Below are 54,290 nucleotides of genomic sequence, written 5' to 3'. Positions count from 1 at the left end.
TGCGGATAATGCTGTCGGGGCTTTGGAAACCCTGGATGCAAACGCAAAAGCAATTACAGATGCGATTATGCGGCTGCGACAGTAGTAGGGAATCACGCTGTTAGACAGCAGTGGTCCACTGATGGACACGCAACCCATTTTTTGGGGAAAAACGGACGATCAAAGTCTTGGCTCTCCGTGGGGAAGGGGTAGTTTCCTACCCCTCTACCACCTAGAACTCAAATATCAACTGGGTCCAAGGGGGGCTACGATAATGCTCACACACGCTCTCCCGGTGCCCAAAGCGATTGCGGCTATAGGCGCTGACGTGGACTGTCCTTAGGTGCTGCGGTGTGCGACGCCGAACACGGCGTTTTTTTGACTCGCTCATGGCTGATTCCTTAAAAGAACGCCAAGGCAAGAGCGACGAGAGCGAGTGCCAGCTATCCGGCAACAGCTATTACGGTATTGTAATACTATACCCGATAGCCCACACTTCGCTCACGACCACTGCCTATGGCATCGGTTTAGTCGTTGTAGGGCTAGTACCGGCAAGTCTTCCCCCTACAACAACGCCAGACCCTGTCCCTCGCGGGACGGGGTTTTTTGTGCTTGGCGATAAAGCCAAGCAACAAAATCTGCTCAGTTATGTTTTGTCTGAGACAGATCGCATGGTATCAGCAAAGGCCAGCCAGATGGCAGCCAGACCGGCACATCCAAGGAACACAACCGACCAACCGCCATGCTGAGTTGCTCAGCTAAAGTTGATAAGGGCAAATTGCCCTTCTTTCTAAGTGAGACTTTTTGGATGGTTGTGGTCGATCACGGGCGTGATGACCGATACATTGAATTCCAGCCTATGTTCAATCGGCCCCCACACCTGGCCCCGGTGTGGGGGCCTTTTTGTGTCGGCGCGGAAACCAGTCCCCCCGGGGCTGGTCTACCATTGCCTGACTGCCTGGTTAATGCCGGCATCGCCATTTACTCGAACAGGGAACACCTTGCATGCCTGATGTCTATGAAGGCTTGGCCACCGTTGTGGTGATCGCCCATTATCTGGGGCTGGCACCGGTCGAGCTGACGACGTACGAATGTCCCGTGCGTTTAAGCGATGCCGGTACTGGACGCGCCCGCATTGAACTGCGGCAATATCTGCAAGGACCCAAGGCGGCTAACCTGCTGCGGGTAATCCTGCCTGACGGGCACCAGTTGCAAGGGCAACTGATCGATGGCTGTAATGAGCCGGGCGGCGGTTGGCTGCTGATCAATATCGGGCCATTCGAGCTGACGCCTGCGCCGTCGGCCAATGCCAATGTTTGGAAATGGGAGTGACCATGGCCGACACATTGGCGGCACTGCACCTGCCGAACGCGGTGGAGGTGCAAACCCTGAAACTGCTGCACCAAATTGAGCTGGCGCACACGGCGGACGATCTGTTTCGCGCCAGTGACCGCGCCGAAGGTTTTGTGCTGGGGCTGGAGACGGTCAAGGTGCTGAACGCGGCGAGTATCGAAGGTTTGTACAAGATTTTTGAGGCCGCCGCCACGGCGCGGCGTCAGGAGCACGAACAGTGATCGGCGAAGGCATTCACGAAGAGGTGTTGCGCGCCCTGGTCGAACAACACGCCGTGCGCGAATGCCTGGTGGCCAGGATCAACGGTGGTCCCGATTGGGGCCTATCGATTCGTTTGGGCGGCAGCGGCGCGCGCTGGGTGCCGGTGCGCTCGCGGCGTGAGTCGCTGCGCACCTGGGCCAGCCTGACCGCCGTGGGGCGTTTCGCCGACAGTGTGGGCTTGAGTGGATTCAGTGTAGAGCTGTAACCGGTGACAGCTTCAGGGCCAGTTGCAGCATGCCCACCACGTCCGGTCCGTCTTCATTGATCCATGTCCCGTAGTGCTGGCGGATCATGTTGCCGTTGGTGTGGCCCATCTGTTCGGCGATCCAGTCGATCGACGCCACGCCGGTGGTCAGTAACTGGCTGGCGTAGGTGTGCCGGCATTGACCCGGCCCCCGATAACGCACACCCGCGGCGAGCAAATGCGCCTTGAAGAAACGATCGCGCACTACAAAATCGTTGGCGTGCGGTAGACCGGTTTTGCTGTTGAGGAACACGAAGTGCAGCTTGTGCGGCCGCACTGTCTTGTTGTCCCGCTCGACGATCTCTACGGTCTCCGCCTTGCGTTTGCGCGTTAGCGCATCGATCCTGCGCAGGGCGTCCCACGCCGGGGCCAGCAAACGCACCCGGCGCGTTGATCGGCGGGTTTTGGTCACCCGGTAGGCGCCGCGCACCTTGGAGCGGCGAAAGGTCACCGTGCCTTGCGCGAGATCCACATCTTCCCAGGCCAGGGCGATCGTCTCCGACACACGCGGGCCGGCCCATAACATGAACTGCACCATCAGCAGTTCATGGGTGCGGTGGGTGGGGGTGTCGAGGATCTGTTTGATTTCCGCGCGGGTGAACGGGTCCGGGGCTTCCGGATCGGGCAGGCGCACCATCAGCCCTTCGGTCGGATCGTGCGCGACCTTCATCCTGGTGCGGTACAAGCGAAACACCTGGCGCACGTTGCTGATGATGTCGCGGATGGTCTTGTTCTTCAGGGTCTTCGACAGCGTGTCCTGAATCCACACCTGCAGGTCGAGGTGATCGATCTGGTTGATCTGGACCTTGCCCCAGCGTGGCCGCACATGCACTTCGGCCTTGTTGGCGTAACCTCGGTAGCTTGAAGCCGCGACGCTGTTGGCCTTGATCTTCAACCACAGGTCCAGATAGTGGCCAAAGGTGTTTTCGACCAGCCTCGAGGAGTTGGGAAAGTGCCGGGCGTAATCAAAGGTGCCGGTCTGGATTTCGTAATCGATGATGCCGAGCAGGCGTTTGGCCTGGGCCACGGTGGCCGGCGTGTTGCCTCCGGGAATCGATTCCCGGCATTTCTCCCCGTTGTATTGAAAGTAGATTCTCACGGAATTGCCGCGAGCTTCGACGCCACTCATGTAAACCCCTAACGCTGTACTCGTATTTCGACAGTCTGACGATCGGAAACAAAAAGGCCCGTTTCCGGGCCAAGTATCTGCAGGCGCATCTTCTAGTGGACGCGGTTATCGCTTGGGCGGGTGATGGCGCCGGTGGGCATTGAGCAACTGGCGCTGCCGGCTGCACTTGGCGTGGTTGCCTTGCACCCGCCACTTGCCGCACAGGTCGCACACGCTGGTGTGGTCCAGGTTCCAGGGAAAGCGCCGCGCGGAGATTGCTGGGTCGTTAGACATGGCGTGAGTCACCCTGTGTTGCGGGAATGGCGAGCAGCCGAGTGACCACCGCTGCATCCGTTGCGCTCAACTCGCCTAGGGTACGGGCCATCTGGCTGAGGCTTTCCAGGCGCGTGCGTGATTCCGGGGTTTTGTGCACCAGGTAGCCGATGACGGCCGCGCCGATCAGCGCGGTGGCCACCAGGTGGCGCGCTGGTGTGGTAGCCTGCGTGCCGCTGCTGCTTAGGTTCTGTACTTGCATGTTTGAGTCCTCTGTAGTGGTCGGGTGTCGAGGAGCTGCAACTCCTCGACACTGTTTTTCAAAGGTCAGTCCTTGCGGGCCAGGTGAACCACCAGGCCGTCAAAGTCCGGCAGGTGTTCGGCACAGGACTGCCATTCCAGAACCTTCAAAATCTGTTGCCGGCTGCAGTCGTCGACCAGGATTTCGCGCTGGCCACCGGCGGCGCGGACTTCCAGGATCTGCAGCAAACCTTCTTCGCCATAGGCACCGGCCTGGATGATCGGCGCGCTTTCGCCGACAAACTCCAGTCGATCCTGAACGGCCTGCAGTTTGTTGGTTTTGCCGTCGCCGGCATTGCCCATAAACACTTGAACTTGCATCGGTGTAGCCTCCTTTTACGCTTTGAAGATCCAGCACTTGACCGTCGTCGGACGGCCCGGCGCCAGTGGGGTTTTGGCGTTCAGCGCCGCACGTACCGCGCTGTGCACGGCCTTGTTGGCGTCCAGAAATTTGTGCGAGCGGGATTCTTTGAGCAGGTCGCGCAGGGTCGCCACGTCGGCCAGCTTCTGTTTGTGTTCGGCGGCGCGTTCGCTGAATTCGTTGAGGTTGATCGCGATGACGTTCGGGTCGCTGCTGTGGTCGACCACCGGGTCTTCGCTGAGCGATTGCAGGTAGTCGTACACCTCCCAAAACTCGGCCACCGCCGGATGGTCGGAGCTGATCGAAGCCTGGCGCTCGATGGCCATGCGCACGATCTGGCGCTGAGTGGCGGCAACCTGGGGTTCGTCCAGTTTCAGGACCAGGCGCAGGGCATCGAGCAGCGACAGCAGCTGCGCATGGTTCTTGCTGATCCGCTCGACGCGGATGTACCCACGCAAGTCGTATCCACAGCTGCTGCAGTTGCCTTGTTCGTTGGGATACTCCGTACCGCAGGCAAAGCAGTGGGTGTGCAGGCGGCGCAGCCTGGCTTCGTGTTCGGGCATGCGTTGGGCGAACAGCTCGAGCACAGCTGATTCCTTACCGACGGCCCGAATCAGGAAGTGGCTCAGCGTGCTGCCGTCCAAGGCGTTCAGCTTGTCCGCTGCAGCGCGGCTTTGCGGCGTCACTGTCGGCCGGATGAAATGCAGCTTGACGATCCGGGTCATGATCGCCTCATGAGCGACCACGGCCGCGTTCTGGCTGATGGCGATCGTGCCGCGAAATGGTGGCTCGTAGGTTTCGTTGCCGGCGGTCTTCACGCCTTTGGTGGCCAGCGTGCCGCCGCCGTAGAAGTCTTTCAGCTCGTCCCATTCGAAGGTCTTGGCGTGCGATCGATCATCGCCGTGCCGATCGGCTTCAAGGAACACCACCGGCATGCCCGACACCTGGCCCATCAACCGCGAGCGACCAGCTTTCGTCGACTTCATTGGGTCGAAGCCTTCGTAGCCTTCACGGCCGAGCAGTTTCCACAGCAGATTGAGGAGGGTGGTCTTGCCGGCGCCAGCCTCGCCCGTGGCCTCCAGAAAGGGAAACGACTGGTAGCGGCTGCGGATCTGCTCACAGAAGAGCGAGCCGAAAAAGAACACCAGTGCCACCAGGCCCTGGGCACCGAAGCAGGTCCACAGCAGCGGCAGCCAGGCTTCATTGAAGTCCTTGCCATCTCGCTGTAGTTTGATTGGGACGCCTTTTTGCAGCGTCTTCAGACGCAGCTTGCCGAACTCGAAATAGTCCTCGCTGTTGACCTTGTAGGTCGTGCCGTCCTTGATCGCCAGGTCGCCGTAGACGTAGCAGCCGTATTCCTTGCTGTAGCCCACGTAGTCGATCGTCGACACGGTTTTGATGCCGAACAGTTGGTCCTTCATCAGCTTGTCCAGCTGCTGACCGCTGCCGGTATACATGGCGCCGGCTGCCATCCCGAGCAGGCGTTTTTTGAATTCACTGGCCGCTGACAACTGCCCGCTGGTGAAGGTGTTCTTCACGCTTTCGGAGTCGTGCGGGAAATCGACGCGCAGGTAATACCAGGACTCGTCCGTCACTTCATTGCGCTGGAAATACAGGGCTTGCGGGTAGCAGTTGGCAATCTCGACCACGCTGCCCGATTGCTGCAGCGCTTTCTCGCGTTGTTGTGCTTGGTTGAGCAACTGGTCGTCGTGGTTCTCGCTGTCCTCGATGTCCTGCATCGCCCGGTTGAATTTCTCCATGTCCAACTTGAACCAGTACAGGCGACTGCCGAAGCCCAAGTGGAATTCACCACGCTTGTTCCAGTCGTACATCAGCAACGCTTTTTCGGCCGCGCTTTCGGCAAGCAGCAGGGCGCCCAGGTGACGCGCCTGTTTCAGATCAGCCGCGATCTGGTCGGCGCGTTGGCTCTCGTCTTCGATGAAACTCCAGCGCTGATGCAGATCGTTCCAGTCGGTCTTGCGGCCGTCACGCAGAGGGATCTGCGCCGCCTCACAGACGAACCCCAGCGCTCGCGCCTGCTTCGCCCAGCGTTTGGTGTAGGCGTGGGCGCCCGACTCGTTGTCGAGCGCCCAGACCAGCTTGGGCAACTTGCCGTCGCGGTCACGGGCGAGGGCTCGCAGTGATTCTTCAGGGAAGGCATTCGAGGACATGGCCGACACCGCGACAATGTCGTTGTGTACCAGGGCGATCGCGTCAAAGATGCCCTCGACAATCCAGACTTCTTTCGCTCCCAACAGGTCCACGCACGGCGGGCACCACCAGACGCCGCGATAGCTGTCCTTGGATTTGAACCGAGCTTTCATCTTGCCGAAGCGGTGCGGCCGATCGATCAGGCGTTCCCACCAGCCGCCTTTCGCCAGTGCAAAGCGCACGGTGGCGCTGCCGGCGTTGTGGTCCGGGGAGTAAAAGCTTTCCTGGGTGAACCAGCCCTGGATCAGCTCGATGCGAAAGCCTCGGGCGAATTCCAGGTAGGCACGAGCTGTTGCGTTGGGGTGTTGGTCAGTGGCCGGTGCGCGCTTGCTCCAGTCTTCGAACAGGTCTTCGTACAGCTCTTTCACGTGCAGGGTGTGCGCGCATTTTTCCGGTCTACCGCAGATCACCAACCACGGAGCATCGAAACGGGTGTATAGCGTTTTCTGACGGCACTTGGGGCAGGTGCCGCCGCGCATGTAGTCAGCATTTGCCCGTTGCTTGAGCCCGTAATCGGTTTTCAGGCGTTCGATCACGTCGCTGCGCAGTTGCTCTTTCATGGTTACTTCGCTTTCTTGAGGCAGAGGGAGAGGGCGCCGATCAGGTGTTTCTGAGCAGCCATCACGGGGCAGTTGGCGAGAATTGACCCGTGGCGCAGACCATCGGGAATCAGGCGGAACTGGTCTGCGTACCAGAGTTCGTTGAAGCTGAGACGGTACTGCTCGCGCAGGTTGGCCAAGAGCGCTTGAGCCTCTACAGGCGTCAGTTTTGCGTTGATGTTCAGGGCGTTTTCCATCGTCAAACCTCAATTTCGGGCGCAGCTCACCCAAACCCACGGCAATGGGGATCGGGGATTTGTTGGTTAGGTGTTAGGAAGCGGTGATGCGAAAGCGCCCGTTATCGGGAGCAATGAGGATGCGTTCGTAGATCAGGCTGACCGGGATTGCCCAGGCGTTGCCGGTGGCGGTATCGAAAATCACGGTGTGCGTTGATGTGCTGTTGATGACATCCAGTCGCTGCCGATCGCCGACCGCTGCCATTTCACTGTTGGCCAGATGCACCAGCCGTTCGGCGTGCTGCATTGTGGCGTTGTAATCCGTCACAAGGTGCTGAACAGCGCGTTTGAACAGTTGCTGGTCGTCGCCCAGATGTTCGCACTGATGACGCTCAAGAAAAGCAAAGGCCGCGGTTTTGAGCATGTCCTGATATTCCTGTACGGCCGGCAGATTGTTCATTGGCTTTTCCCCGGTTTGGCACGGTATAGGTCGATAGCGGCCAGCACTTCGGCGTGCCGTGCGGCCATGTGGAGGTTGTGTGCGGCAAGGATGTGTTCGGCTTCTTCCACGCTGATGGAGCCGTCTTCCAGTGCTTGGGCTATCGCCTGGTCAACGCAACCGCGCTTTGCCGATACCTGCACCGATCGAGCGTACAGTTCGACGTTGTCCAGTTTCTCCGGGTCGGCGACGGCTACAAACAAGCCGCCATACATCTGCGCCACGTAGTTCGGAAAGTGGTAGGTGCCGCTGGCTTGCTCCAGCATGTAAATCTGCAAATCCGTCAATGGACTGCAGCCGGCATTCTCGTAGGCGTGGTTGTCGAATTTTTTGACTTTCATTCCCAAGCGAGCTGCTGCGCCTTCGCGTCCCTCGGGAAAGCTGCGAATGATCTCGCGCATCGCTTCCTTGCGTGTCTCTAGAACAAGGCTTTTCATCTTCTACTGTTCCCTGTTGGTCCGTGCCGTTACTGTTCGATTACGCCGTCTTTGATCCCGAGTAGTACGGCGGCGCGATGTGCCTCTCCCCGGCGACAATGGCTCTGGCCACTCAGCACCGCATAAACGGTGCTGGGGTTTAGTCCGTGCAATTTCGCGAAGTCTTTCGCTGATTGACCTCGCTTCTCCAAGCCCTGTCTTGCTTGCTGGCGGGCTTGATCGTTGATGTTTGTGTTCGGCATAGTGCAATTCCGTGCATTTTCATGTGTCGGGAATGCAGAATGATGCACATAAGTGCATTTGTAAACATCGGGAATGAAAAATTTTGCACGATTCTGAAAGCATCGGCTCGCGATTGCGGGAAGAGAGAAAGAAAAGCGGGCTGACTCAGGATCAGGTTGCCGAGGTTCTTGGTATTTCGAAACGCACCCAAGCTAACTACGAAGCAGGCAGCAGCGATGCCCCGGCGTGGTATCTGAGTAAGGTTATGCGCGAGCCAGGTTTTGACGTGCATTACATCCTGAGCGGTCAGCACACGACAGCTACGGAAGCTTCGCTTTCCGAAGTTGAGAATCTGCTTGTGACGCAATACAGAACCATCACGCCAGGTGATCAAGAAGCAATCCGCCGATTTCTGAAAGCGATGGCGGACGACGCTGCCCGTCAGAAGAATTAACTCGCAACATAACCTTGTATGACATTGGTCGCCCCCGCGTTCTAAAGCCGATGCTCATCCCGTCAATGCTGATTCAGCCATGCACTTTATGGAGTAGTCAGCATGTTGGATCGCATCAAAAAAGAACCTCTTTGCTTGGGATTTGCCGAGTTCGAATGGCACAACTTGAGCAAAGCGGAACGCCGCCTCATTGGCCTATACCGGTCATTGAGTGAAAAGGAGCAAGGTCAGCTTCGTCGGCTATCTGAAATTCTTGCCATCAATCCTGAAGAGTCAGCCAACAGCTGATGTCTTGATCGCCGACGTTTCGGTGTCGGCGATTGACCTGTCACGCAACTGCCTGCGCCCCGAGCTGCTCGAACAACTCCCGCTGTTTCGCCCTGGGCATTTCCCGAAGACGATCAAATAGCAATCGGTCGAAGGTTTGCGCTGATGGACTCAGCGTGTGGGAAAACGTCAAATGGGCCACCCATGTATGCCCGCACTGGACGTCCAGGCACTGGCAATAGAGCGTCACGAAATCTGGCGATTGCGGCTTGCTATCCCGGATTAATCCCTTGTTTCCACACTTGCATGTCACTCGCATATGTCCCTCCCCAGGGGCAGCTGATCGCCACCATATTGCCACATTTTGTAGTGGCATCCGCTATGGTTACTATTTCATGCAGTGACATCCACTGCTTCTGGAGCAGGTTTCCAGCCAAACCGCCTGTCATCGCGTAGCCGGTCGTTCAACTGATTGAACAACTGACAGATCGGTCGAATCTCGTTGCTGGTGTACACGCGGTCGATCTTTTCGATGTCGCCGAAACCACCGGTATTTTCCGGGATGATGCCGGCCAGTGCGGGGTTCATCCGCCAGGCCGCTATGACATCGTTTCGTGTGATGTTCTTCACTTTCTCCAGCTCGTCTTTCGCCTGGAAGTCACCCACCGGAATGATCTGAATTGCGTTCTCTTTGCCGTTGGGGATGTTGACGAACATCGATCGGAAGTTGCCCACGCCCTTGCTCGCGCTGATCTGGGCGCGCAGCTCGTCTTCGTCCTCTTCGGTCAGGTCGGGATCGTTTGTGTAGAAGATGTAGCCAGCGTGTGCGCCGTTGCTGTAATAGCGCCGGCGGAAGAGGGTGGCGGCCTCATTCAGCAGCAACGCCTGCAGGCCGCCCAGGTAGTCCGGAATCCCGTAAATGTTCTGTTCCACGTCATAGTCCAGGACGTGGGAGATTTCGTGCGCCTCGAACTCCATTTCCTTGTTGTCGGGCAGCAGCATCACGAAGCCTCCGTCGACCTTCACGCGCATGTTGATCGCCGGCAGGTGCTGCAGCTCCAGCACCTGGCCGAACGCGTTGGTGTCGTTGTAGAAGTACGCTTCGCCGAACACCATGTAGTCCAGCCCGGCACGGCCCATCGTCTCCGTACTGCAGCCGGCCGAGGCGATGAACTCACGCAGCAACAGGTTGCGCTTGAACTTCGGAATGGCGCCGTGGTGCGCGTTGGCGCGCAACAGCTTGGCCAGGCCTGCCCGTGACACCGGCGGTTTGTAGATCTTGCCGTCGTCGCTGGGAAACACACCCACGTACTCGCCGATGTTGCCGGACAGCACCTGCTCCGGCTCCCCGAACGTAAACGTGCGCATTGGCTGTTGCTGTGGTTGGGCTACGTGGTGCTTTCTGCGTTTGCGGTTGGCCATGGCTGCTATGGGTACTCGTGACGTAGCGGCTACGGCGCCGCTTGTTGGTGTTCAAAGGTTCGTTGGACAGGGCGTGCATCACCGCCCAGGCAATGTCGGCATGACCGGTGGCTTCGGTACGGGATGCGCTGTAGGTGATCTGGCCGCTGTTGGTGGCGCCGCGCTTGATGGTCAGGAATGCCTGGGCGATATCCGTCCAGCCGGCGTCCCACTCGATGCGACTGCCTTGGATCGTGTCCTGGGCTTTCAGTACTAAGGCGTTTTTTGCTTCCAGGCTGTAGTGAATCGGGGTCGCCTTGGCGTAAAAGTCGCGCACCAGGTCGAACACGCCGTAGCCCACGCCGGTGACATCGATGCCGATGTGCTGCACGTTGAAGCGCTCGGTCAGCTTCTTGACCTGCGCGGCTTGGTAGGTGAACGAATGGCCTCGCCAGCTGTGCTTTTCCAGAATCCGGAACTTCGCCCCAGGTTCGAGCGGCGGCGCGATGACCACACAGGTGGCGTCGTCGCGGGTGCGGCTCGGGTCGTATCCCAGCCAGACCGGACTGTTGCCGAACGGACGATCCAGCTCCTGGTTGTAATCCTCCCACAACGACAGATCCGAATAGCAGCGCTCCAGATCCTTGAGACTGAACGCGCTTTGAGTGCTGTCGATGAACTTGCAGTAGAACAGCTGCTGGAATTTGTCCTCGTCGTACTCCAGTTGCAGCTGTTCCAGGTCGAACAGATCGCAGCCGCCGGCGATCGCATCGTCCAGGGTGATCGTCTTGCGCCACTGGCCGTCCGGGCACAGCGCGCCCTGTGTGTAGGCCGCTTCGCTCGGCCATACGCCGCCGGCCTTCTTGCCGCGCTTGCTGTTGCGGAACTCTTCACCCGACCAGAACGGGTACGCCTGGTGCGACACCGCGCTGGGCGTTGAGAAATAGGTTTTGCGCCATTTTTTGTGGGTGCCCATGGCGCTCGCCACGGTGCTGAGTTTTTCGAAGTCGCGGATCCAGAAGTATTCGTCGACGTAGACGTGGCCGTGGTAGCCCTGGGCGGTGCTGCTGTTGGTGCTGAGAAAGCGCAGTTCGGCGCCGTTGCTCAGGGTGATCGGGTTGCCGGTCAGCTCAATGCCGAACCACTGCTGGGCGAACTGGATGATGTAGCTGCGGAAGATCTCCGACTGCGATCGGCTGGCTGACAAAAACACCTGGTTGTCACCGCTCAACACGGCGTCCATGAACGCTTCGCCGGCAAAGTAGTAGGTCAGGCCGACCTGACGGCTCTTGAGGATGTTCCGGACGCGGCGAGTCAGCGGGTTCTGTTTAGCCTCGAACAGCTCTTTCTGGTAGCCGTACATTTTCGAGATGAACTTATCCAGGAAGTCCACTTCGGTCAGGCCGCTGATGTCGTTCTTAACTTTCTTTTCGCGCTTCTTGCTGCCGCCCTCGCCACGCTCACGACGTTGACCTGGCTGGCGTTCGCGAGGCTCTTCCGGATTATCTGACGGCGCTGCCGGCGCAGGTTTGGCCGCGAGCTTTTTCAGTCGCTCAAGCAGACTCGTCAGCCGCTCCAGTTCGTCCAGTTCGGCTTTCGTCAGGGGATCGATCTTCTCCAGAATCAGGGTGATTCGTCGGTTGACGGCGCTCAACGGTTCTTCGTCCGTCAGCATCTCGTCCCAGCTGCCTTGGCGGATCCAGTAGTAGACGATGCGGATGTTAGGCAGCTTCAAATGCGCCTGGATTTCCTTCACCGAACAGCGGCGGAGGTAGAGGCGTTTTGCGGCTTCTTTGACTTCGGTCGGGTAGTTCATGGGCCGCAGTCTATGCGGCGAAAACGCCGGAAACGCGGGCTGAAATGCGGCGTTGTACGTAGAGTTTTCTTCTACGAATCGTGCCGAAGCAAAGCGTTTGTTTGGGGAATTTCGGCTCCCTATCGTGGCGGCTCATTCAACGATTGAGCGCAGTCACCGACCATGCCCCGTTCCCTTGTCTCCTACTGGAAACGTGTTGCCACCAGCGGCCCGACCGTCGATGGCCGCGAGATCCTTCCCCAGGAACTGCGCGACATCGCCGAGACCTACACGCCAACGCTGTACACCGCCGTTATCTGGTGTGAACACGAACGTTGGTTCGGTTCATTCGGCACCGTGTTCGCTGTGCGCCTCGTCGAGGACGCGGAAGACCTGGAGCCTGGCCAAGTTGCCCTTGAGGCCCAGTTGAAGCCCAACGACAAGTTGCTGCGCCTCAACGACGCCGGCGAAAAACTCTTCACCAGCATCGAGATCAGGCCGAATTTCCGGGGCCGTGGCAAGGCCTATATGACCGGCATCGCGGTCACTGACGAACCCGCCAGCGTGGGTACTCAGGAACTCTACTTTTCCAGCCGTACCAGCCGCGATTCGTATTACGCCGCCTCCCACGAACTTGGCTCTTTGAGCGAAACCGAGCCGCAGGGCGAGATCGGGCGCCTTGCCGCCATGTTCACCCGCTTGTTAAAGCGCTTTGGCATCGAAGACACGCCCGCCGAAACCACTCCGCAAACCCCAACCGAGAGCAAAACCCCAATGGATGAAGCTACCGCAACGGCCTTGAAAGCCCTGCTGGCCCAGCTGCTGGTCGTCGCTGCCGGCATTCAGGCCGTGATCGAGCCTGCCGCCGAAGATGCGCCGGAACCCGATCAGGCCCCGATCGATGACGTCAGCGCTGCTGTCGACGAGATCGTCACCACCGCCGAGGAAGAGCGCGAATTCAAGCGCAACGGCGGCGGTAACAAGGCAGTGCTGGCGGCGCTTGGCAACCTGCAAAAGCAGTTCTCCGCACTGCAGAACACCAGCACTGGACGTCAGTTGCCGCGCACCACTGGCGCCACTGACAAAACCAAAGCGCGGGTACTCTGACCATGGCCCGTTCCCTGAGCGCCTACGGCGCCAAGATGTACGCCGAAATGCAGCTGGCGATCGCCGAGACCTACGGTGTCGAGCTGGCCAGCAAGATGTTTTCAGTTGAACCGTCGATCGCCCAGGAGCTGAACGACGCCATCACCGCTAAATCGGACTTCCTTCAGCGCATCAACGTCATTCCGGTGACCGAGATCAAGGGCGAGAAGGTGTTTATTGGCGTGTCCGGCCCGGTGACTGGCCGCACCAATACCAAGACCACCGATCGCGTGGCGAAAGACGCTTCGGCGCTAGATAACAGCACCTACGAGCTGTCGTCGACCGAGTCGGACGTGGGCCTGCCTTACGCGAAGATCGATGCTTGGGCTAAGTTCCCGGACTTCCATCAACGCTACTCGGCTGCCGTGCAGAAACAGATCGCCCTGGACCGCATCATGGTCGGTTTCCACGGTGAAAAAGCGGCGGCGCAGACCGACATCGAAGCCTATCCGATGCTGCAGGACGTGAACAAAGGCTGGCTGCAGCAATTGCGCGAGCAGGCACCGCAGCAGGTACTCAAGGAAGGCAAGACACCTGGCAAGGTCACCATGGGGCCGGGAGGCGATTACGAGAACCTCGACGCCCTGGTGCATGACACCAAGCAAATGGTGGACGAGCGTCTGCGCGATGGCGGCGACCTGGTGGCGATCATCGGCACCGACCTGCTGGCGGCTGACAAGGCGAAGCTGTACGCCAAACAGGGCGACACCCCGACCGAAAAAGAGCGCATCGAGGACGCCCAGGTGATCGCCACCTACGGTGGTCTGCCGAGCTTTAGCGTGCCGTTCTTCCCGGTCAACGGCGTGCTGGTCACCAGTTGGGACAACCTGTCGATTTACTTCCAGGACTCCAGCTGGCGCAAGCAAACCGTGGACAACCCGAAACGTTCCCGCGTCGAGGATTACAACAGCCGCAACGAGGGCTACGTGATCGAGCAGTTGGAAAAAATCGCGCTGACCGAAAACGTGGAGCTGGTGAAGTGAGCCTGGCCCTTGCCCACAAGCGCCGCATTTTGGCGCAGGGAACCGCTGCAGTGATCGCTGCTGCAGCGGCACCGCTGGCGTATTCGCCTGCGGAAGCCCTGAGCAGTCCGGCCAACGCGAAAAAGCACCTGCTTCTGATGGAAGCCTCGCTGGATGAAGACCTGAAGCGCTTGAGCGATTTGAAGAACTTGGCGAGCAAACAAACGCTTAAGCGAGCTGAGTTGCTGCCCAAGTACCAGGACTTCATCCAGCGCTACATGGATTCGGGCCTGGTGATGCCGAACCGCGTATTGGTGCAGGTAATGATCTGGCTGTTCGACACCGAGCAATTCGAAGACGGCCTGGTGCTGGCGGAATTTGCGATCGAGCAGGGTCAGGAAATGCCGGAGCGCTTCAAGCGGCGCGATGTGCAGACCTTTGTCGCGGATGCAGTGATTGATTGGGCCTACGCCGAATACAACGCCCAGCGCAGCCCGGAGCCTTACCTGTCCAACCTACTGCCGCGTGTCGACGGTGAGTGGGATCTGATCGAGCAGATCCCGAGCAAGTATCACAAGTTGATTGGCATGCGCGCAATGGAGGCCGAGCAGTGGGAAACCGCGCTTGAGCACCTGGAGCGTTCCACCGAGCTGTACGCGAAAGCTGGCAACGAGACGCGGATCAAGAAGTGTCGCATCGCCTTGGCCAAACAAGCACCCGCCGTCACCGGCGCTCAATAACCGACTACCCCCCCAGCGGGGAACTGTGGACGTGTGTCTGCCATTTATGGCCAGCCTCACGAAAAACAGTCTCCCCGCCCTAATTCGAGCGGTCAGCAATGAGCTTTTCCGGGAAACCCACCACCATCGTGGAACAGGCGATCGAGAACGACGGCTTCTGGCCGAATCTCTCCGTGGCCGAGTTTCAGAAGGGCTATCGCCTGCCGGCGGAGTTCCTGGGCGACCTGCTGACCGACGCTTTGTTCATCGCGATGGCCGAGGTCAATACCGACTTGGCCAAGCTCAAAACCAGCTGGCTTGCAGCAGGCATCGTCGCCGTGGAAACAGCCGATCCGATGCTGCTGCCTGAGCGTGCATTCAAAGCCAAGCTGTACGCGCGCGCCGTGTATTGCCGCGCCAAGGCCAGCGCCCTGCAGCAGTTCGCGACCGTGACCCGCCGCGAGAGCGCCGAGAACACCGGCAAGGAAGCGCCGGAGCGTGAAGACACGTTTCTGGCCTTCAGTCAGCAGGCTGTGCGCGCCCTGCAGGGCCGTGGGCGCATCACGGCGAAGTTGCTATGACCAAGCTGCAGGCGTTGACCGCCTACCTACTGGAACGCCGCCTGGTCGAGCCTGAACAGCTCGACAGCTGGACGGAGCAGGTCAAGCTGTCGCTGATCTGGAAACCCGACGTCGACGGCATGCACTTTGCCGACATGCACTATCGCGCCGTGATTGTCCTGGAACGTTTCGCCGCCAATCCGGCCCGCATGATGGCCCTGGTGGGCAGTTGGCTGGAGACTCACGACGCCGATCGCGACCGCCACGAACTGCCGGCGCCGGAATTCGCCGTGGAGCCCCTGGACAGCGATCTGTTCGACGTGGAAGTCACGCTGGAATTCGTCGAGCCGCAGTATCTATCCGAAGAACCGGACGGCGAGATCCAGGCCTTCGGCAAGACCTGGGCGTTCATCCCGTTTGACCTGTGGGTCGCTGAGCGCGGCGAGGTGGCCACCAATGGCGGGGCGTAGCACGTTCGAACTCGACGTGCGCGGACGCTTGGGCGTGCGCGAGCAACTGGCGTTGCTGAGCCTGCCGCCGCAGTTGCGCCGGCGTTTGCTGAACCAGGTGACCAAGCGTGTGCGGACGATGAGCCGCAAGCGTCAGCGTGCCCAGCAGAACCTGGACGGTTCGGCGTTCGCCCCGCGTCAGGGCGACGGCAAAGGCAAAAAGAAGATGGAAGCCGGCCTGGCCAAGCTGATGGTGGTCACCAGGCTGACGGCTGATGAAGCGGAACTGGGCTGGAAAAACGCTCTGACCCGATGGGTCGCCGCCCAGCAGCACTACGGCGTCAGCGAGCGTCGCACCGCCGCGCAGATGCGCCGCTGGAACAAAACCCCGCCCGGCCTGGCCGCAACCGAGAAACAAGCCAAGCGCTTGCGTCGGTTGGGTTTTCGCGTGCGTCAGGCCGGCAAAAAGACCCTGACCAGGCCGTCGGTGGCGTGGATTCAAGAGCATGTGAACTATGCCAAGGCCGGCCTGCTGATTCGCATCCTGGACGACCAGCGCAGCGAGTCGTCGGGCGCGCAGAGCTGGGAAATCACGCTCCCGAAACGCCAGTTCATCGGCGCCGAAACCGAACGCGACACCGACCTGCTGATTAGCCAGGTGTTGCAACAAATCCTAACTTCACCCCGCTAACGAGGCACTGCATGGCACTCGGTCAAGTCACCGTCGACAATCTCAACCTGGGCCAGGGGCCTGTGAGCGAGATTGAGCGTTACTTTCTTTTCATCGGCCCAGCCGGCAAGAACGTCGGGCAGATCCTGCCGCTGAACATGGACAGCGACCTGGACGTCCAACTGGGCGTCCCGGCAAGCGACCTGAAAACCCAAATCACCGCCGCCCAGCTCAATGGTGGCCAACGCTGGGCGTGCGTGGCGGCTCCGATCGGCGCCGAGGGCGATTGGGCCAGCGCATTGGAAAAGGCCCAGCAACAGGGCTACTCCGTCGAAGCCGTGGTGATTACCAACCCGGTCACCACTGCCGCTGAATTGTCGGCCATGCATGACGCGGCGATCGCCCTGAACAACACCTACGGGCGCCGCGTGTTCGTTATGGCGTCCGTGCCTGGCATCACCGCCGAACAGACCTGGGCGCAGTACGTCAGCGAGCGCAAAGGGCTGCTGGCCAATCTGGCGGCGCCGCGTGTGCTGGTCGTGCCGCAACTGCATGGCAATGACCTGGGCGTGCTGGCCGGTCGCTTGGCGAACGCCTCCGTGAGCATTGCCGACAGCCCCATGCGTGTGGCCACCGGTGCCGTGCTGGGCCTCGGTCCTGTCCCGATCGATGGCGACAAAGTCCCGCTGACCTCGGCTGTGCGCAGTGAACTGGATCGAGCGCGCTACTCGGTTTCGCAGACTTATCCCGATTACCCGGGCGTGTACTGGGGCGACGGCAACATGCTGGACACCGCCGGCAGTGACTTTCAGGTCGTGGAATACCTGCGCATCACCGACAAGGCCGCTCGCCAGATCCGCCCGCTGCTGATTCGCCGCGTGGCCGATCGCCGCCTGAACAACACCCCCAACAGCATGGCCGTCAACACCAACCAGTTGATGGCGCCGCTGCGTGCCATGGCCAAGTCCACCACGTTCGCGGGTCAGGTGTTCCCCGGTGACATCGAGCCGCCGAAGGATGGCGACCTGGTGCTGACCTGGGAGACGAAAACCAGAGTCGCGGCCTACATCAAGCTCAAGCCCCACAACTGCCCGAAAGACCTGACCGCGAACATCGCGTTGGATCTTTCCACCGACAAACAGGAGTAACGCCCCATGGCGAAGATTGGCGGCAAGAACTTTGACGTGAGCCTGGGCGATATCGCGCTGCACGTTGAAAGCTGCACTTTGGATATCACCGACAACTCGGCAGTGGCCCAAACCCGGGGCGTGCCAGATGGCACCGTGGACGGTGACGTGGCCGCTGCCGGCGAATTCGAGCTGGACACCACCAACTTCAATCTGCTGATCGACGCGGCGCGCTCGGCGGGCAGCTTCCGAGGCCTCAAACCGTTCGATGCGGTGTTCTTCGCCAAGGCCGGCGAAGACGAGGAACTGCGGGTGGAAGCCTTCGGCTGCAAGGTGAAGCTGTCCAGCCTGCTGGCGATCGATCCGAAGGGCGGCGAGAAGTCCAAACACAAGGTGCCGTTCGACGTGACCAACCCGGATTTCATCCACATCAACGGCGTGCCGTACCTGGCTGCGACCGAGATCGAGGGGCTGCGCTGATGGTGGACTGGTTCGACCGTGCCCAGGAGCTGGAGCAGCGCCAACGTGACCAGGCGATCAAGGCCCAGCTGAGCAAGCCTGCGCCGGTCGGGCCAAGCCTGACCCATTGCCAGGACTGCGACAAACCAATCCCGCCGGCGCGCCAGGCGCACGGCGGCATAACCAGGTGCGTCCCGTGCCAGACGGACGTCGAGAAGGGTAAACGCCGATGACCACTGAAACTTCGCGTCTGGGAACGCTGGAGCGCCAACTCGCCGTGATCGAGCACCGCATGAACGAGTTTGAGGGTCGTCACGACACCGTGCCGACTCGCGTGACCAAGCTTGAGCAGCAGTTCGAAAACATGACTGGCCAGCTCAAAGAACTGAACAAGGGGCAGCAGGCGTTGACCCTGGCGGTCAACGTGATCGGCTCGAAGGTCGGGCGCTTGCTGACCATCCTGACGCTGGTTGGCGCCGTGCTGCAGATGGTCGTGCCGGCACTGCTGCGCGTGTGGTTCCCATGAGCCTACGCGGACGTATCACCGCCGGTTTGATCGCGCTGGCCAGCGCCCCGTTGGTGATCTTCCTGGGCACCTGGGAAGGCAACGGCCAGAACACCGTTTACGCGGACAAACTCGCCGGCGGACTGCCCACGGTTTGCAAAGGCATCACCCGGTTTACCAGCCCGTACCCGGTTGTCGTCGGAGACTACTGGTCGCCCGCCAAGTGCGCCGAGGTGGAGCAGCTGGTGATCCGCAACACGCAGCTGCAGCTGGCCGAGTGCATCACCAACCCGAACGCGGGCCAGAACACGTTCGACGCACTGACCAGTCACGGCCACAACTTCGGCGTGACCAGCACCTGCTCAAGTCGAGCGGTCGCGCTTATCAACGCCGGTCGCATCGCCGAGGGCTGCAAAGCCCTGGCATGGGCGCCGGACGGCAAGACCCCGGTATGGGCCTTTGTGACCGACGCCAAGGGCCAGAAGCGCTTTGTGCCGGGTCTGCACAACCGCCGGCTGGCCGAATCCCGGCTGTGTGCTGAGGGCTTGTGATGCTGCGCGAAGCCCCGTTCCTGGTTGTTCTGTGCCTGGTTGCCTGGATCGGTTTTGACGTACTTGAAGGCCAGCGCGACGAAGCCAGGCGCGAGCGCGACAGCGCGCTATCGGAGGCCAGCGGCCTGCGCGAAGCGGCGCGCATCAGCGGCGAGATGCTTGCCGAGCGGGACGCGATCGACCAACGAAACACCAAGGAATTGATCGATGCACGCATTGAAAACGAACGCCTGCGCCGCGCTGTTGGCGATGGCACTGGCCGGCTGTACGTCAGCGCCACCTGTCCCGCCTCCGGATCTTTGTCCGCCACCGCCGGCACCGGCCGCGTGGCTGATGCAGGCCGCGCCGAACTCGCAGCAGACGCTCGACCGGATTATTTCACCCTCCGAGATCAACTCGCCCAAAGCCGGCAAATGATAGTCGGACTGCAGCAATACGTCCGTGGCGTGTGCCAGCGATCGCCAGCGCACCAGGACACCACTTTCCCCAACCTCAACAAGAGCGATACCCCATGAGCCAGCAAAACACCGAAATCACCCTGGAAGTCGGCGAAGCGGAATTCACCTTCAACCTGACCCCGGCTGACGTCACCAAGTATTTCAACGCCCTGACCCAAACCAACAAGGTCGCCCCGGGTAACAACCTGCTGATGACCACCGTGCTACAGGAACAGAAAGCCGTCCTGAAACCGCTGCTGGCCAACCCGGTGATGGTGATGCAGATCGCCGGCGCGCTGCTGGAGGAGTACGCGCCGAACGTTGAGGTGATCGTAAAAAAGCGATCGAGCACGCTGAGCGCCTGAGCGAAAACGGCCTGGGCCAGTTGATGGCCCTGACGAACCGCTGGCTACCTGGTGCCGAACCCACGCACGAGGCGATGGGGACGGCCAAGTGGCTGGAGGACGAATACTGGAGACGCATGGAGTTCGCCGTGGCTAACGGCATCGCCCTTGCGCTGAACGGGTAACGACATTGGCAGACCGTAGCGCCAGCCTGGCTTTCATTCTCAGCTTGCAGGACAAGGTCACCGCGCCCCTGGGCAAGGTGAAAATGGGCTTTTCCGAGCTTGCCGACCAGAGCGAAAAGCACATCAAGACGATCGGCCTGGGCTTGGGTGGGCTGACGGCGGGCGTGGTCGCCATTCGCGAATCCATGGAACCAGCGCTGGAAGTCAATCGCGCCCTGGGCGACGTCCGATCGCTGGGCGTGGCTGAAGACGCGCTGTCGGCGCTCAACGCCAAGTCGCTGGAATTCGCCGTGAACTACGGGGAGAACGCCAAGGACTTCGTGGCGTCCGCGTACCTGATCGAGGGCGCTATCAAGGGGCTTGCCGGCAACCAGCTGGCTACGTTTACCAACACCAGCAACCTGTTGGCCAAGGCCACCAAATCCGACGCCGAAACGATGGGCGAGTACGTCGGCACGCTCTACAACCTGCAGAAGTCCCAAGCCGATGCGATGGGGAAGGGCGCGTGGGTGGAAAAGCTCGGCGGCCAAACGGCGCTGGCGGTGCAACTGTTCCGCACCAGCGGCGCGGCCATGAAAGACGCCTTCAAGGAAGCCGGGGCGATCGCCACGACTTCCGGCGTCGACCTGGCTGAACAGATGGCGGTGATCGGCACGCTGAGCAGCACCATGGAGGGCGGCGACGCCGGCGGACGCTATAAGGCGTTCTTCGAAAACATCAGCGCTGCCTCCGAAAAGCTCGGTATGAAGTTCACCGACCAGCAGGGCAAGTTGCTGCCGATGATGACCATCCTGGACAAGCTCCAGGGCAAGTTCGGCGACCTCACCAGCGCGTCGGCGGGTGCCAAGCTGATGGAGGCCTTCGGCGGCGAAGGCGCCCAGGTGATCGGCGCGCTGGCCAAGGATACCGATCGGCTGCGCAACGGCATCGAGCAGCTGGGCAAGGTGCGCGGGTTGGAGAACGCCGAGCAGATGGCCCGGGCGATGGTTGACCCGTGGCAACAGTGGGCGTCCCTGGTCGAAGTCATGCGAGTGGTGTTCGGTCAGGTGTTGATCCCGGTGCTGTCGCCGTTCATGGCCAAGATGGTGGACATCGGCAAAACGCTGGTGCGCTGGTCGCAGCTGTTCCCGAACATCACCCGGGTGATCGGCATCACCGCGCTGACGATCATGGGCATCGTCGCCGCGATGTCGGCGCTGACCATGGTGGTGGGCATTGCCCGCATGACCTGGCTGGGGATGCTGACCGTGTGGAAAGTCTTCCAATTGATGGGGCTGCGCACCGTCGCGGTGTTCATCCTGCAGAAGCTGGCCATCCTCGCTTACGTCGCCGTGATCTACACGCTGAGCGCCGGCCTGGCGCTGATTCGCGGCGCCATGATGCTGTGGCAGGGCGCGATCTGGCTGGTCAACGCGGCTCTGTTAGCCAACCCGGTGGTGTGGATCGTGGTCGGGATCGTCGCCCTGGTGGCGGTCATTGTGGCGGCGGTCTACTTCTGGAAGGAGTGGACGAGCGCCCTGATGAACACGGCCGCGTTCCAGTTCGTCGCCGACAAGCTGCAGAAACTGTCCGACTGGTTTAACTCCATGGACGGCTGGTCGGGCATGGCCAAGGCCGCGTGGGACAGCATCGTCGGCATTTTCACGAAGGCCGTTAACGGCGTGATCGAGCTGCTGAACAGCATCCCGGGCGTGAACATCGAAGCGCGTTTTGGCGGTATGCCCGAAGTGCCAGGCGTCGACGCGGCCACCACTGCCTCCGACACGGCCAACGCCGCGCAGAAAGCCCAGCAGACCATCAACGCGGCAATCCCCAGCCTTTCGCCAGCGCGGCCTTCTGCAGTGCCGCCGGGCGGCCTGCTGACCAGCATTCAGAACAACAACAGCAGCCAGAACAAGGGCACGCATGTGGAAAACGTGAACATCCACACCGGCAAGCAGATGACGCCGCTGGAGATGGAAAACATGGTCGCGATGGCGGTGGGCGGATGAGCGAATACGTGGATTTGCTGATCGCCGACAACGACCTGGCGCTCGATCCTTCGAACCAGCCCAGGCTGATTGATGACCGCGTCTGCATCGCCCAGGACATCGCCCACATGATCCGCGACAGCGGCCTGCTGGTGACGCTGGTGGCCGAGCGTGACCGCCTGCGCCAACGCGATTGCATCCAGCAGATGGAACTGCTGGTGGAAGACGACGTGCGTCTGGTGCCGGGTACGGCGCGCATCACCGAGCAGGCGCCAGGCGTGTACCTGGTCACCGCGAAAACCATCAAATTCGGATCGATCGAGGTAAGTCTGTGAGCATCGATTTCAAAAAGGTGATTGCCGATACCGGCATTCCGACCACCGAGGCTGGGCTGAAGGCCGCGTGGGAAAAAGAGGTGGAAGCCCAGGGCGCGAAAGTCGCCAACACCAGTAGTTATTCGCCGTTCTGGCGGGTGATGACCGCGCTAGTCACCAAGCCGGTGTTGTGGTTGTTGGACTTCCTGTGCTTGACCGTGCTGCCCAATTTCTTCGTGAAAACGGCGGTCGATGCCTGGCTGGACACGCTCGCCTGGGCGGTCAACGTCGAGCGCAAAGGCGCGACCAAGGCGAAGGGCAAATTGCTGTTTACCCGGGCCATTCCGGACGGTGTGCTGGAGCTGGAAAAGGGCATCGTGGTGCAGTCTGCCGCGATCAACGGGAACGTCTACAAACTTGTCACGACGGCGCCGGCGACGTTCCAGCAGGGCCAGCTGCAGCTGGACGTTCCTGTCGAGGCGATCGAAGCCGGCAGTGGTTTTAACCTGGCGCCGGGTTATTACGCGATCCTGCCGGCGCCGATCCCTGGCATCGTGCAGGTGGTCAACAAAGACGGGTGGTTGGACTCACCAGGCGCAGACCCGGAACCCAACGAGCAGCTGCGCCTGCGCGTGCGCAACCAGTTTTCGGCGGTCAACCAGTGGCACACCGACGCGGTGTATCGCGCCATGATTTCCGCCTTTCCCGGCGTGCGCCCTGACGGCGTGTACTTCGAACACGGCGCCCCGCGTGGCCCCGGCAGCGCTAACGCCTACATCCTTTTTGATGCAGTTGTGCCGGCGGCGACGTACCTGGAGCAAATCAACGCGCATATCCGTGACCAGGGAAACCACGGCCACGGCGACGACTTGCTGGCCATGGTCATGCCTGAAACGCTGGTCAATATCCTGGTAAACGTCTGGCCTTTCGCCAACCAGACGCCGGCGCAGATCGCCGACCTCAAGCACGAAATTGAACTGTTTGTGCGCGCCGCGTTTCGCGAAAGCACGCCTCGCGACTACCAGCCGACGCTGACTTACCCGCAATCGAGATTTAGCACCAGTCGCCTGACCGAAGAACTGCACCGCCAGTTTCCTGGCATCGAGGCGGTGAAATTTACGCCCGTGGTCGACATCGTCAGCGGCTTGTCGATTCCCCGCCTAGAAAATCTGACGGTGAACATCAAGTGATAAAGCTCAAATTGCCGTTCTGGCTCGCCGGCACCGAGCTGTCGAAATTGACCGCTGCCGCACAGTCCTGGTGGGAAACCGTCACTGGCTGGTTGCGCTGGCCGTACTCGCAGATCGATCCCGACACCTGCCACCTCAGCATCCTTGAACTGTGGGCCTGGCAGCGCGACGTGACGCGCTTCACCGGCGAGCCGGAATCGCTGTTTCGCTTGCGGGTGAAATTCGCCTTTATCAACTCGGTCGACGCCGGCAGCACCGCCGGCATGAAACGCATTTTCGAGCGCCTGGGCGTCGGCTACGTCGAGATCGAGGAACGCCAGCCCGACCGCGATTGGGACGTGGTGCTGCTGAAATTCAGCAACGCTCAGCTGTCGCTCAATCCCGAACTGCTGCGCGTGCTGATCCAGCAATACGGTCGGACGTGCCGGCGCTACGACTTCGTAACCATCACCCCCGTGGGCCTTCAAGTGGGCCTTGTCGATTTCAACGACGACCAGCAAACGCTGGTCGCCAGCCTGTAGGAGCGCACTGTGAGCGCCAGTATTACGTTGGCCGGTGAAGGCCAGATCGCCCTGAAACAAAGCCAGAAAAAGCCCCTGGTCATCACGAAATTCATTTTTGCCAACGTGCCCGGGCTGATCACCGAAGCCCCGGTGGATCGTGCCGCCGGCAAGCCCCCCGCAGGGCAGATCGTGCAGACCTATGACATTCCCAAGGAAAACGCCGGATTCGTGAATCCCAACCAGGTCGTGTACAGCGCCCAACTGGGTTCCGACATTGGCGACTGGGACTTCAACTGGGTCGGCCTGGAAGATGAAGACGGCCTGTTGTTCGCCGTGTCCTATGTGCCGCTGCAGCAGAAGCGCAAGAACATCCCGCCGCTGCAGATCGGCAACAACGTCACCCGCAACTTTCTGGTGGCCTTCGATGGTGCCCAGGCACTGACCGGCGTAACGATCGATGCCAGCACCTGGCAGCACGATTTTACGGTGCGTCTGGCCGGCATCGATGAGCGCGAGCGCCTGAGCAATCGGGAGATTTACGGGCGCGCCTGTTTCTTCGGGAACTCACTGGCATTCGGGAAGAGTGAAAGCGGGTTGCAGTTGGGCGCCGGCACGGCCTATATCGAAGGCATCCGGGTGTTCATGTCAAAGCCTTGGGCCTTCACCGGTATTATCCCCGCTGGAAAAATCACCCTCGACGTTTGCCTGGAACGCCAGTTAAACGATCGAGTGGCAACGTGGAAAGTCGTCTACGGCGAAAAGGCCGACTACACCGACTCGGCGGGCGTGCGCCACTACTGCGTGCCGATCGCCCATTACACGTCCCCCACGGCTTTTTGGGACGAACGACAGCCCGAGCCGATCGGTGGGCCGCTCGTCCAGCACTTCGCAGCGCGTGATGGTGACTACGCCAACCTGCGCGCCCGGGCCACGACAAAAGAAGACGTGAAGCTGGGCAACTTGCCGAACGCCAAGAGCGACGATCCGGACACCAACAGTAGCGAAATCCTCGCCACCACTGCCGCACTGAACAAGCTGAAAACACAGGTCGGCGATTCGATGGCCGGCATGGTCGCTCCGTTTGCCATGGACGTCCCGCCACCGGGCTGGCTCAGGTGCAACGGTGCCGTAGTGTCTCGCACGACCTACGCCGCATTGTTTGCGCGCATCGGCATTGTGTTTGATGAGGGTGATGGTTCCACGACCTTCGGCGTGCCGGATCTGCGAGGTCTGTTCCTTCGTGGCAAAGACGACGGTCGTGGTCTTGATCCTTCGCGGGTGCTTGGCTCCTTTCAAGACATGCTGATGCAGTCCCACACTCACACGGCTACTGCCGCTGCCGTAGGTGACCACGCCCATACCGCTTGGACGGATGCTCAAGGTAACCACGCCCACCGTGCCTGGACTGATGCGCAGGGTAATCACTCCCACAGTGCGCCAGGTGCGCCCGGTATCGGTCAAGGTGCGGGTGGGCCGAACACCATTAAGCAGGCTGCGGGTGCTCAAGAAACGTCCTGGGCAGGGCATCACCAGCACACCGTCGGAATGGATGCCGCCGGCAACCACGCGCACAACGTTGGGATCGGCGCCGGCGGCGCGCACACCCACGGCGTGACCGTCGCCGCCGCTGGCGGATCCGAAACCCGGCCTAGAAACATGGCCCTTCTTTTCTGCATCAAGTATTGAGATCGAGCATGACCGAAAAACTCGTGTATCAAACCAACCACCTGGGCATCCTCGTCGGTGCAGTGAAGGCGGACGAATCGCCGCTGGAACCGGGCGTGTACATGATCCCCGGCGGCTGCGTGGAAACCGCGCCGCCGCCGATCCCCGAACACAAAGCCGCGTGGTGGAACGGCAGCGCCTGGCAGCTTGTGGACTACTTCGGCGGCGTCGTGGTGTACAGCACCGCGACCGGCGAGCCGCGCACGCTCGAAGGTTTCGAACCGGTGCCGGCGGGGCACACCATGAATAAGCCTGGGCCGAATCAGATCTGGAAGAACGGCGGATGGGTCGATGACATTGATGCCGTGCTGGCTGCGCTGCGGGACAAAAAGCTGCAGATGATCGGGGCCGACTGCGCCGAGTACGTCGCCGGCGGATTCAACTCCAGCGCCTTGGGCGACGTGCACCGCTACAGCAGCGCCATCGATGACCAGGTTAACCTGAACGCCCAGGTGTTGCTGGGACTCGATGACGTTTACCCGTGTACCGGCGTCGACCAGGAGCTGGCTTTCCGGCCTCACACTATCGCCCAGTTGCAGAAGGTCAGTCATGACCTGGTGCGCTTTCGCCAGGCTGCCCAGCAGTGCGCGGAATCGTTGCGTCAGGCTGTGGATAAAGCGCTGAAAGACAAGAACCTCAAGGCCATGAAAGCCATCACCTGGACGCCGCCGGCATGAATTGGGCACCGGTGACGATGCAATGGCCGGAGCAGGCCACGCAATGGATGGGCGGACTGTCCGCCGCCAAGGATCTGGCCACCGGCGAGCTGACCAGCACCGCGCAACGGCTGGCCGGTCTGGACGGGCTGACCAACACCAACCCGGGGCCAGTCGCGGATGCCGCGAAAGGCGGCATTGAAGCCGGTCGGGCGGCGTTGGCCGATCAACTGGGCCAGGTGCCGGCGTGCCTGGTGGTGACGCCGTTTCAAAGTGGTATCGGCCAGGGCCAAGGCTATCAACGTTTCCTGTCGGCGCCGAACGTGCTGGAACACCTCGCCAGAAAGCTGGAGGACGCGACCGACAACGGGCGTCCGGCGGGGCCGCAATATGCCTTGTCGATCCTATTCCTGGGCACGCGCCTGGAACAGTTGGCCAGCGGCCTGTCCCGATTCAATGCATTGCTGCCGATTCCCGACCTGGTGCGCACGGAGCGGCGCGCCCAGCACTTGATGAAACTTGAGAGCGACAAGTGGGAGATTCCCGGCGCCGGCCCGCTCCCGCGCTGGCAAGCGCTGCCGCTGGAACGCTGCACGGTGGTGAGGGCCGCGAAACAGTCCATGGCCGGCCAGTTGGCCGTGCTGGAGGGCTACGCCGCCGATAGCTCGCCGCTGGGCGATCTGGCAGCGCTGGCCGCTCGCAAAGTCGCCCAGCAAAAGGGCCGGGATCAACAACTGGCTGACCTGAAAAATCTGCTGGCCGAGGGCAATCCGGATGTCAGCATCCGCGCACGCCTGATCGGCCCGGGTAACTCCAGCGAGCTGCGCCAGGAGTTGCTGAGCGGTGACGCGCCGGGTCATGAATGGGTGCAGTGCGCGGGAATGCTGTTGGTCGGCACCAAGGAAGGGCTGAGTTTTGTACAGGAGCTGGTGGGCCTATGACGCTGTTACTCGACGGGCAGAAAGTCCAGGGGAAGAACCTCAAAGTCACAGCCAACCTGCGAATTGAAAGCGGCGACATGTCCGGGCAGACCAGCAACACCGACAAGGCGCACAAGGGCTTCAAGCCCAAGACGCTGGCCGTGTCGTTGATGATCCCCTTCGTCGATCGGGAGCAGTTGACTGACCTGATGCGCATGGCCGAAGCCACGGCAAGCGGTGGCCAGCTCCATTTGTACCGCGTGGTGAATGACACCGCCGAGGCCTTCGGCGTGCGTCAGGTGGAGTTCTCCGAAGGTGTCAGCGCCCGGGAGGCGGACACCCTGAAAGCCTGGCTGGTGCAATTCACCCTCAGCGAGCGCGAATCGAACCCGGAAAAGGTCGAGGGACGACGCGCCGGCAACAAGGTTGACGCCCAGGGCGCCCCGGGCAGCGGGGTCGGGGAGGGCGGCGGCTCCGGCTCCGGCGACAATCCGGAATTGAGCGGATTTGAAAAGGTGCTGGGCCGTGTGGACAAGTGGCTGGGGAGTGAGCAGAAGTGAAGCTGCACAAAGTTCTGTCGATCAATGGCACGCCGGTTCCCTTGGTCAAAGAAGACGTTCGCCTGGACGCCACCAGTCCAGGGCGCGCGAATTTTACGGTGCAGTCTGCCGAGCCGCTGAAAGGACTGGTGACGCTGGATATCGGCTACAACGATCGGACGCTGCAGCGCCATTTCATCGGCTACGTCGAGCGTTGCACCGCCGCTAACGCGGTGGAGCAGGTGCTGTTCTGCCGCGAGCTGGCCGCTGTGCTAGCCAACCCCTTGCCGCTGAATCTGCGTCACGTTGACCTGCGCGCCGTACTGGCCGCTATCAGTGAGCAGACCGGCCTGCGTTTTCGTGTTCCGGATCAACCCTATGCCGGCATGAAAACACCGTATTTCTACAGCCTCGGCGCCGGCTACCAGGCGATGGACAGTCTGGCCCGCGTGTTCAGCATTCCGGACTTCACCTGGCACCAGCTGGGCAACGGCGAAGTGTTCGCCGGCAGTTGGGCCGACAGTTTTTTTGGCGCCCGGGCGCCGCTGCAAATCCCCACGGAGCTGTTCGACGGCTACCAAGGCAACCAGAGCGCAATGGTCGCGGCCCTTCCGGGGCTACGACCAGGTGCAACGATCAACGCCGGCGAGCGCGTCACCAGTTTGGCGCTCGCCAATGACCAGATGGCTATCCGATGGAAGACGCAATCCGCCGCGCTGTAGAGCGCCAGTTTCCCGAACTCACTGGCGGTTATCACCTGCCACGATTCGCCCAGGTCACAGCCGTGGCCGATGCGCCGACGGACGCCGGACTTTGCGACGACTTCCGTCCGCGCTACGCGGTGGACATTGTTGTTCTCGGCCCTGACGACGCGCCAGATCCGGCCATGCCACCGCTGACCGGTGTACCGCTGCCGCTGCCCACCGGTGGCGAGGAAATGGGCTTTTACGCCTTTCCGGAGGAAGGGACGCGGGTTGTGGTGTGCTTCGCCTACGGTCTACCGAACAAGCCCTACATCCAATCGATTTTGCCTCACGGGCTGAGCATGCCGAAGGTGCCCAAAGGCGACCAGGTGTGGCAGCACAGCGGCACCACCCAGCAGCGGGTCGACGCGGACGGCAACTGGTTACGCCAGACCGATGGCAAGATCCGGGATCAAGCGATCGAGCGCGAGATTGAAGCCCTGGACAATCGCGAGCAGTTCCAGAGCCACACGCAGGTCGTCGATGACCACTCGAACGAGACGGTGGGTGGTGTAAAAAAGATCGAGGCGCTGGGCGCGGTCAAATTGCTGTCGGGCGGGTCGGCCAGCCTGGCTGCAGTGGGCGACATGCATCAGGCTACGGGGCGGGATCTGAATTTGGTTGTGGGTCAGAAGCACAACGCCACGGTAGGCGGTGATATGCAGGAGCGAATCGAGGGCATGCGTGAAAGCGTCGCCGGCATTGCTCAGCGAATGAAGGCGCCGAAAAGCTGGATCGGGTCTGATGTGGTGAATCTATTTCAGATCGTTTGCGAAACTCTCACATTGCTGCAAGAGCTGAACACACAGCTTTCAACGCACACTCATTTACCAGGCCCAGCGCCGAGTCCGAGTGATGCAACGATCTTCATCGAGAGGGCTAAAAAAATCGCAGCGCTAAACTTAAAGTTGACCCCAATTACTCTATAAAAAGAGTAACGCCGCTGTTATCACTCATTATTTAGAGTGAAAACCAAGCAAGAATCCTTGCATGGCTCTGTGGATAACCTTGGCCGGCCAGACCAACTATCGCCCGGGCAAGAAATATACTTCCCGCAGGCCACTACCGTTCGTCGGATCGTTGTACACCTCTAGAGGAATACAACTCGCATATTGACAGAGTCGGCTGTATTACATCGTATCTACCAACGTATTTGCGCCGGCCACCGCAAACCCGCTAACTGTCGAGGTTTCGCCAATTTGTGGTGAAGTGGCCGGCCAAAAAACGTCTTACGGCCGGCGGAGAATGCAGAAAGGCCGGGCGTGTGCCCAGCCTTTCCACGATAGCGACAAGTGGTTTTCTAGCCCCAATCCTGTGATAGATTGATTCCAGTACTCGACGCCCTACAGCTTTTGAAGCTCGCAACTCGAAAGGTTAGGGCGTACCAATGTGGCAGTCAACCATACGGTTCATGATTTACCGTTAAAACTTGCGCTTATAGGTGTATTAATTCTGGTTGGAATTTAATTAATTATCCTTCGGTGTAATCGGTTACTGCATCTCTGAGTGCGAACAAAGCTGCTTTCTCGTGCTGAGAAAGTTTGAGATTTTACTTTCGAGGTTTATAAACATGCATCGATTGCTTGCTCGCTTCATTCCAGAAGAGTTAATCCGGATTCTGCAAACGGCTTATTGGTCAATACGCTTGTATCGAATCTATCAACAGCTTGAATAATCATCGATTCGGCAGGGGCTTCGGCCCCTGTTTTGCTGTTGATTCTTCGGATTCACAGTGCTGATATTCATCCCTCACGGCACCACCAGGATTGCGCATAAGCGCATCCGTCGATTATCTCGATGCCAGAGATAACGAAACCCGTAACCGACATTCCTGCCAGCGAAGCGTCAACCAATGGTGGGAGCGGGTCGGGGTCTAGCGGCATGCCCACCTCGGCGCGTGCATGGTTAGACGCTCTGCCCATTACGTCACACATCGTTGAATTGACCATGACGTTGCACCTGATCGCGGGGTACTGACGGCGCTCTTTCGGTGTGAGCGGTACACCGCGCAAACGCAACGGCGTGACCAGCATATGCATGTGGTGACCTCTACTCGTCTGTCTTGATGTCGTGCAGTGATTCGATGGCGAAGGCCAGCGCGGCGTCTGCTAGCTCCAGGAAGTCGCATAACTCGCCATCGTCTATGACCCGTTCCTGGTGCAACTGGTGGGCCTGCCTGAGCAGCGCCTTGTGATGCGTCCCCGGCTTACTCAGCAGTGCTTCTTTATCCAGCAACAGTCCTTGCCAGTTGCCCATGAGCGATGCCCGATCGGCAATGCCGCCCGCAAAATCTCGATTCATCGCACCACCCGCGCTTATTGGAATACTGTATGCGCATACAGCTTATCAAGCGAAAGTCTCTGCTGCAGCAGCTCGCGACTGACGGTCAGCAACTCAGCCCCGACGGCCCCAGGTCGGTGGGTTTGTTGGTGTTGGCGTAGCCCTGGAAAAACTTCTGGCACGAAGAAAAAATCTCGCGAGAAATCACTTATCCCCCTCCCGCCGACGAGCTTTGTGTCCCTTTTTTTTGTAATACCGAAGGTGATGCAAACGGGCTTGCGACATAAGCAGGGTCTACGCTTTCGTAGGCTCACCACCTTTTCATCCTGTGCAACGATTTGCAGGAAAATGCAGCGCCGTGACTCGACGGGGTGCAGAATGACCAGCAGACACGCGCGATGCGCGGCGCTGGTTTCATTGAGCAAAAACCTTGAAAACCAGAATTTTCAGGGCTTTTTCAAAAACGATGACATGGTGTGAAGGCAAAATTGGTGATTTGCGGTTGCGGGCTAGAAGTCCTGAAAGCCACGAAAGACAAGGGCTGCACCCAATTCTTTGATTTTCACATGAATGAATAAAATGGATCTGGGTTTATGGACAACATTGCTCCGGCACTTATCGCGTTTACTTCAGCAGTTCTGGTGGGATTTTTTGGACATTTTTTCGTCGAGGATTACCGTCGATTTAGAGATAGCAAGGCTATTGCAGCGGCCTTGGCTGGTGAACTGGGTTCAATAATGTCGTCGCTTTCGAATCTGCAAATATCTCTTGAGGGGATGAGTGCATTACTGGCGAGGAATGCATTGCTGGAGAAGACGGAGCCGTTGGAATTGCATGAAATGCCCAACCAACCCAGTCCGATTTTCGAGGCAAACGCCGAAAAAATCGGTTTGCTAGGGACTAAACTTGCTCGAGGCGTTGCGTACACCTACGACCAGATAAGAACCTTCAGAACTTTGTTCCAATTGATTTCCAAGCATCACACGGAGCGTTCAACCCAATGGAGCCTCGATTTGGTAAACGCCTGTAGGAAGCTCATCGACGAGGACAACCAGTCGAAGGCAGCAGTCCTTGTAGAAGACCTAGACAATCACTCTGAAGCCTCCTACCCGAGGTCGAACCCTATCGGGGTGGCGTCGATCACCTGCATAACACTATTGAGTCTGATTTTTCTGTTTGGAGCCGCGTACAGTTTACTAAATGGTGCAGCTAATCCCCGTCCAACATCCGTCCAATTCACGCAGTTCTGTATTCAGCACATATACACAGATACATTCTGGAACCACTGATATTGCTGGGTTCTCCCAACAAACAGGGTAGTCTGACTCGGGCTCATAATCCCTTGGTCCACGGTTCAAGTCCGTTGCTCGACCAGCATTGTTGGCCCGGTCATGAAAAGATGAGCGCGTATCATTGATGCGCGCGCTGGAATACATCGAACACCTCACGCATCGAACTCCCGGGTAAAGCATCTTCTCTTGGCATTGGTACTGGCTCCATTTGAAAGAAACCAGCATAGCAGCGAGAGTGCTCCAGGTTGGACCCGAAAGCGGTTGCTTGGGATTTGCCGTACGGATATTTTCAAACGTGGGGTGGGAAAAGGGTAATTTTGGTAAGCGAGGGATGAAAGTGGACTACAGCCCTTATGGTGCTTGGCTTTCAGTCATTACCTCAAAGGGTAATTTTAGGTAAGGGTGAGGGTAATATTTTCTGAAGTGCCCGATTTTACTGGGATTGAGGGCTATCAGGGATTACCCATGGGAAAGGTAATTTTCTAACCTCATACTTACTAAATTATTACCTCTGCGGAATTCTCTCAAGGCCCCGACTTTCAAGGCTTCCAAAGGTCCCCTCATGCTGCATTACCAAAATTACCTTTTTCCCGTGGGTCAACATGAAACGTCGATATAGCCTTCGCAACCCTGTTCTGTAACCTGGTGTGCAAAACCCATGGGACTGGCATGGGACTGAGATTCAAAATCTCGCTCCTCTGCAGCCCTTATAAACCGGGGGGGCATGTTAAAAAAAACGCAAACGGGTAGTTTCGAATCTCTCCTTCACCGCCAAATTCAATACGCAAAACCCCTGATTTCGAAAGAGATCAGGGGTTTTGTGGTTTCTGGCATCTGGATTTTAATCCGTCACGGAAGACATGCGTGCAAGTGCTCAGCCTGATTTGCCATAGCGCATTACAATTACCGCTTTATCCGTAAAAAAAAGGACTGTTCCCATGATCATCTCCACCACTCACGCCATCGAAGGCCGACAGATCACCGCTTACCTGGACATTGTCAGCGCGGAGTCGGTGCAGGGTGTCAATGTGATTCGTGACATGTTTGCCGGCATGCGCGATTTTTTCGGTGGGCGGTCGCAGACGCTGGAGCGTGCATTGAAAGAGGCGCGGGTTCAGGCGACTGACGAGATCAAGGAGCGGGCGCGGGCGTTGCAGGCGGATGCGGTGGTCGGGCTGGATTTCGAGATCAGCATGCCAGCGGGCAAGGGCGGTATGGTTGTCGTGTTCGCGACGGGCACGGCGGTCAAGTTGCGTTGATGCAGTAGCTGGTTTAAGCGAGCCCATTCAGATGATGAATGGGCTTTTTGCTTTTTGCCTTCGGTCAGCCCTGTGGCTTGAGGATGACAAGCCCATGGGCGTCATAGGTCAGCGGCGTATCGATCGCTACCAGCGGCGGGGTGCCGGTGGAGGGCGTCGGATCGGCGGGCTGACTCGGGTGGTAGATGACGCCAGGGGTCAGAATCGGTTTGTCCGGGTAGGTGATGGTGATGTCGCCTGAAGCGAGCTTTTCCTTGAATTTTTCACCGGCGGCTTTGCCGGCAGCGATTTGTTCGTCCGTGAGTTTTACGACCGGCATTTCCGGGAATCCGTTGATTTTCATGTTCTCTCCTTGAGATTCATTTGTAGGCAAGAGGGCAACGGCCTGTCGCCGGGAATCTTTAGCGCTATGAGACCGATGGCTCGTTCCGGTGTTGAAAGGATGTAGGCCATTCGTCGGGCATCAGTCGATCTGAATCACAAGTCCAGTAATGACCGACTAGTCTCAAAAGTCTTGGAGGTCGATATTTTTTCAGGCAAAAGGCTTTGCCGGTATCGATCTATTACGAAGGGGAGAGGCTATGACTGATCCGTATATCGAAGACGATGGTGCCGAATTTTCATTCAACAACTGCGTCCGCTGCGGCCAGACGGAGTATCAGGCGGGTTTTGGCGAGGATCCGGTTCAGACCGGCAAGATCAAGTCCACTGCGCCCAAGGGGCCGAAAGCCAAGTTTCTTCCGAAGGTCTCGGCACGATCGAGAAAGTGATAGATGACAGAACGACCCCGTCTATGAACGGGGTTTTTTATGCCCGATGTTTATGTAGGGAAATCTCCTACAAGCGACGGGGTAAATTCTGAATTTTTTCACAAACTTTTCACGTCCACAGACGTAGGGTGAAGCCATCCGTTAGAAAGCAAGTCTCCAGCCCGTCTCCCCAGCGGGCTTTTTTTTGCCTGCGATAAAACCTTTTGCAAAATCGCTGTCCAATCGGCGCCAAGTGCGCGGCGGCAGCTGAATTCTCTGGACTTCAGCGCGTCGGCAGCTTTCAATCTCGGCCCCTTTTGATCTCCCTATTTTTGAGGTTTTTTTCATGCGTCTAACATTGCCTGCTCTGGTTCTGGGGCTTCTGGTTGCTCAAGGTGCGGTCGCCGGTGAAGGCACTGCTGCACTCGGCGGCGGACTGGGTGGCGCGCTGGGTAATGTGGTCGGCCAGAAAATGGGCGGCAGCACGGGCGCAGCGATTGGTGCCGGCGTTGCAGGCGCGGCCGGCAGTGCCATGGCAGCCGGCAAGGGCAGCCGGACCAAAGCAGCTATCGGCGGTGGTGTTGGCGCGGCCGGTGGTTCGGTGATCGGCAACAGCCTGGGCGGCAGAAATGGCGCGACCATTGGCGCAGGCCTTGGTGGCGCTGCAGGTGGTGCGGTGGGCACCAACCTGTCCAAAGGTCACAAGCGCCACTGATACCGAGCGCTTGTCAGAAAAAGCCCGGCTCGATGCCGGGCTTTTTCATGGCTGAACGTTTTCCCGGAAAACCTCTCAAAGTTGACACGAGCCCCTGTGGGCATACCGTCCCGATTCGGGAACTGTGAGGTTCAAATGCGTTTGTCATTGTCTGCACTGTTTTTCGGATTACTGGTCGCTCAAGGCGCGATGGCCGCCGGCGATGGTAGCGCCGCCGTCGGTGGCGGACTGGGCGGTGTGCTCGGGAATGTGGTCGGTGGCCAGCTCGGCGGCAGCACCGGTGCGGCGGTCGGCGCAGGTGTAGGCGGCGCGGCGGGTGGCGCGGTCGGAGCAAATAAACACAATCGCACTGAAGCCGCCATCGGCGGTGGCCTCGGCGCAGCCGGCGGCTCAGTGGTCGGCAACAGCTTGGGCGGCTCCACCGGTTCCGCCATTGGTGCCGGATTGGGCGGCGCGGCCGGTGGAGCGGTGGGTAACAATCTGGGGGGCGACGGCGGGAAGGGGCATTCCGGCGGTGGTCACAAGCACAACAAGTACAAACATAAAAACCGCCACCATTGATTGAATACCGAAAACAAACCCGGCCTCGCGCCGGGTTTTTCGTGTCTGGCGGCCGGACTCTGGAACGATTGGCTGTAGGACTTTTCGAACGTTATACAACCCACAAGCTGCAGAGGTTTGCCATGACTCCCGAAACAGAAGGCAAGGAAGAAAAAGGCCCGAGCGGTCTGCCGTTTATCAATGATCCGGGGAACGAGGATCCGGGGTCGTTGATGGATGATGCGACGGTACCGTTGAATGATGCGGATGAAGCGGATATGGAGTATGAAGAGGATGAGGATGAGCAATAAGTTGTCTTGATAGTCGAGCGCGATAACGCACTGAATTTCAATATCCGGGGCCTGTACTTCAGTCCCTTTGATTCGGATCGGTTTGCTCGCGAGGTCAAGGTCGATAAAACAGTCCTACTGATTCTGATGGGAAGTGAATGGCGCACCCTACGCCGTACAGTTCATATTGAATTTCATCCGTTATTTCACCGCAGCGTTCGATTTCTTGCTCCGCCAAAGTCTTAAAATTCCGCGTGAAAGAGCTTCGCGGACTTTGCGGGGAATCAAATGGAAAGAAGTCGGGAAAGTAGGCGTTTTCTGTAGGTGATTTCGCTAAATATCAGTGACTCATCCTCGGGCGTAAACATTGCCCGTTGCTCAATGTCCACTGGCCTCGCTATGCTGCTGAACCCATTAATCAGATCCGCGCAGCGGCGCCGACTGCGCCGCCCGGGATGTTTTTGATAACGGATCCGATGATGAATGCACCGATGAAGGCGTTTGGCCCGATCAAGGCCGTGATTTTCGACATGGACGGTCTGCTGCTGGACACCGAAGGCATCTACACCGAGGTTACGTCCCTCATCGCCGAACGTTACGGGCGGACTTTCGACTGGAGCATCAAACAGAACATCATCGGTCGCGGGGCCAATGATCTGGCGAACTACGTGGTGCAGGCGCTGGATCTGCCGATCAGCGCCGAAGAGTTTCTGGTGATCCGCGAGCCACTGATGCGTGAGCGCTTCCCCAAGGCCCAGGCGATGCCGGGCGCGGAGGAGCTGATTCGCCACCTCAAGGCGCATAACATTCCAATTGCCGTGGGCACCAGTTCGTCGCGGCAGTCGTTCGGCCAGAAAACCACCTTGCACCGTGACTGGTTTGCGCTGTTCGATTTCATCGTCACGGCGGATGACCCGGAAGTCGGCGCGGCGAAACCGGCGCCGGACATCTTCCTCACCGCTGCCCGGCGTCTGGGTGTCGCACCTGAGGATTGTCTGGTGTTCGAGGATTCGCCGTTTGGCGTCACAGCAGCCAAAGCGGCGGGGATGACCGCCATTGCGATTCCGGATGCAGCCATGGCCGATGAAAAATACGCGCATGCCGACGGGATTCTGCGCACGCTCAAGGCGTTCACCCCGAGTGCCTGCGGTTTGCCGGCGCTGGATTGGGCTTGATCAGCCAATAAGCACGCATGAAAAACGCCGCCCTCTGCAAAGAGGCGCGGCGTTTTTTGTACCCGGGATTCAGCGCAATCAGGCGCCAAAACCACCGTCGATGGTCAGGCTGGCACCGGTGATGTAACCGGCTTCCGGGCCTACCAGATAAGCGACGAAACCGGCGATTTCATCGGCGGTGCCGTAACGGCCCACCGCCATCAGCGGGATCAGGCTCTCGGCGAATTCGCCATGGGCCGGGTTCATGTCAGTGTCGACCGGGCCGGGCTGCACGTTGTTGATGGTGATACCGCGCGGGCCGAGGTCGCGGGCCAGGCCTTTGGTCAGACCGACCAGGGCCGATTTGCTCATTGCATACACACCGCCACCGCCGAAGGGCATGCGGTCGGCGTTGGTGCTGCCGATGTTGACGATGCGCGAGCCTTCGCCCATGTGTTTGGCGGCTTCCTGAGACGCGATGAACACGCTGCGAACGTTGATCGCCAGGGTCTGGTCGAAGTCTTCCAGTTTGAAATCTTCCAGCGGTGCGATGGCCAGGACGCCGGCGTTGTTCACCAGAATATCCAGGCGGCCAAAGGCTTCGACGGTGGCGCTGACGGCGTTGCGGATAGCGGCTTCATCGGCGCTGTCGGCCTTGATCGCCAAAGCTTTGCCGCCGGTGGCGGTGATGCTGTTCTGCAACTCTTCGGCCTTGGCGGTGGAGCTGACGTAGGTGAAAGCGACGGCGGCGCCTTCAGCAGCCAGACGTTTGACGATGGCGGCGCCGATACCGCGGGAACCGCCTTGAATCAGAGCGACTTTGCCGCTGAGGTGTTGAGTGGTCATGTTCGATCTCCAGGAAATTCAAGGCAGGGTGCCTTGTTGTTGGAGCCGAGTATCGGCCTCGCATCGACAACCGTGTAGACCATGATTGCTATAGTCTGTGTAAACCAGAAGTTTATAGTGGCGATCATGGAAACTTTCAGCAGTATCGAATGCTTCGTGCGCAGCGCCGAAGTCGGCAGCTTTGCCGAAGCCGCCCGGCGTTTGAGCCTGACCCCGGCCGCCGTCGGCAAGAGTGTGGCGAAGCTCGAGGGACGGCTCGGTGTACGGCTGTTCCAGCGTAGTACACGCAGCCTTACGCTGACCGAGGCCGGCCAGCTATTTTTGAGTCAGGTCAGCGGCAGTCTGACGACGATTCAGAATGCGGTGGCCAATCTTTCTAGTGTGGAAGGACTGCCGGCGGGGACGTTGAAAGTCAGCATGGGCACGGTATTCGGGCGTTTGTATGTTGTGCCGCTGCTGCAAGAGTTTCTTCGTCGGTTTCCGGCGATCAACCCGGACTGGCATTTTGATAACCGTCAGGTCGATTTGATTGGGCAGGGTTTCGATGCAGCGATTGGCGGGGGATTTGAGTTGCCTCAAGGCGTCGTCGCACGCAAATTGACACCCGCGCATCGCGTGTTGGTGGCGTCTGCGGACTATCTGCAACAGCACGAGGCGATCGCTGAGCCGGATGACCTGCAACATCACGATGGCATCCTGATTCGTTCGCCGCAAACCGGTCGAGTACGCTCCTGGCAGTTGATCAGTGGCGGCAGTCAGCTCTGTCAGCCCTTGATCCTCAAGACGCGCATGACCATGAGTGACTCCGAAGCCGCCTGCGCCACGGCAGCGCAGGGGTTGGGGATTGCACTGGTGAGCATGCCGTTTGCTGTGGGTTATCTCGAGGCGGGCACCTTGCAGCGCGTGCTGCCGGACTGGTACATCGATGACGGCAACATTTCGATCTATTACGCCGAGCATAAATTGTTGCCGGGCAAGACTCGGGCGTTTGTCGATTTTGTGATTGAGCAATTTGCGCAGCAGGGGTTGGCTCGGCGGTTCAGTGCTTTCTGAGCAAGACGTGGCACCGAGTTGACCCATTCGCGAGCAAGCCCGCTCCCACATTGGATTTGTGAACGCCACAGATCCAATGTGGGAGCGGGCTTGCTCGCGAAGGATACGACTCGGTATTCGTCTGTGAACTCAGCGAGCAAACCGCTCCGCCCAGCCAATAATCTGCTTCGGCCGTGGTGTCGCGTAAGTCCGTACCTTGGACGTCGACAACCCCAACCGCACCAGCGATTCAGCAATGGTCACCGCTGCCGTCACCCCATCCACCACCGGCACCCCGGTGCGGCGACGAATCTGTTCATCCAGCCCGGCCATGCCGCCGCAGCCCAGACAAATCACTTCGGCCTTGTCCTGGGTCACCGCCAGTTCCGCCTGCTGCACGATGGCTTCCAGTGCGCGCTGCGGTTCATGTTCCAGCTCCAGCACCGCCAGGCCACTGGCTCGCACCGACGCGCAGCGATCCCACAGGCCCGACAACTTCAGCCGATCCTCGATCAGCGGCACGGTGCGATCCAGCGTGGTCACCACCGAATAGGCGTGGCCAAGAAACATCGCGGTGCTGGCGGCGGCGTCGGTGATGTCCACCACTGGCACGTTGAGCAATTCCTGCAAACCTTCGCGGCCGTGTTCGCCGTAACCGGCCTGAATCACCGCGTCGAACGGTTGATCGTAGGACATCACCCGATCCATCACGGCGATGGCCGCCAGATAACTTTCGAAATTGCCTTCCACCGAATCGGCGCCGAAGAACGGCGTCAGGCCGACGATTTCCGTACCCGGGGCAGCGACCGCTTGCGCCGAGCGGGCGATGGCCTGGGTGATAGATTCGGTGGTGTTGACGTTGACCACAAGAATACGCATGGGAAGTCCTTATTGCGGGCAGTTCAGCGGCCCAAATCCGGGCCGCAAGGAAGTTAATGGCTGACGTTGTCGACGGCGATCGATTCGCCGCTGACGTCGGCGTAGTGCGGCTGACGTTTGGCGATGATCAGGTAGAGCATCGCGGCAATGCCGGCGCCCACCAGCCAGGAGAACGGCGAGATGCTGTGGAAGCCCGGCACCAGCGCCAGGACGATGGCGATCAACGCTGCCGGAATGAACGCCGCCACGGCACGGAAATTCACTCCACGGCTGTAGTAATAAGCGCCGTTGGGATCTTCGCTGTACAACTGCGGGACGTTGATCCGGCCTCTGCGGATCAACCAGTAGTCGACCATGATCACCCCGTACAACGGGCCGAGCAGGGCGCCGAGGCCGGAGAGGAAATACACGATCACCAGCGGGCTGTTGTAGAGGTTCCACGGCAGGATCAGCACGGCGATGGTCGCGCTGATCAGCCCGGCGCGGCGGAAGGTCAGGTACTTCGGCGCCAGGTTGCTGAGGACGAACGCCGGGGCGACGAAGTTGGCCATGATGTTCACCGCCACGGTGACGATCAGGAACGCCAGGCAACCCAGTACCAGGAAAAACGTGTTGGGGATCGAAGCGATGATTTCGGTCGGGCTTTCGATGATTCGCCCGTTGATCTGAAATTGCGCACCGCAGAGCAGGACGGTGATGGTGGCGAACACCAGAATGTTCACCGGCAGGCCCCAGAAGTTGCCGATCTTGATGGTTTTGCGGCACGGCGAGGAGCGGGCGAAGTCACAGAAATTGAGGATCAGCGTGCCGTAGATCGCCAGCCACAAGGCGCCGCCGGCAAAGATGTTGCGCCACATCTCGCCACCGCTCAGCGGTTCGCGGATCGACCAGGCAATCGTGGCGTTGGCCTGGGTGTACATCCACGCGGCGAGGGCGGCGACGGTCAGCAGAATCACCGGGCCGGCAAAAGCCTCGTAACGGCGAACCATTTCCATGCCGTAGGCGAGAATCGCCAGCTGCACGAACCATATCGCCACGAAACACACCCAGCCCAGCGACGACAGGCCGAGGATCGAGTTGTGGTCGTAATCGGCGAAACCGGGGTGAATCGCTGTCAGCAGCACGCGAAACACCACCGACGCCAGATACGTCTGAATCCCGAACCAGGCAATGGCGATCACCGCCCGGATCAATGCCGGAATCTGCGCGCCGTGGATGCCGAAACTGATCCGGCTGATCACCGGAAACGGCACACCGGTTTTCTGCCCCATGTAGCCGGACAGGTTCATGAAGAAGTACACCAGCGCCGCGCCGATCCCCAGCGACAGCAGAATCTGCCAGCCCCCCAGGCCCAGCGCGTACAGACCGATGGCGAACGAGTAGTTGGCGATGTTGTGCACATCGTTGGTCCACAGGGCAAAAATGCTGTACTTGCCCCAACGCCGACCTTCGGCCTTGGTCGGCGCCAGATCGCGGTTGTGCAGACGGGGGCTCAGTTGTAACGGTTCAGTCAGACCATCGTGGGGCAATGGCTGGTCGAGGGCAGAGGCGGGCAGATTCAGCGCGATGTTGTTGGAGAGACTTGTACGCATTCCGGCAGGCTCCTGATGGGCGGGGCCGCGATGACTGTGCATGAGCGCTCAGGCTCGACAAATCTTCGTCGCGGCCAGCAGACATCACTGGTTACGGGGCATCTGCAGCCTGTACGGGATAGGGCGCTTCAGGCTTGCGGATCGAAAGTGTGGATTGATGTTTTGCAGTTTTGTATACAAAACATGTATGCACTAAAGCCAGATCTGTGCCAGTTAGCGGTCTATGGAGCGCCGTGCTCATTTCGAAAAGTTATCGATGAATGCTAAGTGCTTGAAAGTAAGCGGTTATAAATTGACCAATTGAACAGCTATTTATTTTTTACGGGGGATTTTGCGGAGGAGGTAAAGCAGAGGGGCGTTCAGCAGGGATGTAACTTTTCAGGGCGCGAAAACAAAAAGTGCACACATAAATGGCACCGATGGTGACATTCGTGTGTACACATTTTGGAATGTTTCACAAAGCACTGTAGGAGTGAGCCTGCTCGCGATAGCGGTGTATCAGTCTAGGAATTTCTTGGCTGACACACCGCTATCGCGAGCAGGCTCACTCCTACAGAGGAGACATCATTGGCGGAGATTTACGCCTTGCTGATGATATTCCCTGCATGCAGGCCGCACTCTTTCTGCGTCGCCTCTTCCCACCACCAGCGGCCTTCGCGCTCATGCTGGTTTGGCAGGACCGGACGAGTGCACGGTTCGCAACCGATGCTGATGAAGCCGCGTTCATGCAGGCTGTTGTACGGCAGCTCAAGCATGCGGATGTAGCCCCAGATCTCTTCGCTGGTCATCTGTGCCAGCGGGTTGAATTTGTACAGGGTGCGCTCGGGCGTGGAGAACGCGGTGTCGATTTCCAGCACCGCCACGGCGCTGCGGGTACCCGGGCTCTGGTCGCGGCGCTGGCCGGTGGCCCACGCTTTGACGCCGGACAGTTTGCGGCGCAGTGGTTCGATCTTGCGGATGCCGCAGCATTCGCCATGGCCATCTTTATAGAAACTGAACAGGCCTTTTTCCTTCACGAACGGTTCCAGCTTTGTGTAGTCCGGCGACACCAGTTCGATATCGATCTTGTAGTGCTCACGCACCTGATCGATGAAACGGTAGGTCTCCGGGTGCAGGCGGCCGGTGTCGAGGCTGAACACCTTGACGTTCTTGTTCAGCTTCCAGGCCATGTCCACCAGCACCACATCCTCGGCGCCACTGAAAGATATCCACAACTCGTCACCGAACTCGGCGAAGGCGAGTTTCAGGATGTCCTGGGCGGATTTGTTGGCATAGGTCGTGGCGAGTTCCACGACATCGAACGTTGGGCTCATCAGGGCGGCTTCCTACAGGTCGGTGGCGCTGGGCGCTCTATATGGCGGCGATGTTAACAAAAAGCGGCGGGGTAGAGTGTGCCTGCTGCGTTGCGTGGTCGCGGGGGAGTCGCTAGAGTTCGGGCTCGCTCGACTCAATAATCACTACAAACGGGAGTGTCTTGTGGAAATTGCTTGCCTGGATCTTGAAGGGGTACTGGTACCGGAAATCTGGATCGCCTTTGCCGAAAAAACCGGAATCGAATCCCTCAAGGCCACCACCCGGGACATTCCCGATTACGACGTGTTGATGAAGCAGCGTCTGCGCATCCTCGACGAGCATGGCCTGAAGCTTTCGGACATTCAGGAAGTGATCGCCACCCTCAAGCCGCTGGACGGCGCGGTGGAATTCGTTGACTGGCTGCGCGAGCGCTTCCAGGTGGTGATTCTCTCGGACACTTTCTACGAATTTTCCCAGCCGCTGATGCGTCAACTGGGTTTCCCGACCTTGCTTTGCCATCGCCTGATCACTGACGACAGCGGCCGGGTCACCAGCTATCAATTGCGTCAGAAAGATCCCAAGCGTCAGTCGGTGCTGGCGTTCAAGAGCCTGTATTACCGAGTGATTGCGGCGGGCGATTCGTATAACGATACGAGCATGCTGGGCGAGGCGGATGCGGGGATTCTGTTCCATGCGCCGGACAACGTGATTCGCGAGTTCCCGCAGTTTCCGGCGGTGCACAGCTTTGCCGAGCTGAAGCAGGAATTCCTCAAGGCCTCGAACCGGGATTTGAGTTTGTAATTACAACATTGTGGCGAGGGAGCTTGCTCCCGCTCGGCTGCGCAGCAGTCGTAAGATTTTGGGGAGCGCTTCGCACTCCAGCGGGAGCAAGCTCCCTCGCCACAAAAACTTATAGGTTTTGCAGGGTGTCGAGCAGAACTTTGACCTTGGTAATCGACTCCTGATACTCCGCCTGCCAGTCCGAATCGGCGACAATCCCTCCGCCACCCCAGCAGCACACCTGCCCATCCTTGACCAACAGACTGCGAATCGCGATGGAGCTGTCCATCTCGCCGCGTACGTCCAGATAAAGCAACGAGCCGCAATACAACCCGCGCCGGGTCGGTTCCAGTTCGTCGATGATCTGCATCGCGCGAATCTTCGGTGCGCCGGTGATCGAGCCACCGGGGAAGCTGCCGGCGATCAGATCCAGTGCGTCGCGATCCTCGGCCAGTTCACCGGTCACGCTGCTGACCAGGTGATGCACATTCGGATAGCTTTCCAGACTGAACAGCTCCGGCACCCGCACCGAGCCGATGCGACAAGTGCGGCCGAGGTCGTTGCGCAGCAGATCGACGATCATCAGGTTTTCCGCGCGATCCTTGGGGCTGGCCAGCAGTTCGGCGGCGTTGGCCGCGTCTTCGGCGGGCGTCAGGCCACGCGAGCGGGTGCCCTTGATCGGGCGGGTTTCCACTTGTCGTTGGCTGACTTTGACGAAACGCTCCGGCGACAAACTCAACACCGCGTCGCCGTCTGGCAGGCTCTGGAAGCCGGAAAACGGCGTCGGGCAGGCCTCGCGCAACGCGCAATAGGCCAGCCACGGGTCGCCTTGACACGGCGCACGGAAACGCTGGGCGAAGTTGACCTGATAGCAGTCGCCGGCCTGAATGTATTGATGAATGCGTTCCAGCGCCTGGCGATAGTCATCGGCCGACAGGTCGGCGGTCATCGGCGTGTTCAGCTTGAACGGCGTCAGCGTCGCTGAGGTCGGCTGGCTGAACAGCGCGATCAGCCGTTGCCGTTCGCTGGCGGCCAGTGACGGGTGAAATACCAGTTGGCTGGTGGCGGTCTGGTGATCGCTGATCAGCGCCCAGTCGTACAGACCGAACCGCGCGTCGGGCAATTGCAGATCATCCCGAGCCTGGCTCGGCAGGTGTTCCAGATGCCGACCGAAGTCGTAGCTCAGATAGCCGATCAGGCCGCCGGCGAACGGCAGTTCATATTCCGCAGGCAGTTGCGCTTCGCCCAGACGGCTCAGATTATCCCGCAGGCGTTGCAGGAACAGGCTGCCGCTTTCGTCGGGCAACACCGCCAGTTGCGCCAGCGGCCAGGCGCTGAGCAGGTCATAACGGCCACGGTCGGCACTCGGCCGGCCGCTGTCGAGCAGCACGGCGCCGGGCGCATGGCGGATGGCCGCGAAGTAGTCGGCGGGGTTGGCGCGGTAGGGCAGCGGGTGTAGGGAACAGGTCAACATGGGCGGGGCAGATCGGCCATCGAGGCGGGGTGGGGATTGTAGTCCTCTGGGGGGATTGCTCCTAGAGGGGATGTCGGGGATGAGCAGATTGGGGGCAGGGTTGAGTCTTGTGGTGGCGGTAAGTCCGCTATCGCGAGCAGGCTCACTCCTACAATTTGGAATGCGTTCCCCTGTAGGAGTGAGCCTGCTCGCGATGGCCGCGCCTCGGTGCCTGATCAGCCCTCGACCGCCGGGATATGCCCAAACATTTCCTGAGTAAACGCCACCCGTTCCTCGACCGACTCGGTCACACCTAGCGCCTTCAGCGCTTCCAGATGCGCCTCGACCGCGTGCGTACGCTGGGTCAGCCCGCAATCGTTGGCAATCTGGATATTCAGCCCCGGTCGCGCATTCAGCTCGAGAATCAGCGGGCCTTTTTCCTGGTCCAGTACCATGTCCACGCCGATGTAACCCAGCCCGCACAGCTCATAACAGCCGGCGGCGAGTTTCATGAAACCGTCCCAGTAGGGCAGTTGCACGCCGTCCACCGCGTTGGTGGTGTCGGGGTGTTTGTTGATGATGTTGTTCAGCCAGGTACCGCGCAGGGTCAGGCCGGTGGCCAGATCGACACCGACACCGATGGCGCCCTGGTGCAGGTTGGCCTTGCCGCCGGACTGACGGGTCGGCAGGCGCAGCATGGCCATCACCGGGTAGCCCATCAGCACGATGATGCGGATGTCCGGCACGCCTTCGTAGCTGATGCTCTTGAAGATCTGATCCGGGGTCACCCGGTATTCGATCAGTGCGCGGTCACGGTGACCGCCCAGCGAATACAGGCCGGTGAGGATGCTCGAGATGTGGTGCTCGAGTTCTTCGTGGGCGAGGATCTTGCCCGAGACCGTGCGATAGCGGCCCTCGAAGCGGTCGGCGATGACGATGATGCCGTCACCGCCGGCGCCCTGGGCGGGCTTGATCACGAAGTCGTTGTGCCCGCCGATGATCGCGTCGAGCTTGTCGATTTCCTTCTCCGTGGAGATCACGCCGTACAGCTCCGGCACGTGAATGCCGGCAGCGATAGCGCGTTCCTTGGTGATGATCTTGTCATCGACGATCGGGTACAGACTGCGCTTGTTGTACTTGAGCACGTAGTCGGCGTTACGCCGATTGATGCCCATGATGCCTCGGGCTTCCAGCGCCTTCCAGGTCTTCCAGAAACCGAACATCAGGCGTCAGCCTTCTTCAGGAAAGCCTTGAAACGCACGAGTTCGGTCAGGCGATAACCGCGATAGCGACCCATCGCCAGCATGAAACCCACCAGAATCAGCAGGATCGCCGGGAAAGTGAACACGAAGTACACCAGCTCCGGCACGGTCATGATCAGGTGCGCCAGCGAGGCGGCGAACAGGGTGCCAATCGCCACTTTCAGGGCATGGCTGGCGCCGCGTTCTTCCCAGGTGATCGACAGGCGTTCGATGGTCATGGTCAGAATCACCATCGGGAACAGCGCCACCGACAGACCGCGCTCCAGACCAAGCTTGTGGCTGAACAGACTGATGGCGGCAATCAGCACCACCACGAAGGTCAACACCACCGACAGACGCGGCAGCATTTGCAGCTTCAGGTGTTCCAGGTACGAACGTAATGACAGGCCCAGCGCGGTGATCACGGTAAACAGCAGGATGCCGAAGCCCAATTGCGTTTCGCGGAAGGCCAGGGCGATCAGCACCGGGGTGAACGTGCCGAGGGTCTGCAGGCCGATCAGGTTACGCAGGATCAGGATCACCAGCACGCCGATCGGGATCATCACCATGATCATGAACGTCTGCTGGGTCTGCAGCGGCAGGCCATACAGCGAGTATTCGAGGAAGTTGGCGTCAGTGTTTTCGTCGGTCAGCTTGGCCAGACGAATCGCGTTCATCTCGCTGTTGTTCAGGCTGAAGGTCACGTTGGCTTTCTTCGCGCCCTCGATGGTGATCAGGTTTTCATCACCGGTCCACCACAGCAGGCGGTCGGTCGGCAGGCCTTGTTCGCCGGTTTCCGGGTTGAAGTACAGCCAGTCGTTGCCGTTGAAGCTGCGCAGCCACAGTTCCGGGGTTTGCGGTTGATCGGCGACGAGGCGGATGGTGTGGACTTTTTCCACCGGCACATGAGCGATGGACAGCAGCAGCTCGACGATTTTCGCTTTGTGCGCGGTCGACGGGTCGCCGGCCAGCAGCAGTTTGACGTTGTCATCGTTGGCGTTGTTGACGCGTTTGATCGCCTCGCCGATGAAGGTTTCGACGTCGGCCGAGTGCTGGCGGATCGGCGCGAGCAAGGCTTCGGCGGCGATTTTTTCCGGGCCTTCGATGGCGATGCTGTCGCGGAAGGTCGGGCCTTTGATCTTGGATTTTTCCGCGGTGTAGCGCTTGGTCAGCACCAGACGGTAATAAAGGGTCTGGTTGCCCTTGGCCCGGCGCGCCGACCAGGTGACCTTGCGGTTGCCGTCGACGCGGTTGACCGCCACGCCGTAATTATTGGAGATAAAGCTTTCGTTGAGGCTGACGTAATCGCGGCTCAGGGGCGGCACGAACATCTGGACCTTCACCGGATCCTTGGTACTGGCGACGAACTCGACTTTGGCGTCGATGTTCCACAGGTCGTCGGTGGCGTCTTCGGTCACCGGAATGCCGAGCACGAAAATCTGATAGGCCGTAACCGAAACGCCCAGGAGCACCAGAATGGTGATCAGGATTTTCAGGTGGAAGGTTAGAGAACGCATGGAAATTACTCGGCGGTATGAGCGGCGATGGTGCAGGCGGGTTTGCCGGCAGCGTATTTAAGACTGGGGTCGACCAGCGCATCGAAGCGTTTCAGCGCTTCGGAGCCGATCAAAAGCGGGTATTGGAACGCACTACGGTCGGTCAGGTTCACTTCGATGCTGCGCAGCGCCGTGCCCATGCAGATATCCAGTTCGATCACCGGGCGGGCCGTGTATTGCTTGCCTTCTTCCGGGTCGTAGTCGCCGGCGCGGCGCTTGATCTTGCTGACGCGGGCCAGCGGCCGCTCGATCGGGTGCGAATGCGCAGCGTCGATCGCCAGGTAGAAACGCACCCAGGACTCGCCGTTACGTTTGAAGCGCTTGATGTCGCGGGCACTCAGCGAGGCGGTCTTGGCGCCGGTGTCGAGTTTGGCCGCGACTTCCAGATTGATGCCGTCAAGCGCCGCATATTCGTTGAGGCCGTACACGGTTTTTTCCCCCGCCGCGGCGAGGCCGGGCAGGCAAAACAGCGCAAAAAATGTGGGGAAGGGCTTGAGTCTCATAAATCCTGGTGCGCAGCGTTCCGTTTTCGGTTCAGGTTCCTGGCAAAACTGCGCAAGCTCCTTCGTGTGCCTATCAGCTTTTTATGACAAGCCGTACAAAAGGCCAGCAAATGCGGGCGGCATTCTAGCACGGTGGTTTTATGGCGCCAGCGCCCGCACCGGTCTATAACCCTTGGGGTAGTCAGGGAGGCTTATTAGACGATTGTCGACAATGCGTATTTATCCTTTGACTGATGTGGGCGAATTGGCTAGTTTTTGCCGCATTGGATTTAAAGGTGTCGACAATATGCTGGATCAACTCGATCCCCCGGTCATCAGCGGCGACGATTCCGAGACACTCTCGGAAAACGTCTTCCGGCGCATCCAGGCGGCCATCGTCAAGGGCGAGATTGCCCCGGGCAGCAAGATCTCCGAGCCCGAGCTGGCGCGCACCTACGGCATCAGTCGCGGACCGTTGCGCGAAGCCATCCACCGACTCGAAGGCCAGCGTCTGCTGGTGCGCGTACCGCATGTCGGCGCGCGGGTGGTGTCGCTCAGTCACGCCGAATTGCTCGAACTCTACGAAATTCGCGAATCCCTTGAAGGCATGGCCTGTCGGCTGGCGGCCGAGCGCATGAGCGTCGAAGACATCGACGAATTGCGCCGGGTGCTGGAAACCCACGAGCGCGACGCCGCGTTCCAGGCCGGTGTCGGCTACTACCAGCAGGAAGGCGATTTCGACTTTCACTACCGAATCATTCAGGGCAGCGGCAACCGCACCCTGACCCAGATGCTCTGCGGCGAGCTGTACCAACTGGTGCGCATGTACCGCATCCAGTTTTCCACCACGCCGAACCGGCCGCGTCAGGCCTTCGCCGAACACCACCGGATTCTCGATGCCATCGCCGACCGTGACGGCGAACTCGCGGAATTGTTGATGCGCCGTCACATCGGCGCCTCGAAACGCAACATCGCCCGTCATTACCAGGACGGCGCCGACAATAAGACAGCCACTGAACGAGGTGAGTCATGAGTTCCAAGCAGAACACTCCAGGCCAGCGTTTCCGCGATGCGGTCGCCAGCGAGCATCCATTGCAGGTGGTCGGCGCGATCAACGCCAACCACGCGCTGCTGGCCAAGCGCGCCGGGTTCAAGGCGATCTACTTGTCCGGTGGCGGGGTGGCCGCAGGTTCCCTCGGCGTGCCGGACCTGGGCATCACCGGCCTGGATGACGTGCTGACCGACGTGCGGCGCATCACCGACGTCTGCGACTTGCCGCTGCTGGTGGACGTCGACACCGGTTTCGGCGCCTCGGCGTTCAACGTGGCGCGCACCGTGAAGTCGATGATCAAGTTCGGCGCCGCGGCGATTCACATCGAAGACCAGGTCGGCGCGAAGCGCTGCGGCCACCGTCCGAACAAGGAAATCGTCACCCAGCAGGAAATGGTCGACCGCATCAAGGCCGCGGTCGATGCCCGCACCGACGACAGCTTCGTGATCATGGCGCGGACTGACGCGCTGGCGGTTGAAGGTCTGGAATCGGCACTGGATCGCGCCGCGGCGTGCATCGAGGCCGGCGCCGACATGATCTTCCCGGAAGCCATCACTGAACTTGAGATGTACAAGCTGTTCGCCAACCGGGTCAAGGCGCCGATCCTCGCCAACATCACCGAGTTCGGCTCGACGCCGCTGTACACCACCGAGCAACTGGCCGCCGCCGACGTGTCGCTGGTGCTGTACCCGCTGTCGGCGTTCCGCGCAATGAACAAGGCTGCGGAAAACGTCTACACCGCGATCCGCCGCGACGGCACCCAGCAGAATGTCATCGACACCATGCAGACGCGCATGGAGCTTTACGATCGCATCGACTACCACACCTTCGAGCAGAAGCTCGATGCGTTGTTTGCACAGAAGAAAGGCTGAATTAAACCCTGTGGGAGCGGGCTTGCTCGCGAAGACGGACTGATATCCAACATTGATGTCGACTGATCCAGCGCTTTCGCGAGCAAGCCCGCTCCCACACGTTTCCCCTACAAATTCAAGAAAATTGGAGACAGCAATGGCCGAAGCAAAAGTACTCAGTGGCGCCGGGCTCCGGGGCCAGGTTGCCGGGCAAACCGCACTGTCCACCGTGGGCCAGGCCGGTGCCGGGCTGACCTATCGCGGCTACGACGTACGTGAACTGGCAGCAGACGCGCAGTTCGAAGAGGTGGCGTACCTGTTGCTGTACGGCGAACTGCCGACCCAGGCACAACTCGACGCTTACCAGCAAAAGCTGAGCAAGCTGCGCGACCTGCCGCAAGCACTGAAAGAAGTGCTCGAACGCATCCCCGCCGACGCCCATCCGATGGACGTGATGCGCACCGGTTGCTCGTTCCTCGGCAACCTCGAGCCGGAGAAAGACTTCTCCGAACAGCGCGACAAGACTGACCGTCTGCTGGCCGCATTCCCGGCGATCATGTGCTACTGGTATCGCTTCAGCCACGACGGCAAGCGCATCAACTGCGTCAGCGACGAGCCAACCATCGGCGGCCACTTCCTGCACTTATTGCACGACAAGAAGCCGAGCGAACTGCACGTCAAAGTGATGAACGTGTCGCTGATTCTTTACGCCGAACACGAATTCAACGCCTCGACCTTCACCGCGCGGGTTTGTGCATCGACCCTGTCCGACCTGTATTCCTGCGTCACGGCGGCCATCGGCTCGCTGCGCGGCCCGCTGCATGGCGGCGCCAACGAAGCGGCGATGGAAATGATCGAGCGCTTCTCGTCGCCGGAAGAGGCGATCAAAGGCACCCTCGGCATGCTCGAGCGCAAGGACAAGATCATGGGCTTCGGCCACGCGATCTATAAGGACAGCGATCCGCGTAACGAGGTGATCAAGGGCTGGTCGAAAAAGCTCGCTGACGAAGTCGGTGACAAGGTGTTGTTTCCGGTTTCCGAAGCCATCGACAAGACCATGTGGGAGCAGAAGAAACTGTTCCCCAATGCCGACTTCTACCATGCCTCGGCGTACCACTTCATGGGCATCCCGACCAAGCTGTTCACGCCGATCTTCGTCTGCTCGCGCCTGACCGGCTGGGCCGCGCATGTGTTCGAACAGCGCGCCAACAACCGCATCATCCGTCCAAGCGCCGAGTACATCGGCGTTGAGCAGCGCAAGTTCGTGCCAATCGAACGTCGCTGAATGGTGGACCTGCCACCCGGGTAACTGGATAAACCGGGAACCAATGTGGGAGCGGGCTTGCTCGCGAATGCGGTGTATCAGTCGACAAATCCGTTGAATGACACTCCGCCTTCGGGAGCAAGCCCCCTCCCACAGTTGACCGAGTCCACTTCAGTGCCGGTGTCGGCCCCACCCTTTGAAACTACCGTGACCCGAGTCCTGACCCGATGAACACAGAATTCCGCAAAAACCTGCCCGGCAGTTCCCTGGATTATTTCGACGTCCGTGCGGCGGTCGAGGCGATTCAGCCCGGCAGCTACGACACCCTGCCGTATACCTCCCGCGTGCTGGCGGAAAACCTTGTGCGTCGGTGCGACCCGGCCACGCTCACCGATTCGCTGAAACAGCTGATCGAGCGCAAGCGCGACCTCGACTTCCCGTGGTTCCCGGCGCGCGTGGTGTGCCACGACATTCTCGGCCAGACCGCACTGGTCGACCTCGCCGGCCTGCGTGACGCAATCGCCCTGCAGGGCGGTGACCCGGCGCAGGTCAACCCGGTGGTGCCGACGCAACTGATCGTCGACCACTCGCTGGCGGTAGAAGCGGGCGGTTTCGACAAGCAGGCGTTCGAGAAGAACCGCGCCATCGAAGACCGGCGTAACGAAGACCGTTTCCACTTCATCAACTGGACCAAAAAAGCCTTCAAGAACGTCGACGTGATCCCGCCAGGCAACGGCATCATGCACCAGATCAACCTGGAGAAAATGTCTCCGGTGATCCAGGTGCGCGACGGCGTGGCATTCCCCGACACCTGCGTCGGCACCGATAGCCACACCCCGCACGTCGATGCGTTGGGCGTGATCGCCATCGGTGTGGGTGGCCTCGAAGCCGAGAGCGTGATGCTCGGCCGCGCCTCGTGGATGCGCCTGCCGGAAAGTGTCGGCGTCGAACTGACCGGCAAGCTGCAACCGGGCATCACCGCCACCGACATGGTGCTGGCGCTGACCGAATACCTGCGCAAACAGAAAGTCGTCGGCGCCTGGCTGGAGTTCTTCGGCGAAGGCGCGTCCGCACTGACCCTCGGCGACCGCGCGACCATCTCCAACATGGCCCCGGAATACGGCGCCACCGCCGCGATGTTCTACATCGACCAGCAGACCATCGACTACCTGAAACTCACCGGTCGCGAAGACCAGCAAGTGCAGCTCGTCGAGCAGTACGCCAAGCTCAACGGCCTGTGGGCCGATAGCCTGAAAGGCGCGCAATACGAGCGCGGCCTGACCTTCGATTTGTCTTCGGTGGTGCGCAACATGGCCGGCCCGAGCAACCCGCATGCACGCGTCGCGGTGTCGGATCTGGCGGCCAAAGGCATCTCCGGGCAGTGGGATGACGTACCGGGGCAGATGCCCGACGGCGCGGTGATCATCGCCGCCATCACCAGTTGCACCAACACCAGCAACCCGCGCAACGTGATCGCCGCAGGCCTCTTGGCGCGCAATGCCAACAAGCTTGGCCTGACCCGCAAGCCGTGGGTCAAATCCTCGCTGGCGCCGGGTTCGAAAACCGTGGCGCTGTACCTCGATGAAGCGGGGCTGACCACCGAGCTGGAGCAACTTGGTTTCGGCGTCGTCGCGTTTGCCTGCACCACCTGCAATGGCATGTCCGGCGCCCTCGATCCGGTGATTCAGCAAGAGATCATCGACCGCGATCTGTATGCGACTGCCGTGCTTTCCGGCAACCGCAACTTCGACGGCCGCATTCACCCGTACGCCAAACAGGCGTTCCTCGCGTCGCCGCCGCTGGTGGTCGCGTACGCCATCGCCGGGACCATCCGTTTCGACATCGAGAAAGATGTGCTGGGCGTGGTCGACGGCAAGGAAATCCGCCTGAAAGACATCTGGCCGAGCGACGAAGAAATCGATGCGGAGGTGAAGTCGTCGGTGAAGCCTGAGCAGTTCCGTCAGGTCTACATTCCGATGTTCGCCGTCCACGAAGACACCGGCCCGAAAGTCACGCCGCTGTACGACTGGCGCGAGATGAGTACCTACATCCGCCGTCCGCCGTATTGGGAAGGTGCGCTGGCCGGCGCGCGGCCGCTGAAGGGGATGCGCCCGCTGGCGGTGCTGCCGGACAACATCACCACCGATCACCTGTCGCCCTCGAACGCGATCATGCTCGACAGCGCCGCCGGTGAATATCTGGCGAAAATGGGCCTGCCGGAAGAGGACTTCAACTCGTATGCCACACACCGTGGCGACCACTTGACCGCGCAGCGTGCAACCTTCGCCAACCCGAAACTGTTCAACGAAATGGTCCAGGAAAACGGCAAGGTCAAACAGGGTTCGCTGGCGCGGGTCGAGCCGGAAGGCCAGGTGATGCGCATGTGGGAAGCCATCGAAACCTACATGGAGCGCAAGCAGCCGCTGATCATCATTGCCGGCGCCGACTACGGGCAGGGTTCGTCCCGCGACTGGGCGGCCAAGGGCGTGCGGCTGGCGGGCGTCGAAGCGATCGTCGCCGAAGGTTTCGAGCGTATCCACCGCACCAATCTGGTGGGCATGGGCGTATTGCCGCTGGAGTTCAAACCGGGCTCAGATCGCCACACGCTGGCCATCGACGGCAGCGAAACCTACGACGTGATCGGCGCCCGCACCCCGCGCGCCGACCTGACGCTGGTGATCCACCGCAAGAACGGCGAGCGCGTTGAAGTGCCGGTGACCTGCCGCCTGGATACCGCTGAAGAAGTTTCGATCTACGAGGCCGGCGGCGTGTTGCAGCGCTTCGCCCAGGACTTCCTCGAAGAGTCGGCGGTTGCCGTATAAAACAAGTTAAGCGACCAAGGGATGATTGGGTCCCTTGGTCCTTTGAGGAGCAACCATGGTTCACGCAGCTAATTTCGCACCGCAGATCAAAATCCCCGCCACCTACATGCGCGGCGGCACCAGCAAAGGCGTGTTCTTCAGTCTCAAGGATCTGCCCGAAGCCGCGCAGACTCCCGGCCCGGCCCGCGATGCCTTGCTGCTGCGGGTGATCGGCAGCCCCGACCCCTACGACAAACAGATCGACGGCATGGGCGG

67 protein-coding genes (2 of these 67 running past the window's edge) are annotated in these 54,290 nt (G+C 59.9%); 44 read left to right on the top strand and 23 right to left on the bottom strand.

Annotation, left to right across the window (positions count from 1 at the left end):
* From LCH64_RS11860 to LCH64_RS11845, 4 genes are all read left to right on the top strand, one after another.
* Positions 1–85, top strand: partial view of a hypothetical protein gene (locus tag LCH64_RS11860; protein WP_226500362.1) — the end only. Its footprint begins 131 nt before the window's first position; the window shows 85 of its 216 coding nt (coding positions 132–216); its start codon lies beyond the left edge, outside the window; the stop codon is at positions 83–85.
* Positions 86–984: 899 nt separating this feature from the next.
* Entirely contained in the window at positions 985–1,311 is a 327-nt protein-coding gene (locus LCH64_RS11855) for a hypothetical protein (protein WP_226500361.1), read from the top strand.
* Positions 1,312–1,313: 2 nt separating this feature from the next.
* Positions 1,314–1,553, top strand: coding sequence for a hypothetical protein (locus LCH64_RS11850; protein ID WP_226500360.1), 240 nt, complete (start codon positions 1,314–1,316; stop codon positions 1,551–1,553).
* Complete coding sequence (locus LCH64_RS11845) at positions 1,550–1,798, top strand: hypothetical protein (protein ID WP_226500359.1); 249 nt, start codon at positions 1,550–1,552, stop codon at positions 1,796–1,798. The genes LCH64_RS11850 and LCH64_RS11845 overlap by 4 nt, the downstream gene beginning before the upstream one ends.
* On the opposite strand, the gene LCH64_RS11840 is transcribed toward LCH64_RS11845, so the two are convergent.
* From LCH64_RS11840 to LCH64_RS11800, 9 genes are all read right to left on the bottom strand, one after another.
* Positions 1,782–2,966, bottom strand: a complete 1,185-nt coding sequence (locus LCH64_RS11840) for a DUF3596 domain-containing protein (protein WP_226500358.1) — start codon at positions 2,964–2,966, stop codon at positions 1,782–1,784. The two genes, LCH64_RS11845 and LCH64_RS11840, sit on opposite strands and share 17 nt — an antisense overlap.
* Positions 2,967–3,071: 105 nt before the next feature.
* On the bottom strand, positions 3,072–3,239 hold the full coding sequence (locus LCH64_RS11835) for a hypothetical protein (protein WP_226500357.1): 168 nt from the start codon (positions 3,237–3,239) through the stop codon (positions 3,072–3,074).
* Positions 3,232–3,480, bottom strand: a complete 249-nt coding sequence (locus LCH64_RS11830; protein ID WP_086794754.1) for a hypothetical protein — start codon at positions 3,478–3,480, stop codon at positions 3,232–3,234. The genes LCH64_RS11835 and LCH64_RS11830 overlap by 8 nt, the downstream gene beginning before the upstream one ends.
* Positions 3,481–3,545: 65 nt before the next feature.
* Positions 3,546–3,839 carry a hypothetical protein gene (locus LCH64_RS11825; RefSeq protein ID WP_226500356.1) on the bottom strand — a complete coding sequence of 98 codons (294 nt, stop codon included), beginning with the start codon at positions 3,837–3,839 and terminating at the stop codon, positions 3,546–3,548.
* Positions 3,840–3,854: 15 nt separating this feature from the next.
* Positions 3,855–6,650, bottom strand: coding sequence for a toprim domain-containing protein (locus LCH64_RS11820; RefSeq protein WP_226500355.1), 2,796 nt, complete (start codon positions 6,648–6,650; stop codon positions 3,855–3,857).
* 2 nt (positions 6,651–6,652) lie between these two features.
* Positions 6,653–6,886, bottom strand: a complete 234-nt coding sequence (locus tag LCH64_RS11815; RefSeq protein WP_086794757.1) for a hypothetical protein — start codon at positions 6,884–6,886, stop codon at positions 6,653–6,655.
* A gap of 73 nt (positions 6,887–6,959) precedes the next feature.
* On the bottom strand, positions 6,960–7,325 hold the full coding sequence (locus LCH64_RS11810) for a hypothetical protein (RefSeq protein WP_226500354.1): 366 nt from the start codon (positions 7,323–7,325) through the stop codon (positions 6,960–6,962).
* A complete protein-coding gene (locus LCH64_RS11805; RefSeq protein WP_226500353.1) occupies positions 7,322–7,801 on the bottom strand; it encodes a YmfL family putative regulatory protein in 480 nt (159 codons plus the stop codon). Before LCH64_RS11805 ends, LCH64_RS11810 begins: the two co-directional genes overlap by 4 nt.
* 29 nt (positions 7,802–7,830) lie before the next feature.
* A complete protein-coding gene (locus tag LCH64_RS11800) occupies positions 7,831–8,043 on the bottom strand; it encodes a DNA-binding protein (protein ID WP_025111111.1) in 213 nt (70 codons plus the stop codon).
* Positions 8,044–8,126: 83 nt separating this feature from the next.
* Here LCH64_RS11800 and LCH64_RS11795 point away from each other — a divergent pair, with 83 nt between their 5' ends.
* On the top strand, positions 8,127–8,477 hold the full coding sequence (locus LCH64_RS11795) for a helix-turn-helix transcriptional regulator (protein ID WP_086794760.1): 351 nt from the start codon (positions 8,127–8,129) through the stop codon (positions 8,475–8,477).
* 102 nt (positions 8,478–8,579) lie between these two features.
* On the top strand, positions 8,580–8,765 hold the full coding sequence (locus LCH64_RS11790) for a hypothetical protein (RefSeq protein ID WP_025111113.1): 186 nt from the start codon (positions 8,580–8,582) through the stop codon (positions 8,763–8,765).
* Between the two features lie 40 nt (positions 8,766–8,805).
* On the opposite strand, the gene LCH64_RS11785 is transcribed toward LCH64_RS11790, so the two are convergent.
* From LCH64_RS11785 to LCH64_RS11775, 3 genes are all read right to left on the bottom strand, one after another.
* On the bottom strand, positions 8,806–9,063 hold the full coding sequence (locus tag LCH64_RS11785) for an ogr/Delta-like zinc finger family protein (protein WP_081794887.1): 258 nt from the start codon (positions 9,061–9,063) through the stop codon (positions 8,806–8,808).
* A gap of 74 nt (positions 9,064–9,137) precedes the next feature.
* A complete protein-coding gene (locus tag LCH64_RS11780) occupies positions 9,138–10,007 on the bottom strand; it encodes a phage portal protein (protein WP_226500483.1) in 870 nt (289 codons plus the stop codon).
* Complete coding sequence (locus tag LCH64_RS11775) at positions 9,919–11,961, bottom strand: terminase family protein (protein WP_226500352.1); 2,043 nt, start codon at positions 11,959–11,961, stop codon at positions 9,919–9,921. The genes LCH64_RS11780 and LCH64_RS11775 overlap by 89 nt, the downstream gene beginning before the upstream one ends.
* A gap of 162 nt (positions 11,962–12,123) precedes the next feature.
* On the opposite strand from LCH64_RS11775, the gene LCH64_RS11770 reads away from it, so the two are divergent.
* From LCH64_RS11770 to LCH64_RS11650, 24 genes are all read left to right on the top strand, one after another.
* On the top strand, positions 12,124–13,047 hold the full coding sequence (locus tag LCH64_RS11770; protein WP_226500351.1) for a GPO family capsid scaffolding protein: 924 nt from the start codon (positions 12,124–12,126) through the stop codon (positions 13,045–13,047).
* Positions 13,048–13,049: 2 nt separating this feature from the next.
* Positions 13,050–14,069: a phage major capsid protein, P2 family gene (locus LCH64_RS11765; RefSeq protein ID WP_226500350.1), complete on the top strand. Its 1,020-nt coding sequence runs from the start codon at positions 13,050–13,052 to the stop codon at positions 14,067–14,069.
* Positions 14,066–14,788: a phage terminase small subunit gene (gene gpM, locus LCH64_RS11760; protein WP_226500349.1), complete on the top strand. Its 723-nt coding sequence runs from the start codon at positions 14,066–14,068 to the stop codon at positions 14,786–14,788. The genes LCH64_RS11765 and gpM overlap by 4 nt, the downstream gene beginning before the upstream one ends.
* A 98-nt stretch (positions 14,789–14,886) precedes the next feature.
* Positions 14,887–15,348, top strand: a complete 462-nt coding sequence (locus LCH64_RS11755) for a head completion/stabilization protein (protein WP_226500348.1) — start codon at positions 14,887–14,889, stop codon at positions 15,346–15,348.
* Positions 15,345–15,797 (top strand): phage tail protein, encoded by a 453-nt coding sequence (locus LCH64_RS11750; RefSeq protein ID WP_226500347.1) that lies wholly within the window; start codon positions 15,345–15,347, stop codon positions 15,795–15,797. The genes LCH64_RS11755 and LCH64_RS11750 overlap by 4 nt, the downstream gene beginning before the upstream one ends.
* Positions 15,784–16,467, top strand: coding sequence for a virion morphogenesis protein (locus LCH64_RS11745; RefSeq protein ID WP_226500346.1), 684 nt, complete (start codon positions 15,784–15,786; stop codon positions 16,465–16,467). Before LCH64_RS11750 ends, LCH64_RS11745 begins: the two co-directional genes overlap by 14 nt.
* An 11-nt stretch (positions 16,468–16,478) precedes the next feature.
* Complete coding sequence (locus LCH64_RS11740) at positions 16,479–17,594, top strand: DUF2586 domain-containing protein (protein WP_226500345.1); 1,116 nt, start codon at positions 16,479–16,481, stop codon at positions 17,592–17,594.
* A 6-nt stretch (positions 17,595–17,600) separates the two neighbouring features.
* Positions 17,601–18,053, top strand: coding sequence for a phage protein (locus LCH64_RS11735; protein ID WP_226500344.1), 453 nt, complete (start codon positions 17,601–17,603; stop codon positions 18,051–18,053).
* Positions 18,053–18,265 (top strand): TraR/DksA C4-type zinc finger protein, encoded by a 213-nt coding sequence (locus LCH64_RS11730; RefSeq protein ID WP_226500343.1) that lies wholly within the window; start codon positions 18,053–18,055, stop codon positions 18,263–18,265. Before LCH64_RS11735 ends, LCH64_RS11730 begins: the two co-directional genes overlap by 1 nt.
* On the top strand, positions 18,262–18,558 hold the full coding sequence (locus LCH64_RS11725; RefSeq protein ID WP_025111125.1) for a hypothetical protein: 297 nt from the start codon (positions 18,262–18,264) through the stop codon (positions 18,556–18,558). The genes LCH64_RS11730 and LCH64_RS11725 overlap by 4 nt, the downstream gene beginning before the upstream one ends.
* A complete protein-coding gene (locus LCH64_RS11720) occupies positions 18,555–19,088 on the top strand; it encodes a lysozyme (protein ID WP_226500342.1) in 534 nt (177 codons plus the stop codon). The genes LCH64_RS11725 and LCH64_RS11720 overlap by 4 nt, the downstream gene beginning before the upstream one ends.
* Complete coding sequence (locus LCH64_RS28235) at positions 19,088–19,603, top strand: lysis protein (RefSeq protein WP_260525052.1); 516 nt, start codon at positions 19,088–19,090, stop codon at positions 19,601–19,603. The genes LCH64_RS11720 and LCH64_RS28235 overlap by 1 nt, the downstream gene beginning before the upstream one ends.
* Positions 19,600–19,890 carry a putative phage tail assembly chaperone gene (locus LCH64_RS11705; protein ID WP_207848773.1) on the top strand — a complete coding sequence of 97 codons (291 nt, stop codon included), beginning with the start codon at positions 19,600–19,602 and terminating at the stop codon, positions 19,888–19,890. Before LCH64_RS28235 ends, LCH64_RS11705 begins: the two co-directional genes overlap by 4 nt.
* A 23-nt stretch (positions 19,891–19,913) precedes the next feature.
* Entirely contained in the window at positions 19,914–20,054 is a 141-nt protein-coding gene (locus tag LCH64_RS11700; protein ID WP_226500341.1) for a hypothetical protein, read from the top strand.
* A gap of 5 nt (positions 20,055–20,059) precedes the next feature.
* On the top strand, positions 20,060–22,045 hold the full coding sequence (locus LCH64_RS11695; RefSeq protein WP_226500340.1) for a phage tail tape measure protein: 1,986 nt from the start codon (positions 20,060–20,062) through the stop codon (positions 22,043–22,045).
* Positions 22,042–22,359, top strand: coding sequence for a DUF2590 family protein (locus LCH64_RS11690; protein WP_226500339.1), 318 nt, complete (start codon positions 22,042–22,044; stop codon positions 22,357–22,359). The genes LCH64_RS11695 and LCH64_RS11690 overlap by 4 nt, the downstream gene beginning before the upstream one ends.
* Complete coding sequence (locus LCH64_RS11685; RefSeq protein ID WP_226500338.1) at positions 22,356–23,528, top strand: baseplate J/gp47 family protein; 1,173 nt, start codon at positions 22,356–22,358, stop codon at positions 23,526–23,528. Before LCH64_RS11690 ends, LCH64_RS11685 begins: the two co-directional genes overlap by 4 nt.
* Positions 23,525–24,049: a phage tail protein gene (locus tag LCH64_RS11680; protein WP_226500337.1), complete on the top strand. Its 525-nt coding sequence runs from the start codon at positions 23,525–23,527 to the stop codon at positions 24,047–24,049. The genes LCH64_RS11685 and LCH64_RS11680 overlap by 4 nt, the downstream gene beginning before the upstream one ends.
* A 9-nt stretch (positions 24,050–24,058) precedes the next feature.
* Positions 24,059–25,717: a phage tail protein gene (locus LCH64_RS11675; RefSeq protein ID WP_226500336.1), complete on the top strand. Its 1,659-nt coding sequence runs from the start codon at positions 24,059–24,061 to the stop codon at positions 25,715–25,717.
* An 8-nt stretch (positions 25,718–25,725) separates the two neighbouring features.
* On the top strand, positions 25,726–26,433 hold the full coding sequence (locus tag LCH64_RS11670; RefSeq protein ID WP_226500335.1) for a hypothetical protein: 708 nt from the start codon (positions 25,726–25,728) through the stop codon (positions 26,431–26,433).
* Positions 26,430–27,353: a hypothetical protein gene (locus LCH64_RS11665; protein ID WP_226500334.1), complete on the top strand. Its 924-nt coding sequence runs from the start codon at positions 26,430–26,432 to the stop codon at positions 27,351–27,353. The genes LCH64_RS11670 and LCH64_RS11665 overlap by 4 nt, the downstream gene beginning before the upstream one ends.
* The gene (locus tag LCH64_RS11660; RefSeq protein ID WP_226500333.1) at positions 27,350–27,892 is read left to right on the top strand and encodes a DNA-binding protein; all 543 of its coding nucleotides are present in this window, start codon (positions 27,350–27,352) and stop codon (positions 27,890–27,892) included. Before LCH64_RS11665 ends, LCH64_RS11660 begins: the two co-directional genes overlap by 4 nt.
* Positions 27,889–28,593: a hypothetical protein gene (locus LCH64_RS11655; protein ID WP_226500332.1), complete on the top strand. Its 705-nt coding sequence runs from the start codon at positions 27,889–27,891 to the stop codon at positions 28,591–28,593. The genes LCH64_RS11660 and LCH64_RS11655 overlap by 4 nt, the downstream gene beginning before the upstream one ends.
* Positions 28,566–29,543 carry a hypothetical protein gene (locus tag LCH64_RS11650; RefSeq protein ID WP_226500331.1) on the top strand — a complete coding sequence of 326 codons (978 nt, stop codon included), beginning with the start codon at positions 28,566–28,568 and terminating at the stop codon, positions 29,541–29,543. Before LCH64_RS11655 ends, LCH64_RS11650 begins: the two co-directional genes overlap by 28 nt.
* A gap of 813 nt (positions 29,544–30,356) precedes the next feature.
* Here the strand turns inward: LCH64_RS11650 and LCH64_RS11645 are convergent.
* Together LCH64_RS11645 and LCH64_RS11640 are read right to left on the bottom strand one after the other, a co-directional pair.
* Positions 30,357–30,653 carry a hypothetical protein gene (locus tag LCH64_RS11645; protein WP_226500330.1) on the bottom strand — a complete coding sequence of 99 codons (297 nt, stop codon included), beginning with the start codon at positions 30,651–30,653 and terminating at the stop codon, positions 30,357–30,359.
* A 10-nt stretch (positions 30,654–30,663) separates the two neighbouring features.
* The gene (locus tag LCH64_RS11640) at positions 30,664–30,915 is read right to left on the bottom strand and encodes a hypothetical protein (protein WP_346269175.1); all 252 of its coding nucleotides are present in this window, start codon (positions 30,913–30,915) and stop codon (positions 30,664–30,666) included.
* Positions 30,916–31,487: 572 nt separating this feature from the next.
* On the opposite strand from LCH64_RS11640, the gene LCH64_RS11635 reads away from it, so the two are divergent.
* Both LCH64_RS11635 and LCH64_RS11630 read left to right on the top strand, forming a co-directional pair.
* Positions 31,488–32,183, top strand: coding sequence for a hypothetical protein (locus LCH64_RS11635; protein ID WP_226500329.1), 696 nt, complete (start codon positions 31,488–31,490; stop codon positions 32,181–32,183).
* A gap of 941 nt (positions 32,184–33,124) precedes the next feature.
* Positions 33,125–33,445, top strand: a complete 321-nt coding sequence (locus tag LCH64_RS11630) for a YbjQ family protein (protein ID WP_027613311.1) — start codon at positions 33,125–33,127, stop codon at positions 33,443–33,445.
* A 64-nt stretch (positions 33,446–33,509) separates the two neighbouring features.
* Here LCH64_RS11630 and LCH64_RS11625 read toward each other — a convergent pair whose 3' ends face one another.
* Positions 33,510–33,788 (bottom strand): hypothetical protein, encoded by a 279-nt coding sequence (locus LCH64_RS11625; RefSeq protein ID WP_064586734.1) that lies wholly within the window; start codon positions 33,786–33,788, stop codon positions 33,510–33,512.
* A gap of 238 nt (positions 33,789–34,026) precedes the next feature.
* Here LCH64_RS11625 and LCH64_RS11620 point away from each other — a divergent pair, with 238 nt between their 5' ends.
* The 5 genes from LCH64_RS11620 (at position 34,027) to LCH64_RS11600 (ending at position 36,914) form a co-directional block, all read left to right on the top strand.
* On the top strand, positions 34,027–34,215 hold the full coding sequence (locus LCH64_RS11620) for a hypothetical protein (protein ID WP_103521257.1): 189 nt from the start codon (positions 34,027–34,029) through the stop codon (positions 34,213–34,215).
* Positions 34,216–34,540: 325 nt separating this feature from the next.
* Positions 34,541–34,909, top strand: coding sequence for a hypothetical protein (locus tag LCH64_RS11615; RefSeq protein ID WP_045122356.1), 369 nt, complete (start codon positions 34,541–34,543; stop codon positions 34,907–34,909).
* Between the two features lie 135 nt (positions 34,910–35,044).
* Entirely contained in the window at positions 35,045–35,470 is a 426-nt protein-coding gene (locus LCH64_RS11610; protein ID WP_103485841.1) for a YMGG-like glycine zipper-containing protein, read from the top strand.
* 122 nt (positions 35,471–35,592) lie between these two features.
* Positions 35,593–35,760: a hypothetical protein gene (locus LCH64_RS11605; RefSeq protein ID WP_003223252.1), complete on the top strand. Its 168-nt coding sequence runs from the start codon at positions 35,593–35,595 to the stop codon at positions 35,758–35,760.
* A 458-nt stretch (positions 35,761–36,218) separates the two neighbouring features.
* The gene (locus LCH64_RS11600) at positions 36,219–36,914 is read left to right on the top strand and encodes an HAD-IA family hydrolase (protein WP_003223254.1); all 696 of its coding nucleotides are present in this window, start codon (positions 36,219–36,221) and stop codon (positions 36,912–36,914) included.
* 78 nt (positions 36,915–36,992) lie between these two features.
* Here the strand turns inward: LCH64_RS11600 and LCH64_RS11595 are convergent, their stop codons facing one another.
* Positions 36,993–37,739 (bottom strand): 3-oxoacyl-ACP reductase family protein, encoded by a 747-nt coding sequence (locus LCH64_RS11595; RefSeq protein WP_003223256.1) that lies wholly within the window; start codon positions 37,737–37,739, stop codon positions 36,993–36,995.
* A 126-nt stretch (positions 37,740–37,865) separates the two neighbouring features.
* Between LCH64_RS11595 and LCH64_RS11590 the strand changes: the two genes are divergently transcribed.
* Positions 37,866–38,792 carry a LysR family transcriptional regulator gene (locus LCH64_RS11590; RefSeq protein ID WP_226500328.1) on the top strand — a complete coding sequence of 309 codons (927 nt, stop codon included), beginning with the start codon at positions 37,866–37,868 and terminating at the stop codon, positions 38,790–38,792.
* Between the two features lie 129 nt (positions 38,793–38,921).
* Here the strand turns inward: LCH64_RS11590 and LCH64_RS11585 are convergent, their stop codons facing one another.
* The 3 genes from LCH64_RS11585 to LCH64_RS11575 form a co-directional block, all read right to left on the bottom strand.
* Positions 38,922–39,650, bottom strand: coding sequence for an aspartate/glutamate racemase family protein (locus LCH64_RS11585; RefSeq protein WP_047292982.1), 729 nt, complete (start codon positions 39,648–39,650; stop codon positions 38,922–38,924).
* 53 nt (positions 39,651–39,703) lie between these two features.
* On the bottom strand, positions 39,704–41,242 hold the full coding sequence (locus LCH64_RS11580) for an NCS1 family nucleobase:cation symporter-1 (RefSeq protein WP_226500327.1): 1,539 nt from the start codon (positions 41,240–41,242) through the stop codon (positions 39,704–39,706).
* 578 nt (positions 41,243–41,820) lie between these two features.
* Positions 41,821–42,555: a phosphoadenylyl-sulfate reductase gene (locus LCH64_RS11575; RefSeq protein ID WP_003223260.1), complete on the bottom strand. Its 735-nt coding sequence runs from the start codon at positions 42,553–42,555 to the stop codon at positions 41,821–41,823.
* 163 nt (positions 42,556–42,718) lie between these two features.
* On the opposite strand from LCH64_RS11575, the gene thrH reads away from it, so the two are divergent.
* Positions 42,719–43,336: a bifunctional phosphoserine phosphatase/homoserine phosphotransferase ThrH gene (gene thrH / locus LCH64_RS11570; RefSeq protein ID WP_003223261.1), complete on the top strand. Its 618-nt coding sequence runs from the start codon at positions 42,719–42,721 to the stop codon at positions 43,334–43,336.
* Between the two features lie 109 nt (positions 43,337–43,445).
* On the opposite strand, the gene pabB is transcribed toward thrH, so the two are convergent.
* The 4 genes from pabB to LCH64_RS11550 all read right to left on the bottom strand — a co-directional run bounded on the left by pabB (position 43,446) and on the right by LCH64_RS11550 (position 48,068).
* On the bottom strand, positions 43,446–44,789 hold the full coding sequence (gene pabB / locus LCH64_RS11565) for an aminodeoxychorismate synthase component I (RefSeq protein ID WP_226500326.1): 1,344 nt from the start codon (positions 44,787–44,789) through the stop codon (positions 43,446–43,448).
* Between the two features lie 215 nt (positions 44,790–45,004).
* Complete coding sequence (locus LCH64_RS11560; protein WP_226500325.1) at positions 45,005–45,991, bottom strand: alpha-L-glutamate ligase-like protein; 987 nt, start codon at positions 45,989–45,991, stop codon at positions 45,005–45,007.
* Positions 45,991–47,526 (bottom strand): inactive transglutaminase family protein, encoded by a 1,536-nt coding sequence (locus LCH64_RS11555; protein WP_226500324.1) that lies wholly within the window; start codon positions 47,524–47,526, stop codon positions 45,991–45,993. The genes LCH64_RS11560 and LCH64_RS11555 overlap by 1 nt, the downstream gene beginning before the upstream one ends.
* A gap of 5 nt (positions 47,527–47,531) precedes the next feature.
* The gene (locus LCH64_RS11550; RefSeq protein WP_226500323.1) at positions 47,532–48,068 is read right to left on the bottom strand and encodes an ATP-dependent zinc protease; all 537 of its coding nucleotides are present in this window, start codon (positions 48,066–48,068) and stop codon (positions 47,532–47,534) included.
* Positions 48,069–48,357: 289 nt separating this feature from the next.
* Here LCH64_RS11550 and LCH64_RS11545 point away from each other — a divergent pair, with 289 nt between their 5' ends.
* The 5 genes from LCH64_RS11545 to prpF all read left to right on the top strand — a co-directional run.
* Positions 48,358–49,080: a GntR family transcriptional regulator gene (locus LCH64_RS11545; RefSeq protein ID WP_174377155.1), complete on the top strand. Its 723-nt coding sequence runs from the start codon at positions 48,358–48,360 to the stop codon at positions 49,078–49,080.
* Complete coding sequence (prpB, locus tag LCH64_RS11540; protein ID WP_226500322.1) at positions 49,077–49,970, top strand: methylisocitrate lyase; 894 nt, start codon at positions 49,077–49,079, stop codon at positions 49,968–49,970. Before LCH64_RS11545 ends, prpB begins: the two co-directional genes overlap by 4 nt.
* 136 nt (positions 49,971–50,106) lie before the next feature.
* The gene (gene prpC / locus LCH64_RS11535) at positions 50,107–51,234 is read left to right on the top strand and encodes a 2-methylcitrate synthase (protein ID WP_003223270.1); all 1,128 of its coding nucleotides are present in this window, start codon (positions 50,107–50,109) and stop codon (positions 51,232–51,234) included.
* A 206-nt stretch (positions 51,235–51,440) separates the two neighbouring features.
* Positions 51,441–54,035 carry a Fe/S-dependent 2-methylisocitrate dehydratase AcnD gene (gene acnD / locus LCH64_RS11530; RefSeq protein WP_226500321.1) on the top strand — a complete coding sequence of 865 codons (2,595 nt, stop codon included), beginning with the start codon at positions 51,441–51,443 and terminating at the stop codon, positions 54,033–54,035.
* Between the two features lie 55 nt (positions 54,036–54,090).
* Positions 54,091–54,290, top strand: partial view of a 2-methylaconitate cis-trans isomerase PrpF gene (gene prpF, locus LCH64_RS11525; RefSeq protein WP_226500320.1) — the beginning only. The gene runs 1,003 nt beyond the window's last position; only the first 200 of its 1,203 coding nucleotides appear in the window; the start codon lies at positions 54,091–54,093; its stop codon lies beyond the right edge, outside the window.

This window comes from Pseudomonas sp. MWU16-30322 (genome assembly GCF_020515535.1).
Lineage (GTDB): Bacteria > Pseudomonadota > Gammaproteobacteria > Pseudomonadales > Pseudomonadaceae > Aquipseudomonas > Aquipseudomonas fluorescens_H.
Note: the sequence above shows the minus strand (reverse complement) of the source record. Positions and strands in the feature narration are given on the sequence as shown.

Coding starts and splice junctions, on each gene's coding strand:
- LCH64_RS11730 (WP_226500343.1), top strand. CDS start 18,053: ATGGTGGACTGGTTCGACCGTGCCCAGGAGCTGGAGCAGCGCCAACGT.
- LCH64_RS11820 (WP_226500355.1), bottom strand. CDS start 6,650: ATGAAAGAGCAACTGCGCAGCGACGTGATCGAACGCCTGAAAACCGAT.
- LCH64_RS11600 (WP_003223254.1), top strand. CDS start 36,219: ATGAATGCACCGATGAAGGCGTTTGGCCCGATCAAGGCCGTGATTTTC.
- LCH64_RS11605 (WP_003223252.1), top strand. CDS start 35,593: ATGACTCCCGAAACAGAAGGCAAGGAAGAAAAAGGCCCGAGCGGTCTG.
- LCH64_RS11625 (WP_064586734.1), bottom strand. CDS start 33,788: ATGAAAATCAACGGATTCCCGGAAATGCCGGTCGTAAAACTCACGGAC.
- LCH64_RS28235 (WP_260525052.1), top strand. CDS start 19,088: ATGCTGCGCGAAGCCCCGTTCCTGGTTGTTCTGTGCCTGGTTGCCTGG.
- LCH64_RS11630 (WP_027613311.1), top strand. CDS start 33,125: ATGATCATCTCCACCACTCACGCCATCGAAGGCCGACAGATCACCGCT.
- LCH64_RS11835 (WP_226500357.1), bottom strand. CDS start 3,239: ATGTCTAACGACCCAGCAATCTCCGCGCGGCGCTTTCCCTGGAACCTG.
- LCH64_RS11585 (WP_047292982.1), bottom strand. CDS start 39,650: ATGCGTATTCTTGTGGTCAACGTCAACACCACCGAATCTATCACCCAG.
- LCH64_RS11775 (WP_226500352.1), bottom strand. CDS start 11,961: ATGAACTACCCGACCGAAGTCAAAGAAGCCGCAAAACGCCTCTACCTC.
- LCH64_RS11620 (WP_103521257.1), top strand. CDS start 34,027: ATGACTGATCCGTATATCGAAGACGATGGTGCCGAATTTTCATTCAAC.
- LCH64_RS11740 (WP_226500345.1), top strand. CDS start 16,479: ATGGCACTCGGTCAAGTCACCGTCGACAATCTCAACCTGGGCCAGGGG.
- LCH64_RS11745 (WP_226500346.1), top strand. CDS start 15,784: ATGGCGGGGCGTAGCACGTTCGAACTCGACGTGCGCGGACGCTTGGGC.
- LCH64_RS11560 (WP_226500325.1), bottom strand. CDS start 45,991: ATGTTCGGTTTCTGGAAGACCTGGAAGGCGCTGGAAGCCCGAGGCATC.
- LCH64_RS11815 (WP_086794757.1), bottom strand. CDS start 6,886: ATGGAAAACGCCCTGAACATCAACGCAAAACTGACGCCTGTAGAGGCT.
- LCH64_RS11825 (WP_226500356.1), bottom strand. CDS start 3,839: ATGCAAGTTCAAGTGTTTATGGGCAATGCCGGCGACGGCAAAACCAAC.
- LCH64_RS11735 (WP_226500344.1), top strand. CDS start 17,601: ATGGCGAAGATTGGCGGCAAGAACTTTGACGTGAGCCTGGGCGATATC.
- LCH64_RS11750 (WP_226500347.1), top strand. CDS start 15,345: ATGACCAAGCTGCAGGCGTTGACCGCCTACCTACTGGAACGCCGCCTG.
- LCH64_RS11635 (WP_226500329.1), top strand. CDS start 31,488: ATGGACAACATTGCTCCGGCACTTATCGCGTTTACTTCAGCAGTTCTG.
- prpB (WP_226500322.1), top strand. CDS start 49,077: ATGAGTTCCAAGCAGAACACTCCAGGCCAGCGTTTCCGCGATGCGGTC.
- LCH64_RS11700 (WP_226500341.1), top strand. CDS start 19,914: ATGGCCCTGACGAACCGCTGGCTACCTGGTGCCGAACCCACGCACGAG.
- LCH64_RS11770 (WP_226500351.1), top strand. CDS start 12,124: ATGCCCCGTTCCCTTGTCTCCTACTGGAAACGTGTTGCCACCAGCGGC.
- LCH64_RS11805 (WP_226500353.1), bottom strand. CDS start 7,801: ATGAAAAGCCTTGTTCTAGAGACACGCAAGGAAGCGATGCGCGAGATC.
- LCH64_RS11850 (WP_226500360.1), top strand. CDS start 1,314: ATGGCCGACACATTGGCGGCACTGCACCTGCCGAACGCGGTGGAGGTG.
- LCH64_RS11580 (WP_226500327.1), bottom strand. CDS start 41,242: ATGCGTACAAGTCTCTCCAACAACATCGCGCTGAATCTGCCCGCCTCT.
- LCH64_RS11690 (WP_226500339.1), top strand. CDS start 22,042: ATGAGCGAATACGTGGATTTGCTGATCGCCGACAACGACCTGGCGCTC.
- LCH64_RS11575 (WP_003223260.1), bottom strand. CDS start 42,555: ATGAGCCCAACGTTCGATGTCGTGGAACTCGCCACGACCTATGCCAAC.
- LCH64_RS11720 (WP_226500342.1), top strand. CDS start 18,555: ATGAGCCTACGCGGACGTATCACCGCCGGTTTGATCGCGCTGGCCAGC.
- LCH64_RS11595 (WP_003223256.1), bottom strand. CDS start 37,739: ATGACCACTCAACACCTCAGCGGCAAAGTCGCTCTGATTCAAGGCGGT.
- LCH64_RS11645 (WP_226500330.1), bottom strand. CDS start 30,653: ATGCATATGCTGGTCACGCCGTTGCGTTTGCGCGGTGTACCGCTCACA.
- acnD (WP_226500321.1), top strand. CDS start 51,441: ATGAACACAGAATTCCGCAAAAACCTGCCCGGCAGTTCCCTGGATTAT.
- LCH64_RS11830 (WP_086794754.1), bottom strand. CDS start 3,480: ATGCAAGTACAGAACCTAAGCAGCAGCGGCACGCAGGCTACCACACCA.
- LCH64_RS11670 (WP_226500335.1), top strand. CDS start 25,726: ATGACCGAAAAACTCGTGTATCAAACCAACCACCTGGGCATCCTCGTC.
- LCH64_RS11790 (WP_025111113.1), top strand. CDS start 8,580: ATGTTGGATCGCATCAAAAAAGAACCTCTTTGCTTGGGATTTGCCGAG.
- LCH64_RS11705 (WP_207848773.1), top strand. CDS start 19,600: ATGAGCCAGCAAAACACCGAAATCACCCTGGAAGTCGGCGAAGCGGAA.
- LCH64_RS11640 (WP_346269175.1), bottom strand. CDS start 30,915: ATGAATCGAGATTTTGCGGGCGGCATTGCCGATCGGGCATCGCTCATG.
- LCH64_RS11755 (WP_226500348.1), top strand. CDS start 14,887: ATGAGCTTTTCCGGGAAACCCACCACCATCGTGGAACAGGCGATCGAG.
- prpC (WP_003223270.1), top strand. CDS start 50,107: ATGGCCGAAGCAAAAGTACTCAGTGGCGCCGGGCTCCGGGGCCAGGTT.
- pabB (WP_226500326.1), bottom strand. CDS start 44,789: ATGTTGACCTGTTCCCTACACCCGCTGCCCTACCGCGCCAACCCCGCC.
- LCH64_RS11615 (WP_045122356.1), top strand. CDS start 34,541: ATGCGTCTAACATTGCCTGCTCTGGTTCTGGGGCTTCTGGTTGCTCAA.
- LCH64_RS11765 (WP_226500350.1), top strand. CDS start 13,050: ATGGCCCGTTCCCTGAGCGCCTACGGCGCCAAGATGTACGCCGAAATG.
- LCH64_RS11855 (WP_226500361.1), top strand. CDS start 985: ATGCCTGATGTCTATGAAGGCTTGGCCACCGTTGTGGTGATCGCCCAT.
- LCH64_RS11660 (WP_226500333.1), top strand. CDS start 27,350: ATGACGCTGTTACTCGACGGGCAGAAAGTCCAGGGGAAGAACCTCAAA.
- LCH64_RS11550 (WP_226500323.1), bottom strand. CDS start 48,068: ATGAGACTCAAGCCCTTCCCCACATTTTTTGCGCTGTTTTGCCTGCCC.
- LCH64_RS11610 (WP_103485841.1), top strand. CDS start 35,045: ATGCGTTTGTCATTGTCTGCACTGTTTTTCGGATTACTGGTCGCTCAA.
- LCH64_RS11590 (WP_226500328.1), top strand. CDS start 37,866: ATGGAAACTTTCAGCAGTATCGAATGCTTCGTGCGCAGCGCCGAAGTC.
- LCH64_RS11665 (WP_226500334.1), top strand. CDS start 26,430: ATGAATTGGGCACCGGTGACGATGCAATGGCCGGAGCAGGCCACGCAA.
- LCH64_RS11725 (WP_025111125.1), top strand. CDS start 18,262: ATGACCACTGAAACTTCGCGTCTGGGAACGCTGGAGCGCCAACTCGCC.
- LCH64_RS11810 (WP_226500354.1), bottom strand. CDS start 7,325: ATGAACAATCTGCCGGCCGTACAGGAATATCAGGACATGCTCAAAACC.
- LCH64_RS11785 (WP_081794887.1), bottom strand. CDS start 9,063: ATGCGAGTGACATGCAAGTGTGGAAACAAGGGATTAATCCGGGATAGC.
- LCH64_RS11555 (WP_226500324.1), bottom strand. CDS start 47,526: ATGCGTTCTCTAACCTTCCACCTGAAAATCCTGATCACCATTCTGGTG.
- LCH64_RS11800 (WP_025111111.1), bottom strand. CDS start 8,043: ATGCCGAACACAAACATCAACGATCAAGCCCGCCAGCAAGCAAGACAG.
- LCH64_RS11650 (WP_226500331.1), top strand. CDS start 28,566: ATGGAAGACGCAATCCGCCGCGCTGTAGAGCGCCAGTTTCCCGAACTC.
- LCH64_RS11840 (WP_226500358.1), bottom strand. CDS start 2,966: ATGAGTGGCGTCGAAGCTCGCGGCAATTCCGTGAGAATCTACTTTCAA.